48 protein-coding genes (1 of these 48 running past the window's edge) are annotated in these 56,591 nt (G+C 72.1%); 26 read left to right on the top strand and 22 right to left on the bottom strand.

The features are described from left to right. Positions 1 to 602, bottom strand: partial view of a nucleoside hydrolase gene (locus ITJ64_RS18435; protein ID WP_194682106.1) — the 5' portion only. 379 nt of this gene lie to the left of the window's left edge; 602 of the gene's 981 nt are visible here — the first part of the coding sequence; it begins with the start codon at positions 600 to 602; its stop codon lies beyond the left edge, outside the window. 46 nt (positions 603 to 648) lie between these two features. Here ITJ64_RS18435 and ITJ64_RS18430 point away from each other — a divergent pair, with 46 nt between their 5' ends. Together ITJ64_RS18430 and ITJ64_RS18425 are read left to right on the top strand one after the other, a co-directional pair. Next, positions 649 to 1,830: an adenosylhomocysteinase gene (locus ITJ64_RS18430; RefSeq protein WP_194682105.1), complete on the top strand. Its 1,182-nt coding sequence runs from the start codon at positions 649 to 651 to the stop codon at positions 1,828 to 1,830. A 2-nt stretch (positions 1,831 to 1,832) separates the two neighbouring features. After that, positions 1,833 to 2,567: a helix-turn-helix domain-containing protein gene (locus tag ITJ64_RS18425; RefSeq protein WP_194682104.1), complete on the top strand. Its 735-nt coding sequence runs from the start codon at positions 1,833 to 1,835 to the stop codon at positions 2,565 to 2,567. Between the two features lie 54 nt (positions 2,568 to 2,621). Here ITJ64_RS18425 and ITJ64_RS18420 read toward each other — a convergent pair whose 3' ends face one another. After that, complete coding sequence (locus ITJ64_RS18420; protein WP_194682103.1) at positions 2,622 to 3,905, bottom strand: hypothetical protein; 1,284 nt, start codon at positions 3,903 to 3,905, stop codon at positions 2,622 to 2,624. Between the two features lie 131 nt (positions 3,906 to 4,036). Here ITJ64_RS18420 and ITJ64_RS18415 point away from each other — a divergent pair, with 131 nt between their 5' ends. Further along, the gene (locus ITJ64_RS18415) at positions 4,037 to 5,158 is read left to right on the top strand and encodes an adenosine deaminase (protein WP_194682102.1); all 1,122 of its coding nucleotides are present in this window, start codon (positions 4,037 to 4,039) and stop codon (positions 5,156 to 5,158) included. Here the strand turns inward: ITJ64_RS18415 and ITJ64_RS18410 are convergent. Further along, positions 5,155 to 5,565 (bottom strand): VOC family protein, encoded by a 411-nt coding sequence (locus tag ITJ64_RS18410; RefSeq protein ID WP_194682101.1) that lies wholly within the window; start codon positions 5,563 to 5,565, stop codon positions 5,155 to 5,157. The two genes, ITJ64_RS18415 and ITJ64_RS18410, sit on opposite strands and share 4 nt — an antisense overlap. Before the next feature lie 119 nt (positions 5,566 to 5,684). On the opposite strand from ITJ64_RS18410, the gene ITJ64_RS18405 reads away from it, so the two are divergent. Then, positions 5,685 to 6,161, top strand: coding sequence for a PTS sugar transporter subunit IIA (locus ITJ64_RS18405; protein ID WP_228508739.1), 477 nt, complete (start codon positions 5,685 to 5,687; stop codon positions 6,159 to 6,161). A gap of 4 nt (positions 6,162 to 6,165) precedes the next feature. Next, a complete protein-coding gene (locus ITJ64_RS18400) occupies positions 6,166 to 6,438 on the top strand; it encodes a PTS sugar transporter subunit IIB (RefSeq protein ID WP_194682100.1) in 273 nt (90 codons plus the stop codon). A 70-nt stretch (positions 6,439 to 6,508) separates the two neighbouring features. On the opposite strand, the gene poxB is transcribed toward ITJ64_RS18400, so the two are convergent. From poxB to ITJ64_RS18385, 3 genes are all read right to left on the bottom strand, one after another. After that, positions 6,509 to 8,248 (bottom strand): ubiquinone-dependent pyruvate dehydrogenase, encoded by a 1,740-nt coding sequence (gene poxB / locus ITJ64_RS18395; RefSeq protein ID WP_194682099.1) that lies wholly within the window; start codon positions 8,246 to 8,248, stop codon positions 6,509 to 6,511. Between the two features lie 89 nt (positions 8,249 to 8,337). Then, positions 8,338 to 10,101 carry a phospho-sugar mutase gene (locus ITJ64_RS18390; protein WP_370545262.1) on the bottom strand — a complete coding sequence of 588 codons (1,764 nt, stop codon included), beginning with the start codon at positions 10,099 to 10,101 and terminating at the stop codon, positions 8,338 to 8,340. Continuing rightward, on the bottom strand, positions 10,098 to 10,931 hold the full coding sequence (locus ITJ64_RS18385) for a purine-nucleoside phosphorylase (protein WP_194682098.1): 834 nt from the start codon (positions 10,929 to 10,931) through the stop codon (positions 10,098 to 10,100). The genes ITJ64_RS18390 and ITJ64_RS18385 overlap by 4 nt, the downstream gene beginning before the upstream one ends. A 107-nt stretch (positions 10,932 to 11,038) precedes the next feature. Here ITJ64_RS18385 and ITJ64_RS18380 point away from each other — a divergent pair, with 107 nt between their 5' ends. Then, complete coding sequence (locus ITJ64_RS18380) at positions 11,039 to 12,472, top strand: NAD(P)H-quinone dehydrogenase (RefSeq protein WP_194682097.1); 1,434 nt, start codon at positions 11,039 to 11,041, stop codon at positions 12,470 to 12,472. 113 nt (positions 12,473 to 12,585) lie between these two features. Here the strand turns inward: ITJ64_RS18380 and ITJ64_RS18375 are convergent, their stop codons facing one another. The 3 genes from ITJ64_RS18375 to ITJ64_RS18365 form a co-directional block, all read right to left on the bottom strand. After that, positions 12,586 to 14,115, bottom strand: a complete 1,530-nt coding sequence (locus ITJ64_RS18375) for a Gfo/Idh/MocA family oxidoreductase (protein WP_194682096.1) — start codon at positions 14,113 to 14,115, stop codon at positions 12,586 to 12,588. Then, complete coding sequence (locus ITJ64_RS18370) at positions 14,112 to 15,896, bottom strand: biotin carboxylase N-terminal domain-containing protein (protein WP_194682095.1); 1,785 nt, start codon at positions 15,894 to 15,896, stop codon at positions 14,112 to 14,114. The genes ITJ64_RS18375 and ITJ64_RS18370 overlap by 4 nt, the downstream gene beginning before the upstream one ends. A 79-nt stretch (positions 15,897 to 15,975) precedes the next feature. Next, a complete protein-coding gene (locus ITJ64_RS18365; protein WP_194682094.1) occupies positions 15,976 to 16,659 on the bottom strand; it encodes a nucleoside triphosphate pyrophosphatase in 684 nt (227 codons plus the stop codon). A 96-nt stretch (positions 16,660 to 16,755) separates the two neighbouring features. Between ITJ64_RS18365 and ITJ64_RS18360 the strand changes: the two genes are divergently transcribed. From ITJ64_RS18360 to ITJ64_RS18345, 4 genes are all read left to right on the top strand, one after another. Continuing rightward, on the top strand, positions 16,756 to 18,132 hold the full coding sequence (locus ITJ64_RS18360) for a class I SAM-dependent RNA methyltransferase (protein ID WP_194682093.1): 1,377 nt from the start codon (positions 16,756 to 16,758) through the stop codon (positions 18,130 to 18,132). 145 nt (positions 18,133 to 18,277) lie between these two features. After that, positions 18,278 to 18,925 (top strand): response regulator, encoded by a 648-nt coding sequence (locus ITJ64_RS18355; RefSeq protein WP_370545278.1) that lies wholly within the window; start codon positions 18,278 to 18,280, stop codon positions 18,923 to 18,925. After that, positions 18,915 to 20,123, top strand: a complete 1,209-nt coding sequence (locus ITJ64_RS18350; RefSeq protein WP_194682091.1) for a sensor histidine kinase — start codon at positions 18,915 to 18,917, stop codon at positions 20,121 to 20,123. The genes ITJ64_RS18355 and ITJ64_RS18350 overlap by 11 nt, the downstream gene beginning before the upstream one ends. Then, entirely contained in the window at positions 20,120 to 21,172 is a 1,053-nt protein-coding gene (locus ITJ64_RS18345) for a hypothetical protein (protein WP_194682090.1), read from the top strand. The genes ITJ64_RS18350 and ITJ64_RS18345 overlap by 4 nt, the downstream gene beginning before the upstream one ends. Before the next feature lie 258 nt (positions 21,173 to 21,430). On the opposite strand, the gene ITJ64_RS18340 is transcribed toward ITJ64_RS18345, so the two are convergent. After that, positions 21,431 to 21,667 carry an acyl-CoA carboxylase epsilon subunit gene (locus ITJ64_RS18340; protein ID WP_194682089.1) on the bottom strand — a complete coding sequence of 79 codons (237 nt, stop codon included), beginning with the start codon at positions 21,665 to 21,667 and terminating at the stop codon, positions 21,431 to 21,433. 50 nt (positions 21,668 to 21,717) lie between these two features. Here ITJ64_RS18340 and ITJ64_RS18335 point away from each other — a divergent pair, with 50 nt between their 5' ends. Further along, positions 21,718 to 24,240: a phosphatidylglycerol lysyltransferase domain-containing protein gene (locus ITJ64_RS18335; protein WP_194682088.1), complete on the top strand. Its 2,523-nt coding sequence runs from the start codon at positions 21,718 to 21,720 to the stop codon at positions 24,238 to 24,240. 4 nt (positions 24,241 to 24,244) lie between these two features. Here the strand turns inward: ITJ64_RS18335 and ITJ64_RS18330 are convergent, their stop codons facing one another. Together ITJ64_RS18330 and ITJ64_RS18325 are read right to left on the bottom strand one after the other, a co-directional pair. Then, positions 24,245 to 25,870 (bottom strand): M1 family aminopeptidase, encoded by a 1,626-nt coding sequence (locus tag ITJ64_RS18330; RefSeq protein WP_194682087.1) that lies wholly within the window; start codon positions 25,868 to 25,870, stop codon positions 24,245 to 24,247. Then, complete coding sequence (locus tag ITJ64_RS18325) at positions 25,867 to 27,438, bottom strand: acyl-CoA carboxylase subunit beta (protein WP_173184404.1); 1,572 nt, start codon at positions 27,436 to 27,438, stop codon at positions 25,867 to 25,869. Before ITJ64_RS18325 ends, ITJ64_RS18330 begins: the two co-directional genes overlap by 4 nt. Before the next feature lie 121 nt (positions 27,439 to 27,559). Here ITJ64_RS18325 and ITJ64_RS18320 point away from each other — a divergent pair, with 121 nt between their 5' ends. The 6 genes from ITJ64_RS18320 to ITJ64_RS18295 all read left to right on the top strand — a co-directional run bounded on the left by ITJ64_RS18320 (position 27,560) and on the right by ITJ64_RS18295 (position 34,112). Further along, on the top strand, positions 27,560 to 28,429 hold the full coding sequence (locus ITJ64_RS18320) for a biotin--[acetyl-CoA-carboxylase] ligase (protein ID WP_194682086.1): 870 nt from the start codon (positions 27,560 to 27,562) through the stop codon (positions 28,427 to 28,429). 29 nt (positions 28,430 to 28,458) lie between these two features. Beyond that, positions 28,459 to 29,007 carry a PH domain-containing protein gene (locus tag ITJ64_RS18315; RefSeq protein ID WP_194682085.1) on the top strand — a complete coding sequence of 183 codons (549 nt, stop codon included), beginning with the start codon at positions 28,459 to 28,461 and terminating at the stop codon, positions 29,005 to 29,007. A gap of 4 nt (positions 29,008 to 29,011) precedes the next feature. Continuing rightward, the gene (locus ITJ64_RS18310; protein WP_194682084.1) at positions 29,012 to 30,127 is read left to right on the top strand and encodes a 5-(carboxyamino)imidazole ribonucleotide synthase; all 1,116 of its coding nucleotides are present in this window, start codon (positions 29,012 to 29,014) and stop codon (positions 30,125 to 30,127) included. Between the two features lie 31 nt (positions 30,128 to 30,158). Then, positions 30,159 to 32,093 carry a cell wall-binding repeat-containing protein gene (locus ITJ64_RS18305; RefSeq protein ID WP_194682083.1) on the top strand — a complete coding sequence of 645 codons (1,935 nt, stop codon included), beginning with the start codon at positions 30,159 to 30,161 and terminating at the stop codon, positions 32,091 to 32,093. A 125-nt stretch (positions 32,094 to 32,218) separates the two neighbouring features. Continuing rightward, positions 32,219 to 32,719, top strand: a complete 501-nt coding sequence (gene purE / locus ITJ64_RS18300) for a 5-(carboxyamino)imidazole ribonucleotide mutase (RefSeq protein ID WP_194682082.1) — start codon at positions 32,219 to 32,221, stop codon at positions 32,717 to 32,719. A 16-nt stretch (positions 32,720 to 32,735) separates the two neighbouring features. Further along, positions 32,736 to 34,112, top strand: a complete 1,377-nt coding sequence (locus ITJ64_RS18295; RefSeq protein ID WP_228508737.1) for an LCP family protein — start codon at positions 32,736 to 32,738, stop codon at positions 34,110 to 34,112. Between the two features lie 34 nt (positions 34,113 to 34,146). On the opposite strand, the gene ITJ64_RS18290 is transcribed toward ITJ64_RS18295, so the two are convergent. The 3 genes from ITJ64_RS18290 to rfbB are packed head-to-tail and all read right to left on the bottom strand — an operon-like array spanning position 34,147 to position 37,138. Further along, on the bottom strand, positions 34,147 to 35,286 hold the full coding sequence (locus ITJ64_RS18290; RefSeq protein ID WP_194682081.1) for a glycosyltransferase family 1 protein: 1,140 nt from the start codon (positions 35,284 to 35,286) through the stop codon (positions 34,147 to 34,149). Beyond that, positions 35,286 to 36,137 carry a dTDP-4-dehydrorhamnose reductase gene (rfbD, locus tag ITJ64_RS18285; RefSeq protein WP_194682080.1) on the bottom strand — a complete coding sequence of 284 codons (852 nt, stop codon included), beginning with the start codon at positions 36,135 to 36,137 and terminating at the stop codon, positions 35,286 to 35,288. The genes ITJ64_RS18290 and rfbD overlap by 1 nt, the downstream gene beginning before the upstream one ends. Positions 36,138 to 36,151: 14 nt before the next feature. Next, entirely contained in the window at positions 36,152 to 37,138 is a 987-nt protein-coding gene (rfbB, locus tag ITJ64_RS18280; RefSeq protein WP_194682079.1) for a dTDP-glucose 4,6-dehydratase, read from the bottom strand. Between the two features lie 120 nt (positions 37,139 to 37,258). On the opposite strand from rfbB, the gene ITJ64_RS18275 reads away from it, so the two are divergent. From ITJ64_RS18275 to ITJ64_RS19430, 8 genes are all read left to right on the top strand, one after another. Then, on the top strand, positions 37,259 to 37,768 hold the full coding sequence (locus ITJ64_RS18275; protein ID WP_370545261.1) for a GtrA family protein: 510 nt from the start codon (positions 37,259 to 37,261) through the stop codon (positions 37,766 to 37,768). Further along, a complete protein-coding gene (locus tag ITJ64_RS18270) occupies positions 37,768 to 38,607 on the top strand; it encodes a glycosyltransferase (protein WP_194682078.1) in 840 nt (279 codons plus the stop codon). Before ITJ64_RS18275 ends, ITJ64_RS18270 begins: the two co-directional genes overlap by 1 nt. A gap of 5 nt (positions 38,608 to 38,612) precedes the next feature. Then, a complete protein-coding gene (locus tag ITJ64_RS18265) occupies positions 38,613 to 40,445 on the top strand; it encodes a DUF948 domain-containing protein (protein ID WP_194682077.1) in 1,833 nt (610 codons plus the stop codon). Then, on the top strand, positions 40,442 to 41,515 hold the full coding sequence (locus tag ITJ64_RS18260; protein ID WP_194682076.1) for a glycosyltransferase: 1,074 nt from the start codon (positions 40,442 to 40,444) through the stop codon (positions 41,513 to 41,515). The genes ITJ64_RS18265 and ITJ64_RS18260 overlap by 4 nt, the downstream gene beginning before the upstream one ends. Beyond that, complete coding sequence (gene rffA / locus ITJ64_RS18255) at positions 41,505 to 42,653, top strand: dTDP-4-amino-4,6-dideoxygalactose transaminase (protein WP_194682075.1); 1,149 nt, start codon at positions 41,505 to 41,507, stop codon at positions 42,651 to 42,653. Before ITJ64_RS18260 ends, rffA begins: the two co-directional genes overlap by 11 nt. 17 nt (positions 42,654 to 42,670) lie before the next feature. After that, the gene (locus ITJ64_RS18250) at positions 42,671 to 43,282 is read left to right on the top strand and encodes a dTDP-4-dehydrorhamnose 3,5-epimerase (RefSeq protein ID WP_194682074.1); all 612 of its coding nucleotides are present in this window, start codon (positions 42,671 to 42,673) and stop codon (positions 43,280 to 43,282) included. Beyond that, on the top strand, positions 43,282 to 44,154 hold the full coding sequence (gene rfbA, locus ITJ64_RS18245; protein WP_173184023.1) for a glucose-1-phosphate thymidylyltransferase RfbA: 873 nt from the start codon (positions 43,282 to 43,284) through the stop codon (positions 44,152 to 44,154). The genes ITJ64_RS18250 and rfbA overlap by 1 nt, the downstream gene beginning before the upstream one ends. 94 nt (positions 44,155 to 44,248) lie before the next feature. Continuing rightward, positions 44,249 to 46,675 (top strand): cell wall-binding repeat-containing protein, encoded by a 2,427-nt coding sequence (locus ITJ64_RS19430; protein ID WP_194682073.1) that lies wholly within the window; start codon positions 44,249 to 44,251, stop codon positions 46,673 to 46,675. Positions 46,676 to 46,701: 26 nt separating this feature from the next. On the opposite strand, the gene ITJ64_RS18235 is transcribed toward ITJ64_RS19430, so the two are convergent. The 7 genes from ITJ64_RS18235 to ITJ64_RS18205 form a co-directional block, all read right to left on the bottom strand. Continuing rightward, positions 46,702 to 47,922 carry a glycosyltransferase family 2 protein gene (locus ITJ64_RS18235; protein WP_228508735.1) on the bottom strand — a complete coding sequence of 407 codons (1,221 nt, stop codon included), beginning with the start codon at positions 47,920 to 47,922 and terminating at the stop codon, positions 46,702 to 46,704. An 86-nt stretch (positions 47,923 to 48,008) separates the two neighbouring features. Further along, positions 48,009 to 48,899 carry a glycosyltransferase family 2 protein gene (locus ITJ64_RS18230; protein ID WP_194682072.1) on the bottom strand — a complete coding sequence of 297 codons (891 nt, stop codon included), beginning with the start codon at positions 48,897 to 48,899 and terminating at the stop codon, positions 48,009 to 48,011. Further along, positions 48,896 to 50,047 (bottom strand): glycosyltransferase family 1 protein, encoded by a 1,152-nt coding sequence (locus tag ITJ64_RS18225; protein WP_194682071.1) that lies wholly within the window; start codon positions 50,045 to 50,047, stop codon positions 48,896 to 48,898. Before ITJ64_RS18225 ends, ITJ64_RS18230 begins: the two co-directional genes overlap by 4 nt. A 71-nt stretch (positions 50,048 to 50,118) precedes the next feature. Next, positions 50,119 to 51,147 (bottom strand): glycosyltransferase family 2 protein, encoded by a 1,029-nt coding sequence (locus ITJ64_RS18220; RefSeq protein ID WP_194682070.1) that lies wholly within the window; start codon positions 51,145 to 51,147, stop codon positions 50,119 to 50,121. Between the two features lie 16 nt (positions 51,148 to 51,163). Continuing rightward, on the bottom strand, positions 51,164 to 52,372 hold the full coding sequence (locus tag ITJ64_RS18215; RefSeq protein ID WP_194682069.1) for an ABC transporter ATP-binding protein: 1,209 nt from the start codon (positions 52,370 to 52,372) through the stop codon (positions 51,164 to 51,166). Then, positions 52,372 to 53,283 (bottom strand): ABC transporter permease, encoded by a 912-nt coding sequence (locus ITJ64_RS18210; RefSeq protein ID WP_194682068.1) that lies wholly within the window; start codon positions 53,281 to 53,283, stop codon positions 52,372 to 52,374. The genes ITJ64_RS18215 and ITJ64_RS18210 overlap by 1 nt, the downstream gene beginning before the upstream one ends. 104 nt (positions 53,284 to 53,387) lie before the next feature. Next, entirely contained in the window at positions 53,388 to 55,952 is a 2,565-nt protein-coding gene (locus ITJ64_RS18205) for a glycosyltransferase (protein ID WP_370545260.1), read from the bottom strand. A 63-nt stretch (positions 55,953 to 56,015) separates the two neighbouring features. On the opposite strand from ITJ64_RS18205, the gene ITJ64_RS18200 reads away from it, so the two are divergent. Then, a complete protein-coding gene (locus tag ITJ64_RS18200) occupies positions 56,016 to 56,537 on the top strand; it encodes a hypothetical protein (RefSeq protein ID WP_194682067.1) in 522 nt (173 codons plus the stop codon). The last annotated feature ends 54 nt before the right edge of the window (positions 56,538 to 56,591 follow it).

Raw genomic sequence — 56,591 nt, 5'->3', positions numbered from 1 at the left:
AGCCCGACCATGGTGAGCGGCCACGACTCGTTGAAGACGATGTGCGCGGCCTCGGGGTCGATGATGATGTTGAACTCGCTCGTCGCGCTCCAGTTGCCCACGTGGTAGCCGCCGCCCATCAGCACGACCTCCTTCACGCGCGGCACGATGCGCGGCTCCTTGCGGGCGGCCATCGCGATGTTGGTCAGGCCGCCGGTGGGCACGAGGGTGACGGTGCCGGGCTCCTCGGCCATGATCGTGTCGATGATGAGGTCGACGGCGTGCCGCTCGTCGAGCTCGATCATCGGCGCGGGCAGCACGGGCCCGTCGAGGCCCGACTCGCCGTGGATGTCGGGCGCGACCTCGACGGTGCGGACGAGCGGGCGGGCGCAGCCGGCGGCGAAGGGAACGCCGGTGATGCCGGCGACCCGGGCCACCGAGAGGGCGTTGCGGGTGACCTTCTCCAGGGTCTGGTTGCCGACGACCGTCGTGACGGCGAGCAGCTCGATCTCGGGGCTGCCGTGCGCCAGGAGCAGCGCGATGGCGTCGTCGTGACCGGGGTCGCAGTCGAGGATGATCTTCTTCGGCACAGGGGTCTCCTCGGGATCGGGCGGGACGAGCATCCTGAGCATATATGAAATGCGCGTTCATCTGTGCAATACTCGCGCCATGACTGACACCGACCTTGCTGCGCACGGAGCTGCGCGCGTCGACTGGATCCGCTCGCGGATGCCGCTGCTCGCCCAGGCCCGCGAAGACCTCGCGAAGACCCGGCCGTTCGCGGGCCACCGCATCGGCATGTCGCTGCACATCGAGCCGAAGACGGCCGTGCTGCTCGAGACCCTCGCCGCCGGCGGCGCGGAGATCGTGGGCACGGGCAACCACGGCTCCACCCAGGACGACGTCGTGGCCTACCTGCAGACCCTCGGCATGACGCTCTTCGGGCGCCGCGACGACACCCTCGAGGAGCACCACTCCAACGTGCTGCGCGTGCTCGACGCCGAGCCCGACATGCTGCTCGACAACGGCGGCGACCTCGCGGCCGGGGTGGTCGCTCGGGGCGCCGCGGCGAGCCTGATCGGCGGCACCGAGGAGACCACCTCGGGCGGCGACCGGTTGCGGGGTGAGCTCGCCGGGGCCGTGCCGTTCCCGATGATCGTGATCAACGACAGCCTGCTGAAGGCCATCGGCGAGAACAAGCACGCGGTGGGTCAGTCGGTGATCGAGAGCTTCATGCGCATCACGAACCTGATGGTGCCGGGGCGCCGCTTCGTCGTGTTCGGCTACGGCTGGTGCGGCCGCGGGGTCGCGCACTACCTGCGGGCGCTCGGCGGCAAGGTCGCCGTGGTCGAGATCGACGAGCTGAAGGCGTTCGAGGCGGCGCTCGACGGGTTCCGGGTGTCGGATGCGCTCGCGCTCGCCCCGTGGGGTGACGTGTTCATCACCGCGACCGGGCACCCCGACGTTCTGCCGCTCGAGGCGATCGAGCTCATGCAGGACGGGGCGGTGCTCGGCAACTGCGGTCACTTCCCCTGGGAGATCGACGTCGCCGGGCTGCGGGCCGCCGCGGTCGGCAGCCGCGAGATCATCGAGGCCGTCGAGCGCATCGACCTGCCGAACGGGCGGCACGTCGTGCTGCTGGCGGGCGGGCGGATGTTCAACCTCGCCGGCCGCGAGCCGAAGGGCAACTCGCTCGAGTCGATGGACCTCGGCTTCCTGCTGCAGACCCTCTCGCTCGAGCGGGTCGCCACGGATGCGGCGGGGCTCGTCGCGGGGGCGCAGCCGGTTCCCGACGACATCGATCGCACGATCGCCCGGCGGATGCTCGCCGCCCTCAACGCCGCGGAGTGACGGTGAGCGATACCTCTGCCGGCACCGAGCCCGCGGCGAAGGGGCCCGAGTACGCGGTGCCGGCGCTGGACAAGGCGCTCGACATCCTCGAGGTGCTGGCCGGGCGGCTCGAGGGGATGAGCCAGGTCGAGATCGCGGCGGCCGTGGAGCGGTCGCCGAGTCAGATCTTCCGGGTGCTGACGACGCTCGAGCGGCGGGGGTACCTCTTCCGGGAGCGGCAGACGGGGCTGTACTCGCTGTCGCTGCGGCTGTTCGACCTGGCGCACCGGCAGGAGCCGCTGCGGGCGCTGACCGCGGCCGCGCTCGCGCCGATGCGGCGGCTGGCCGACGAGACCGGGCAGTCGTGCAACCTGAGCGTGCTCGACGTCGACCGGGTGCGGGTGGTGGCGCAGGCGGAGTCGCCGGGGGACTTCGGCTTCCGGGTGCGGGTCGGGGCGACGTTCTCGGTGGAGAAGACCGCGACCGGGGCCGTGCTGCGGGCGTTCGCGGGCCGCGCGGCGGAGGGGGGCGCCGGGGTGCTGGCGGGCATCCGGGAGCGCGGTTTTCTCGAGCGGGCGGATGCGGTGCGGGGGTCGATCACGGACGTGGTGTTCCCGGTGCTGGGGGGGTCGGGCGAGGCGGTGGCGGCGCTGACGGTGCCGTACGTGGCGACGAGCTACAGCGCGGTGCCCGCCGAGCGGGTGCGGGAAGCCGCCGCCCGGGCCGCCGCGGAGATCTCGGCCGGCCTCGGGCTCTGAGCCCCGAGGGAGCTCAGGCGCTCAGGCGGTGGGGCGCGGTGGGGCGGGGCGGGGTCAGCGGCACTCGGCAGCCGTGGCGATCTGCTCCTCGGTGGGGCGGCCGTAGGCCTCGATGCCCGAGCCGGGGAGGTCGAAGCCGAGGCTGATCGAGTAGGCCGTGGCCCAGGTCTCGGGCTCGGAGGCGAAGACGGGCCCGGTGAACAGCGGCGCGCATTCGTCGCGGATGACCTGCGTGTGCCCGACCTCGTGGGCCACCAGCGCGCGGGCGTTCTCGTCGCCGTCGGCCCAGGCCTCCTCGACCGTGTAGTTCAGGCTGATGATCGACCAGCCGCCGTCGCTGTCGTAGGTCTCGGCGGTGCCCGAGAGCCAGTTCGCGCCGAGGCCGTTGACCTCGGGCGCCCAGACGAAGTCGAGCACGACGCCGGCGCTGAGGGAGCGGGCGTACTCCTCGATCTCGCGGCGAGTGGCGAAGGCCGGGTCGCTCGCCTCCATGGTCTCGACCGCCTGCGAGTCGCGGAGGGCCTGCTGCGCGCTCTGGAACGAGGCGAGGAAGGCGGAGTCTCGGTAGTCGGCCTGGCCCGGATCGGCGGCGGTGTCGATGAGGTAGGAGAGGTCGACCTGGGTCTTGCGGCTCGCCAGCGGGCTCGCGTCGATCTCGGCCTGGGCGCGCGTGGCGAGGGAGGAGAAGTAGCCGGCCTCGGCGTCGACGACGGCCTCCTCGGCGTCGTCGGTCGCCTCGGCGGTCGCCAGGAGGCCGGTGGCGACGGTGTCGGCTCGGTGGGCATCCGCTTCGAGCTGCTCGGCCTCGGCCATCAGCTCCCAGGGGAGGGTGAACGGGGGAGCGGGGTCGGCGGCGGCCGGCTCGTCGGTCTCGACCGGGACGGGGGTCGCGGCGGCCTCGCCGGCCTCGAACAGCGCCAGGTCGAGCGCGCCGAGCGCGGTGCGGAGGGTCTCGGCCGACGGATCCGGGTCGGCCGCGAAGGGGCCGGAGCCGATGACCCCGCGCACGCGATCGGCCTCGGCCTGGGAGCTGCGGGTGCGGGCGGTGAGGGCTCCGTGGGCCTCGACGGCGCCGCTCTCGCGGTCGGCGAGGAGGGCGACGGCGTCGGCGCGGCGCTGGTCGGCGACGACGGTCCAGCCGTGGAAGCCGCCGAGGAGGAGGGCGACGACCCCGACGAGCGCGGCGACGACGCCGACGACGCGGAGCGCCTGGTGGCGGCGCGGCGCCGGTGGCTGGGCGGGGAAGGGCGGGGGAGTGAAGCCGCCGACGGGGGCTTCGTCGGGGCCGCCCCCGGAGGCGGGATCGATGCGCTCGCCGTAGCGGGGCTCAGGGATCATGGCGGCGGGACTTCCGGGTTCGCAGGGGTGCCGTGACATCTCCCGGCGAGCAGAGCCTAGCCCGTGGTCGACGCCCGTCGGGTAACGATTCGGGCCGGTCGGCCCGGGGCGCGGAACCCTAAGCTGGGGACATGAGCACCCCAGCGGAGGAATACCTCGTTCCCGGTTCGACCATCAGCTTCAACTCGCTTCCCAAGGTGTCGTTGCACGACCACCTCGACGGCGGTCTGCGACCCGCCACCATCGTCGAGCTGGCGAAGCGGATCGGCCTCGAGCTGCCCGCGACCGACCCGATCGAGCTGGGGGACTGGTTCGAGGACAGCGCCGACTCCGGCTCGCTGCCGGCCTACCTCGCCACCTTCGACATCACCATCGCCGTGATGCAGAGCCGCGAGAACCTGGTGCGCGTCGCCCGGGAGTACGTCACCGACCTGGCCGACGACGGCGTGATCTACGGCGAGGTGCGCTGGGCGCCCGAGCAGCACCTCACCGGCGGCCTCAGCCTCGACGAGGTCGTGGAGGCGGTGCAGGAGGGCATCGAGATCGGCACCGACGACGTGCGGGCGAGCGGCCGGAGCATCCGGGTCGGTCAGCTCGTGACCGCGATGCGGCACGCCGACCGCTCGCTCGAGATCGCCGAGCTGGCCGTGCGGCACCGCGAGAACGGGGTCGTCGGGTTCGACATCGCGGGGGCGGAGGCCGGGTATCCGGCGGGCAAGCACCTCGCCGCGTTCGACTTCCTCGCGAAGAACTACTTCCCGACCACGGTTCACGCAGGTGAAGGGGACGGGCTGGAGAGCATCCGCGGGGCACTGTTCGACGGGCGCGCGCTGCGGCTCGGCCACGGCGTGCGGATCGCCGAGGACATCGAGACCGAGCGTCAGGACGACGACGCCACCTACGTCTCGCTCGGGCTGCTGGCCCAGTGGGTGAAGGACCGGGAGATCACGCTCGAGCTCTCACCGTCGTCGAACCTGCAGACCGGGGCGGTCGCGGCGTGGGGCGACGAGCTCGTCGACCACCCGTTCGACCTGCTCTACCAGCTCGGCTTCCAGGTGACGGTGAACACCGACAACCGATTGATGAGCAACACGTCGATCAGCCGCGAGCTGGCCCTGTTGACGGATGCGTTCGACTACGAGCTGGCGGACCACGAGGTGTTCCAGCTGAACGCGGCGGCGGCGACGTTCCTGCCGGTGGAGGACCGCGAGGACCTCGCGGACGCGATCTCGGACGGGTTCGAGGCGCTCTAGGCGGTCGGGGCGCTTGCCGCTGCGGCGGCGGCCGCGTAGGCGGGCAGCTGCTGCAGCGCCCAGCTGTTGCCGTCGGGGTCGTCGAAGTGGACGAAGAGGCCCCAGCCCTCGTCGACCACCTCGGAGCAGGCGACGCCGTTCGCGAGGAGGTGACGGCGGGCCTCGGCGGCATCCGGCACCACGATCTGCACGCCCTTCTGCGTGCCGGGAGCCATCTCGGTGATGCCCGTGCCGAAGGCGATCGAGCAGGCCGAGCCCGGCGGGGTGAGCTGCACGAAGCGGATGCCGGGGGTCGGCGACTGGTCGTGGTCGGCGTGGAAGCCGAGCTGGTCGACGTAGAACGTCTTGGCGCGGTCGACGTCGGTGACGGGGATGAAGACGAGCTCGATCTTCCAGGTGTCGATCATGGGCGCGATTCTGCTCGGGTGGGGCGGCGGCGTCAAGGGCGGGGGCGGCGGGCGGCGGGCGGCCGGGTGCAGGGAACTCACCGGTTGGGGTGGCGCCGGGCTGAGAGAATGAGCGGACGATGACGTACCAGATGCCCTCGCTCGACCAGCTGCCGGATGCGGCGATCGCCCTGCACCGGAGCGCCCCCGACTGGCGGGCCGCCGTGCTCCGCGCCGCCGAGGCGCTCACCGCGAGCGGCGCGGCCGACGCCACCTACGGGGAGCGGATGATCGCCATGATCGAGGAGTACGGGCCGTACATCGTGATCGCGCCGGGGCTGGCGATGGCGCACGCGCGACCGGGTCCCGACGTGCACGGCCCGGGGCTCGTCATCGTCACGCTCGACGAGCCGGTGAGCTTCGGCCACGCCTACAACGACCCGGTGTCGGTGGTGATCGGTATCGCGGCGACGGAGGCCGACCAGCACGTGGCGTCGGTGGCCGCGCTCGCCAACCTGTTCAACGACGAGAGCGTCATCCCGGCGCTCGCCGCGGCCCGCGACACCGACGAGGTGCGCCGGCTGCTCGCGGCGGCGTCGCACCCTGACCTAGGCTGAGGCCGTGAAGATCGTCGCCCTCTGCGGCGCGGGAATCGGCACCTCCGAGATCCTGCGCGTGAACGCCGTCCGAGCCCTCGAGCGCCTCGACATCGAGGCCGACGTGTCCGCGTCCGACGTGGCGGGCGTGGGGGTGGCGGCCGCCGACGCGCAGGTCATCCTGACGTCGCCCGAGCTGGTGTCGGCGATCGGGCGCACGAACGCCGACGTCGTGGTGATCGAGAACTACTTCGACCTCGACGAGATCACGGCGAAGCTCGAGATCGCGGTCGGCTGAGGGCGGCCCGTGCACCTGCGGGCGGGTGACGGATGCGCGGCGGGGGTGTGCCGGCGGGCATCCGCTCTCGTCAGCTGAAGAGGCGGCGGAAGACGTTCGTGTCGGCCAGGTCGATCAGCTCGTCGCCCCGGCCCGACATGATCGTGCGGATGGCGTAGAGGCCGAAGCCCTTGGCCTGCTCGACCGAGACGGTGGGCGGGATGGAGAGCTCCTGGCGCGCGGTGACGACGTCGACGAGCGCCGGGCCGTCGTGCGCGAAGGCGTCGCGGAGGGCGCCCTCGAGGTCGTCGGGCTGCTCGACCCGGCGGCTGAAGATGCCGAGTGAGGCGGCGACGGCCGCGAAGTCGGGGTTGTCGAGCTCGGTGCCGTAGTTGACGAAGCCGGCGGCCTTCATCTCGACCTCGACGAAGTTGAGCGAGGAGTTGTTGAAGACGACGATCTTCACGGGGAGCCTGCTCTGACGCACCGTGAGGAGCTCGCCGAAGAGCATGGCGAGACCGCCGTCGCCCGACAGTGCGATCACCTGGCGGTCGGGGAAGGCCGACTGGGCGCCGATCGCGTGCGGGAGTGCGTTGGCCATGGTGCCGTGGCTGAAGGAGCCGATCAGGCGGCGGCGGCCGTTCATGCTCAGGTAGCGGGCGGCCCAGACCACCGGGGAGCCGACGTCGGGGATGAAGACGGCATCGTCGGTGGCGAGCTCGCTGACGAGCCGCGCGACGTACTGCGGGTGGATGGGGGCCCGGTTGCGGTCGTTGTCGGCCAGCTCGTCGAGACCCTTGCGGCTCTTCGCGTAGTGCGCGACGGAGGCGTCGAGGTGATGGTTCGAGTGCGCATCCGCATCGAGGAGGGGTAGGAGCGCACGGGCCGTGTCGCCCACGTCGCCCACCAGTCCGAGATTGACGGGGGTGCGTTTGCCGATCTGCTCGCCGCGGAGGTCGAGCTGGATGATCGTGGCCTTCGACGGGAAGAACTGCGGGTACGGGAAGTCGGTGCCGAGCATGAGCAGGGCGTCGCAGTCCTCCATGGCTCGGTAGCCCGAGGCGAAGCCGAGGAGGCCGGTCATGCCGACGTCGTAGGGGTTGTCGTACTCGAGGAACTCCTTGCCGCGCAGGGCGTGCACGATCGGGGCCTTGAGGCGCTCGGCCAGGGCGACGACCTCGTCGTGGGAGCCCTGCACGCCGGCGCCACCGAGGATCGTGACCTTCTTCGCGCCGTTCAGGATGGCGGCGGCCTTCTCGAGCTCGGCGTCGGCGGGGCGCGCGAGGGTGGCCGCCCGCACGATCGGCGCCGACTTCGGCCGGCCGGCGGAGGCCTGCAGGAAGATCTCGCCGGGGATGACGACGACCGCGACGCCGCGCTTCTCGACGGCCGTGCGCATGGCGATCTCGAGCACGCGGGGCAGCTGCTCGGGCACGCTGACGAGCTCGGTGTAGACGCTGCACTCGCGGAACAGCTCCTGCGGGTGGGTCTCCTGGAAGTAGCCGGTGCCGATCTCGCTCGCCGGGATGTGGGCGGCGATCGCGAGCACGGGCACACGGCTGCGGTTGGCGTCGTAGAGGCCGTTGATCAGGTGCAGGTTGCCGGGGCCGCAGCTGCCGGCGCAGACCGTGAGCTCACCGGTGAGGGCGGCCTCGGCGGCGGCGGCGAAGGCGGCGGCCTCCTCGTGGCGCACGTGGGCCCAGTCCACCGCGCCGTCGGTGCGGCGGATGGCGTCGGTGAAACCGTTCAGGGAGTCGCCGGGGAGGCCGTAGACGCGCTGGACCCCGGCGTCCTGGATGATCTCGACGATGGTGTCCGCGATGGTGGTCATGGTTCGAACCTACGGCGCGGGGGGCGAGTGCGCACGGGACGGGTCGTGAGGCGGGCGCGGAGGGTGCGCCCGCCGGTGGGGCCCGGGTGTCAGGAGATGTGGTCGCGCATCCCGCCCTCGAGGCGCTGGAGGAGCTCGACGACGGCGTCGGTGCGCTCGGGCACGCTGCCGGTGTCGCTCCAGGCGTCGAGGTAGATCTTGAGCTTGGGCTCGGTGCCGCTCGGGCGCACCATCACGCGGGCGCCATCGAGGTGGAGGCGCAGCACGTCGCTTGGCGGCACGCCGTCCCCGCCCCGGGCGAGGTCGTCGATGCTCCGCACGGGGAGGCCGCCGATCTCGCTCGGCGGATCGGCGCGGAGGCGCTGCATCACACGCTCGATCTGGGAGAGATCGGTGACCCGGAGGGAGATCTGCGCGGAGCCGTAGTGGCCGAAGCGCTCGCTGAACTCGTCGAGGCGGTCGGCGACGGTGCGGCCCGTGGCGGCCAATCCGGTGGCGAGGTCGAGGAAGGCGATCGCGGCCGAGATGCCGTCCTTGTCGCGCACGGTGCCCGGGTTCACGAGGTAGCCGAGGGCCTCCTCGTAGCCGAAGACGAGGCCGGGCGTGCGGGAGACCCACTTGAAGCCGGTGAGGGTCTCGGCGAAGCGCAGGCCGTGGGCGCGGGCGACGGCGCCGAGGGCGGGGGAGGAGACGATCGAGCAGGCGAGGGCGGGAGCGTCGGCGGGCGAGGCCGTGGCCGTGTCGGTGCCTGTGTCGGTGGCGGCCGCTTCGGCGGCACGCCAGCCGAGCAGCGTGCCGACCTCGTTGCCGGTGAGGGCGCGGTAGCCCTCCGACGAGGAGGGGTCGGGGATGGCGATGGCGAGGCGGTCGGCATCCGGGTCGTTGGCGACGACGAGGTCGGCGCTCACCTCGCGGGCGCGCTCGAAGGAGAGGTCGAGGGCGCCCGGCTCCTCGGGGTTCGGGAACGCGACCGTGGGGAACGCGGCATCCGGAGCGATCTGGGCCTCGACGAGCGCCGGCCGCGGGAAGCCCGCCGCGTCGAGCACGCGGGAGAAGGTCTCCCAGCCCACGCCGTGCATCGCCGTGTAGACCACCGAGAGCGGGGCCCGCTCGGCGTGACCGCCCGCGACGGCCGCGGTGGCCTCGACGTAGCGCTCGATCAGGGACTCGTCGGCGATCTCGTAGTCGGACGAGCGCGGCAGCTCGAGCACGCTCCGCGTGGCGGCGACGCGGTCGATCTGAGCGGCGATCTCGCCGTCGGCGGGCGGCACGATCTGCGAGCCGTGGTCGTCGTCGCCGAGGTACACCTTGTAGCCGTTGTCGCGCGGCGGGTTGTGCGAGGCCGTGACCATGACGCCGGCCGAGACGCCGAGCTCGCGCACGGCGAAGGCGACGAGCGGGGTGGGCAGCAGGCGCGGCAGCAGCACGGCGCGCACGCCGGCGCCGGCCATGATCTCGGCGGTGTCCTGCGCGAAGACCTGCGACTTGGTGCGGCCGTCGTAGCCGATCACGACCGAGGGGGTGGTTCCCGGATGCGCGCGCTCGAGAAGGAACGCGGCCAGGCCGGCGGCAGCCTGGCCCACGAGCACCCGGTTCATGCGGTTGGGCCCGGCGGCGATCTCGCCGCGGAGCCCGGCGGTGCCGAACGCGAGGCGGGAGCCGAAGCGGGAGCGGAGGTCGGCCACGGCGTCGGTGTCGTTGGCTCCGACGCGGCGCAGCAGCATGTGCAGCTCGTGGTGGGTCTCGGGGTCGGGGTCTTGATTGAGCCAGGACACGGCCTGCTCGACCAGGCGCTCGACCTCGTTCAGTTCGTCGCCGTCGGCGACGAGGTGGTGCTCGTGCTCGCCGGTCACAGCGCGGTGACCACCCGGGCGAGCAGGTCGCCGATGGCGGCCTCGGCGTTCTTGCCCGCCTCGATCACCTCGGCGTGGCTGAGCGGGGTCTTCTGGATGCCCGCGGCCAGGTTGGTGATGAGCGAGAAGCCGATGATCTCCATGCCGGCCTCGCGCGCGGCGATCGCCTCGAGGGCGGTCGACATGCCCACGATGTGGCCGCCGATGGCCTTGGCCATCTGCACCTCGGCCGGCGTCTCGTAGTGCGGGCCGCGGAACTGCACGTAGACGCCGTCGTCGAGCGTCGGGTCGACGCCGCGGGCGATCTCGCGGAGGCGGCTGGAGTAGAGGTCGGTGAGGTCGACGAAGGTCGCGCCCTCCAGCGGCGAGTCGGCGGTGAGGTTGATGTGGTCGCTGATCAGCACGGGGGTGCCGGGCGTCCAGGTCTCCTTGATGCCGCCGGCGCCGTTCGTCAGCACCATCGTCTTCGCGCCGGTCGCGGCGGCGGTGCGCACGCTGTGCACGACCCGGCGGACGCCGTGACCCTCGTAGTAGTGGGTGCGCGCGCCGATGACGAGGGCGTGCTTGCCGTTCGGCAGGCGCACGGAGCGGAGCGTTCCGACGTGACCGGGGACCGCGGGCATCCCGAACCCGACGACGTCGGTGGCCGGCACGTTGGCAACCGTCTCGCCGATCAGGTCGGCGGCCTTGCCCCAGCCGCTGCCGAGGATGAGGGCGACGTCGTGCGAGGGCACCCCGGTGATCTCGGCGATCTGCGCGGCGGCCTCGCGGGCGACCTCGAACGGGTCGGCGTCGGGCAGGTCGAGGGGGTTGGGAGTCGGAGAGGACATTCGTCCACTCTATTCGCCCGAGGCCTCGGTGGGGCGGGCGAGATGTTCGCGCGGCGGGCGTGCGCCGTTGGTTTGGCGGGGGTGCGCCGACCGGGGAGAATGGCCGCATGGGCAATGAGTTCGAGCGCAAGCAGAGGGTCGTCGTCGTGGGCGGGGGCCCCGGGGGATACGAGGCGGCCATCGCCGGAGCGCAGCTCGGCGCGGAGGTGACCCTCGTCGAGCAGGTCGGGGTGGGCGGCTCGGCCGTCATCACCGACGTCGTGCCCTCTAAGACGCTGATCGCCGTGGCCGAGGCCACCAACGGCATCGGCGAGGCGGCCGACCTCGGCGTGCAGTTCTTCTCGCGCAACGACGCCGGCCGGCCGGTGCGTCCCGAGGTCGCCGTGAACCTCGCCCAGGTCAACAAGCGGCTGCTCGGGCTCGCCCGCCAGCAGTCCGAGGACATGCGGGCGAGCCTCGTGCGCGCCGGGGTCACGATCGTCAGCGGCCACGGACGGCTCGACGGGGCGAGCTCGGTCATCGTGTCGACGGCCGTCAGCGGGGGCACCGACTTCGATCAGATCGAGGCCGACACGATCGTCGTCTCGGTCGGCGCGAGTCCGCGCATCCTGCCGACGGCCGTGCCCGACGGGGAGCGCATCTTCACCTGGACCCAGCTCTACGGCCTGCAGTCGGTGCCCGAGCACCTGATCGTCGTCGGCTCGGGTGTGACGGGGGCCGAGTTCGCCTCGGCGTACACCGCGCTGGGCTCGAAGGTGACACTGATCTCGAGCCGCGACCAGGTGCTGCCCGGCGAGGACGCCGACGCGGCCGCCGTGATCGAGAACGTCTTCAAGCGCAACGGCATGACCGTGCTGTCCAAGTCGCGCGCCGACAAGGTCGAGCGCACCGCCGACGGGGTCGTCGCGACGCTGAGCGACGGGCGCACCGTCGAGGGCTCGCACTGCCTGATGGCGGTCGGCTCGATCCCGAACACGAAGGGAATCGGCCTCGAGCAGGCCGGGGTGCAGCTGTCCGACTCGGGGCACATCCGGGTGAACCGGGTGGCCCGCACCAGCGCGCCGAACATCTACGCGGCGGGCGACTGCACGACGTTCCTGCCGCTGGCGTCGGTGGCGTCGATGCAGGGGCGCACGGCGATGTTCCACGCCATGGGCGACGCGGTGAACCCGACCGAGCTGCGGAACGTGGCCTCGAACATCTTCACCCAGCCGCAGATCGCGACCGTGGGCTGGACCCAGCGGCAGATCGAGGAGGGCATCGCGCAGGGCGACATCTACAAGCTGCCGCTGTCGTCGAACCCGCGCGCCAAGATGATGGGCATCAAGGACGGCTTCGTGAAGCTGTTCGCCCGCACCGGCTCGGGCACCGTCATCGGCGGGGTCGTGGTGGCGCCGAACGCGTCGGAGCTGATCTTCCCGATCGCGCTCGCCGTCGAGCACCGGCTCACGGTCGACCAGGTGTCGCGCGCGTTCACGGTCTACCCGTCGCTGTCGGGCTCGATCTCGGATGCGGCGCGGGCCATGCACATCGTCCTCTAGCCGGGCCGGGCGGCGGTCGCCGTCGGGTCGGGTGGGGCCGGCGCGGGTGGCCGCGATGGCCGGCGCGCGCGGCCGGGGGTGCCCGTGCGACGCGCGCGTGACGCTGGTGCGCGCTAGAGGGGGAGCGCTCGGAAGACGGTGGCGACGACGGGGGTGTCGTCGGTGAGCGTCCAGGTGGGGTCGGCCAGGTGGGCGCGGATCGGCTCGACGAGCGTGCCGAAGTAGTCGCGGTGGGCGGCGCGCCAGGCGTCGACCGTGGGGGACTCGTGCTGCGCCAGCTCGGGGGTGACCGTGGCGAGGGTGGTCTCGACGACCTCGAGGTACTCGACGACGGCCGCGGGTCGCCCGTCGGAGTCGAGGAGCGCTCGGCGCTCGCCGACGCTCGGCACGGGGGTGCCGGTCAGCGCGTAGGCGGCGGCGAGGGTGCTGCTGCCGGTCTTCCGTCCCGAGCGGATGCGCGCGACCATCTCGTCGCGGAAGGCGCCCGGCTCGCCGAAGACCAGCGGCACGAGCGCGGCCACCCCGTCGGCGGTGGGGCGGGCGGCGCGGTTCGCGGCGGAGGAGGCGAGTATGCGGTCGCAGAGGTCCATCGTGGCGACGTTGTCCCAGGCGCCGTCGGGGGAGAGGGTGCCGGAGGCGACCGCGTCGGCGAAGGCGCGCAGCTCACCGACGAAGCCGCGGAGGTGCAGGTCGCGGCCGATGCCCGACATGGCGCTCTCGGCGGGGTGCAGCACGACGTCGGCCTCGGCCAGCGTGCCCCAGGCGGGGCCGGCGGGCGCGGGTGAGGTGGCGACGGCGGTGGCGGAGGTGGACGCGGCCGGGCCGGTGGGCGGCGCGGGCGGTGCGAGGTCGGCCGGGGTGGCGGTGGTGCGGTGCAGGCGGAGGGTGTGAGCATCCGTCGTCTCGGCGAAGCCCGTGTCGCCGAGCACGCGCACGCTCTCGACCTCGTTCGCGCGGCTGGGCAGGCCGGTGAGCTCGAGGGTGCCCGCGACGCCCGACGCGAAGCCGAGCGTGACCGAGAGGGCGACGTGGGCGCCCTCGCCGCTGTTCACGGCGTGCACGGTGGCGACCGCGCCGAAGAGGAAACGCGCGAGGTCGATCAGGTGGATGGCCGCCAGCGTCACGAACTCCGCCTCGGTGCGGCAGAACGGGGTCGAGTCGCAGCCGAACTGCACCGAGAACGAGCGCACGGTGCCGAGCGACCCGTCGGCGATCAGCGTGCGCAGCTGCCGGTAGACCGGGGCGTGCCGCTTCATGAAGCCCACCTGCACCCCGGCGCCCGACTCGTCGGCGGCGCGCGCCACGGTGCGGGCCTCGGCGGCGGTGAGGCCGAGCGGCTTGTCGACGAAGGCGGGAACGCCGGCCGCGACCGCCCGGTGGGTGATCGCGAGCTGGTCGGCGGGCTGGGCGACGACGATCACGCCGTCGAGCCCCGGATGCGCGAGCAGCGCCTCGACCGAGTCGTACGCCGCACCGTCTGAACCGAAGCGCGCGAGCGCCGACCGCGAGCCGTCCTCCGAGCGCGTGGCCAGCGCCGCGAGGGGCACACCCGCGAGGCCCAGGGCCGGCAGGATGTTCGTCGTGGCGTGGAAGCCCGCGCCGACGACGCCGATCACGGGTTCGCGCCCGGCGCCGGCAGTCATGCCGAGATGTCGAGCAGCACGTGGCCCGACGAGACGGTGGCCCCGACGGTGGCGGCGATGTTCGTGATCGTGCCGTCCTTGTGCGCGGTGATCGGCTGCTCCATCTTCATGGCCTCGAGCACGAGCACCAGGTCGCCCTTGACGACGGTGTCGCCCTCGGCGACCGCGAGCTTGACGACGGTGGCCTGCATGGGGGCCTTCACCGAGTCGCCGGTGGCCGACGAGACGCCGCCGACGGCCGCGCCGCGGCGCCGCGGGGGAGCCCCGGCGGTGCGCGAGGCACCGGCTCCGGCGCGGGCCCCGGCCGAGACGAGGGTCTCGGGCAGTACGACCTGGACGCGCTTGCCGTCGACCTCGACGATCACCGTGCGGCGCTCGGCCGGCGCGGGAGCGTCTTCGAGCGAGCCGCTCCACGGCTCGGCGGGGTTGACGTAGTCGGTCTCGATCCAGCGCGTGTAGATCGAGAACGGCTCGCCTGCCGCCGGGGCGAAGGCCTCGTTGCGCACGACGTCGCGGTGGAACGGCAGCACGGTCGGCAGGCCCGCCACCTCGAACTCGTCGAGGGCGCGGCGGGAGCGCTCCAGCGCATCCTCCCGGCTGGAGCCGGTGACGATCAGCTTCGCGAGCAGCGAGTCGAACGAGCCGGAGATGACGTCGCCCGCCTGCACACCGGAGTCGACGCGCACGCCGGGGCCGCCGGCGGGCTTGAACACGTGCACGGGGCCGGGCGAGGGCAGGAACGACCGGCCCGGGTCCTCCCCGTTGATGCGGAACTCGAAGGAGTGGCCGCGGGGCTCCGGGTCGGCGTAGTCGAGCACGCCGCCCTCGGCGATGCGGAACTGCTCGCGCACGAGGTCGATGCCCGTGACCTCCTCGGAGACCGGGTGCTCGACCTGCAGGCGGGTGTTCACCTCGAGGAAGGAGATGGTGCCGTCGCGACCGACGAGGAACTCGCAGGTGCCGGCGCCGAGGTAGCCGACCTCCTTGAGGATGGCCTTGGACGCGCTGTAGAGCAGCTCGTTCTGCTCGGCGCTGAGGAACGGCGCGGGCGCCTCCTCGACGAGCTTCTGGTGCCGGCGCTGCAGCGAGCAGTCGCGGGTCGACACCACGACGACGTTGCCGTGCGCGTCGGCGAGGCACTGGGTCTCGACGTGACGCGGGCGGTCGAGGTACTTCTCGACGAAGCACTCGCCGCGGCCGAAGGCGGCGATCGCCTCGCGGGTGGCCGAGTCGAACATCTCGGGCACCTCCTCGACGGTGCGCGCGACCTTGAGGCCGCGGCCGCCGCCGCCGAAAGCCGCCTTGATGGCGACGGGCAGGCCGTGCTCGGCCACGAAGTCGAGCACCTCCTCGGCGCCGGTGACGGGGTCGATCGTGCCGGGGGCGAGCGGGGCGCCGACCTTCTCGGCGACGTGCCGGGCCGAGACCTTGTCGCCGAGCTTCTCGATGGCCTCGGGCGACGGGCCGATCCAGATCAGGCCGGCGTCGATGACGGCGCGCGCGAAGGCGGCGTTCTCGGCCAGGAAGCCGTAGCCCGGGTGCACGGCGTCGGCGCCGGAGCGCCTGGCCACCGACAGGATCTTGTCGATCACGAGGTAGGTCTCGGCGCTGGTGGTGCCGTCGAGCGCGTAGGCCTCGTCGGCGAGCTGCACGTGCAGCGCGTCGCGATCCTGGTCGGCGTAGACGGCGACGGAGCCGATCCCGCTGTCTCGAGCGGCCCGGATGACACGGACCGCGATTTCGCCTCGGTTGGCGATCAGGACCTTGGAGATACGGGGCATAGTGACCTAGCTTATTGCCGCTGTCGATCGCCGTTTTGGCATGTGCCGCCAAAGATGGCCCCCGGGGTAGGTGCCGACCCTACAAACGGGGCTCCCACAGCTCCGTCCACGACACCCCGAACCCGCCGAGCAGATCGCGCAGCACGGGCAGCGACATGCCGATCACCGCCGACGGCGCCCCCGTGATCGAGCGGATGAACGGAGCCGCCAGCCCGTCGATGGTGAACGCCCCGGCGACCAGCAGCGGCTCTCCCGAGGCGACGTAGGCGTCGATCTCGGCGTCGGTGATGTCGTCGGCGAAGGTGAGCTCGGCCTGGTCGGTGCGCCCGGCCGCGGCCCGCCGCTCGCCACCGCGGTGGTCGACGAGCCAGTGTCCGGAGTGCAGCACCCCGGTGCGGCCGCGCTGGGCCAGCCAGCGGTCGCGCGCGACGTCGGGACGGTGCGGCTTGCCGTGGGCGATGCCGTCGAGCTCGAACGCCGAGTCGCCGCCCAGCACGAAGCCGTCGACCGGCTCGCCGCCGGGCAGCTGCTCGACGGGCAGGGCCGCGAGGGCCGCGACGACCGCTTCGGCCTTGGCCTCGGCGAGCAGCTGCACCAGTTCCGCGGTGCTGAGCGGGGCGCGACCGTCGGCCAGGCGGGCGGCGTTCTCGGCGTCGACGGCCGCGTCCTCGTCGACCTTCGAGGGCAGCACCACAGGCTCGATGCCGATCTGGCGCAGCAGCGCGAGCCGGGCGGGGGAGGTGGAGGCCAGGTAGAGCCGCATCCGGCACGCCTTTCGCTGGGTGGGTTCGCACGTCGCGGGCCGACTCGTCGCCGCGGGCGGCGACGTCGTCCCAGGCAGCTGTGGGATGCTCGGATGATGCCTGACACCGACAGCGAGCTCCTCGAGCTGACCATCGACAATGTAGCCCACGGCGGGGTCTTCGTGGCCCGCCACGAGGGCCGCGTGGTCTTCGTCGCCGACGCGATCCCGGGCGAGCGCGTGCTCGCCCGCGTCGTCGACGCCAAGTCGTCGTTCTGGCGGGCCGACACCGTCGAGGTGCTCGAGGCCTCGCCCGACCGCGTGCCGCACGTCTGGCCCGCGGCGGCGCTCGAGCGCGATCCCTCCGCCCGCCCCGGCGGCGCCGAGTTCGGGCACATCGCCCTCGAGCGCCAGCGCGCCCTGAAGGGACAGGTGCTGACTGAGGCGCTGTCCCGTTTCGGCCGGATCGACCGCCCCGTCGAGGTCGAGGCGGTGCCCGGTGAGGCCGACGGCACGCGCTGGCGCAGCCGCGTGCGCCTGCACGTCGGCCGCGGCGGACGCGTCGGACCCTACGCCGCCCGCTCGCACACGATCGTGCCGGTCGACTCGCTGCCGCTCGCCACCGAGGCCATCGAGGCCGAGGCCCGCGCCGTGGCCGGGGCCCTCGAGCTCGGCGGCCAGGGCGCGGCCGCGGTCGACCTGCTCGAGACCGCCGACGGGGAGCTGCGCGTGTCGCTCGTCGCCGAGGAGCTGTCCAAGTCGGGCGGGCGCCGCGGGGGCCGCCCGGGCGGGCGGAACGCGGGAGGGCGCGGTGGCCGGGGCGGCGGCCGCGCATCCGGAGCCGGGGACGGCGCGAGCGGAGGCCGCGGCGGCACCCCCGCCGAGAAGCCCGCGACCATCGTCGAGCGGGTGGGTGACCGCGAGTTCCGCCTGGCCGAGAACGGGTTCTGGCAGGTGCACCGCTCGGCCGCCCAGGTGCTGACCACCGCGGTGCAGGAGCTGACCCGGGAGGACCTCGTCGACCCGCGCGCCGCCAACCACGACCTGTACGGCGGCGTGGGACTGCTCGCCGCCGCCTTCGCCGACCGCTTCGGCCAGGCCACCCGCATCACGAGCGTCGAGAGCGAGGCGACCGCCACCGACCACGCCTCCGAGAACCTCGCCGAGTGGCTCGGCGCTCGCGCCGTGACCGGCCGCGTCGACCGCTACCTCGCGGAGCTCGAGCGCGACGCCTCGGCCGAGGACAAGCGGCGGCTCGCGGCCGCGACCATGGTGATCGACCCGCCGCGCTCGGGTGCGGGCAAGGAGGTCGTCGGCGCGCTGACGCGGCTCGAGGTCGCCCAGGTCGTCTACGTCGCCTGCGACCCCGTGGCCTTCGCCCGCGACGTCGCCTTCTTCGGCGAAGCCGGCTACGTGCTCGACCGGGTGCGCGCCTTCGACCTGTTCCCGCACACCCACCACCTCGAGACGGTCGGCGTGCTGGTGCGCGGGTAAGACGGGCCCGGGCCGGCCCGCCCGCGTCCCCGCCCGCGTCCCCGCTCTAGGATGGGGTCAGTCTTCGCGAGGGGTGACCGTGCACGACGAGAACGAGCCGACCACGACGGATGCGGGCAGCGACGCCCCGGCAGCCGCTGCCCGGGTGCGCGTCGCGATCGTCGACGACCACGAGTCGGTGCGGCTGGGCATCCGAGCCGCCTGCCAGGAGGCCGGCTTCGAGGTCGTCGCCGCCACCCCTTCGGTGAGTGAGCTCTGGGTGGCGCTGGCCGGCCGCGAGTGCGACGTCGTGGTGCTCGACCTGAGCCTCGGCGACGGCTTCTCGGTGACCGAGAACGTGCAGCACGCGCGCTCGATGGGCGCCTCGGTGCTGGTGCACTCGATCGCCGACCGCGTGGGGCTCGTGCGGGAGGCGCTCGCCGCCGGGGCCGCCGGCGTCATCCCGAAGTCGGCCGCCACGAAGACCGTGATGGCCTCGATCGCCGCCGTCGCCCGCGGCGACGTGCTGAACAACCTCGAGTGGGCGAGCGCCATCGACGCCGACCCCGAGTTCGGCAAGGCGCAGCTCGCCCAGCGCGAGCGCGACGTGCTGCACCTCTACGCCTCCGGCCTGCCGCTGTCGCAGGTGGCGCTGAAGCTGAACATCAAGGTCTCGACCGCCAAGGAGTACCTCGACCGGGTGCGGGCGAAGTACGTCGAGGTGGGCCGCCCCGCCCGGTCGAAGGTGGAGCTGCTGCGCCGGGCGGTGGAGGACGGCATCCTGGCCCTCGACGACAACGGGCATGTCGGCTAGCACCGTGCCGCTCAGCCGGGCGCAGATCGACCTCGTGCTCTCGCGCCTGCAGGGGCTGTTCGGCTTCGCCTTCGCGCTGCTGTCGATCCCGGTGCTGGCCGGGTCGGCGTCGACCCTGAAGCCCGAGTGGGGCTGGGGCATCGCCGTCGTGCTGTTCGGGCTGATCGCCGCCTGCTTCGTGACCTCGCTCGTCGGCCGCGGCATCCGCATCAGCATGACGCTGTTCGCCGGGGCGTTCGCCCTCGCGCTGCTGCTCTGGCCGTTCGCGGTGAGGAGCCCCGAGGCCGCCCTCGGCGTGCAGCCGTGGCTCTGGTACATCGTGATCGTGGCGGTCGGCGCGGCCGCCAACGCCCTGCCGACGCCGTGGGCCGTCGTCTACGCCATCGCCGTGCCCGGGCTCTTCTTCGCCCTGCGGCTGCTGCCCGCGGGCGGGGGTGCGCCGGTGCTGATCGCACTGCTCGACACGGTCTACTCGCTGGTGCTCGGCGCCTTCCTCGTGATCGTGAACACCGGGCTCCGCTCGGCCGCCGGCGGGGTCGACGACGCCCAGCGCACCGCCGTGCGCCGCTACGCCGAGGCCGCGAAGCGGCACGCCACCGAGCAGGAGCGCACCCGGGTCGACACGGTCGTGCACGACCGGGTGCTCTCCACCCTGCTCGCGGCCGCCCGCGCCCCCGAGGGGCCGGAGGACCGGCGTCGCGTGGTCGCGATGGCCGAGCAGGCGCTGGTGGCCCTGCAGAGCGCCGACGCCGAGTCGGAGCTCGGCGGCGACCGCCCGCTCGGCAGCCTCGTCGAGCGGCTGCGGGCGCTCGCCGGCACGATCTCGGCGGAGGTGTCGTTCCACTCCGAGGGCGACATCGCGCAGCCCGTGCCGGCGCGGGTGCTCGAGGGCATCTACAGCGCCGCCGTGCAGGCCGTGTCGAACAGCGTGCAGCACGCGGGCGGGCCGGACGTGACCCGCAGTGTCCGGGTGCACTGCTGGGGCGCATCCGGTTTCAGTGTCGTGATCAGCGACGACGGGCGCGGCTTCGCGGCCGACGAGGTGCCGGCCGACCGGCTGGGCCTGCGCGTCTCGATCCGCGAGCGGGTCGACGCCGTCGGCGGCTCGGCCACGGTGCGCTCGACCCCGGGCCAGGGCACGGTCGTCGTGCTCGAGTGGGCGCCCGGTGCGGTGCCGGCCGAGGAGGCGCTCGCGTGATCGCCATCCCGCGGCTGCTGCTGGTCGGTCTCGCCGCGATCTTCTCGTCGTTCCACCTGGTGCTCGGCGTCTCGGCCCTCGACGTGCCCTCGAACCCGTGGCCGGGCGTGGTCGCCATGGTGCTCTACGCGGTCGCGACGGCCCTCAGCCTGTTCTTCATGCGGTCGATCCGGATGCCCGTGGGCATCGCCGCGGGCAACGTGGCCGTCGCGGGGGCCTCGCTCATCCTCGTGCTGCCGCAGCTCGACCCCGCCGACGAGAACGGCTACGCCACCTGGATCATCGGGGCGATCGGCACGCTGATGACCATCACGGTGGTGCGGCAGCGGGCCCTGTTCGCCTGGGCGGGGATCGTCGTGATGGTGCTCGGCATCCTGGTCTGGACCCGCGACCCGCTGCAGCTGCCCGAACTCGGCGTGATCGGGGGGCCGATCTGGGTCGGCATCGGCCAGGCCGCCACCATGGCGATCGTGCGGGCGACGCGGGACGCCCGGCTGTTCGAGCTCGCCGAGCAGCGGGCCGCCGAGTGGGAGGCGCAGGAGGAGGCCGAGTTCTACGAACGCCGGGTGCGGCTCGGCCAGATGGACCGGGTGGTCGCGCCGATGCTGCGCGCGGTGATCGCGGCCGAGGGTCGGCTCTCGCCCGCCCAGCGGCAGGAGTGCCTGCACCTCGAGGCGGCGATGCGCGACGAGATCCGCGGGCGCCGGCTGCTCGATGACCGGGTGCGGCAGGAGGTGCTCGAGGCCCGGCGCCGGGGGGTCGAGGTGACGCTGCTCGACGACGGCGGGATCGACGACCTCGACCGGCACCAGCACGCCCGGGTCACCGCGGTGATCGCGCAGCAGATCGGCGACAGCACGGCCGACCGGCTCGTGGTGCGGACGGCCCGTCCCGACGACGACGTGGCCGTGACCATCGTGGGCCTCCGTGACGCGGTGGAGCCGGCGGACACGGGCGAGGAGGAGCCCACCCTGGAGCTCTGGCTCGAGGTGCCGCGGACGCCCGGAGGCGAAAAAGAACCGGGGGCCGATGACTCGACCCCCGGTTGAGATTTCGAGTCAGGACGACAACCCGAATATCGCCCTGACTCGCCCCCGGAATGCGAGCCCGCTTACCCTAGTCGACCCGCATCCGGCGCGGTGCCGCTCCGGAGAGCACCACCTAGCAGGACCATCCTGCCGACAGGCGCGGGGCTGCACAGTCGTCATTTCGGTGGACATTTTCGGCACCGCGTTCGGCTGGCGTTCAGGATTCGTGCAGGTGAGCCGTTGCGGGCAGCAGGCGGAAGCCGACGGGCGGCGGCCGGATCAGGCCGAGAATGAGCGCCAGACGCCCGGGCCCGGGTGCAGCGGCGTGCGCAGCGAGCGCTGACTGCGCTGCCAGGCCGTCGTGGAGGTCGTCGGCTCGGAGTGCAGCTGCTCGAGCTCCTGCTGCACGGCGGCCTCGACGACCACCGTCACCGCGGCGAGCTCGCCCGCGCTGAGGCCGCGCGTCACCACCCGGAAGGGGGGTTCGGCGGCCGCGAAGTCAGTCGATTCGTCCACACCGTCGAGGCTACATTAGAAGCCGGACCACGAAAGGGTTATCGACGCTGATGCGCAAGGCACTCACCTTCCTCGGGCGGTACCTCGCCACGATCCCGTTCAGCATCGGCTTCGCCGCCCTGATCCTCGTCACCGCGCTCGTCGCGGGCACCTTCTTCGGCCCGCCGTCGGAGGTCACGGAAGACACCTGGGCGGCCGGTGTCACGACCGTGATCGACATGGGCCACTGGTGGACCATCGCGACCGCCCTGTTCATCCCGTGGGATCCGTTCCAGCTCGTCGCGGGCATCCTGGCCTCGCTCACCCTGCTCGGCGTGGCCGAACGGCTGCTCGGCCCGCGCCGGCTCGTGCCCGTCTTCCTCGTCACCGGCCTGATCGGCGTCTCGCTCAGCGTGCTGCTGCAGTGGGTCGGCTCGCTCGCCGGCGAGTGGTGGGCCGACGGCACGAGCTACGACCTGACCATCGACCCGCTGACCCCGATCATCGGCGCACTTCTCGCGTCGAGCTCGCTGATGGGGCCGCTCTGGCGGCGCCGGGTGCGGCTCGTCTCGATCGGCTTCCTGGTGATGTTCACGCTCTACGTCGGCGACACCTCGACGGTCTACCGGCTGATCGCGGGCATCGCCGGCCTCGTGATCGGCCACTACGTCTCGGGCCGCAACCGCCGGATGGTGTGGCTGAAGAGCTCGTTCGGCGAGGTGCGCGTGCTGATCGCGGCCGTCGTGCTGATCACGGCCGTCGGCCCGCTGGTGTCCTGGCTCGACCCGAACGGCAGCGGGGCGTTCGGCCTCGCCGGCAGCTTCTACGGCGACATCTTCCCGACCGCCTCGGGCATCGACGACTTCTGCTCCACCGCCAACACCGACGTCTGCGACGACGTGAAGCGGCTGGCCGCGCTCGGCGGGCTGGGGCCGATCGTGCAGACCTTCGTGCCGCTCGCGCTGCTGCTGGTCTCGGCCTGGGGGCTCCGCAAGGGCCGGCGCTTCGCGCTGTGGCTCGGCATCGTGACGAACCTGGCCATGATCGTGCTGGCCTTCGTGTTCCTCGGCCTCATCCTGACCCTCGCCGACGGCCAGAACGCCGCCGTCGACGACACGCCGCTGCAGGCGATCGACGTGGGCGAGTACATCGTCTGGGGCGGGTCGACGGTCGTCGTGCCGCTCGCGGTCGCCGTGCTGCTGTTCGTGAACCGCCGCCGCTTCGCGCTGAAGGCGCCGCGCGAGGCGCTGATCCGCTTCGCGGTCGTGGTGGCCGGCAGCGGGGTCGTGCTCGCCCTGGCCTACCTCGTGGTGGGTGGCTTCAGCCTCGGCTCGTTCACGCCCGACGACACCTCGGTGGTCGACCTCTGGTTCGACCTGCCGCGGCGCTTCCTGCCGGTGACGCTGGTGGGGGTGACGGGCGAGGTGCTCGTGCCCGCGGCCGGGGTCGCCTCGTTCCTGTTCCAGTGGATCGGTCCGGCGTTCTGGGCGGTGTTCACGATCGCATCGCTCCGGTTGATCGCCTCCACCGAGCAGCGCGTGAACGTCGGCGACCACCAGCGCCTCCGGGCCCTGCTCCGCCGCGGGGGCGGCGGCACGCTCGGCTGGATGACGACCTGGCCGGGCAACGTCTACTGGTTCAACGCCACCGGCGACGCCGCGGTCGCCTACCGCGTGATCAACGACGTCGCCATCACGATGAGCGACCCGGTCTGCCTGCCCGGCACCGAGCGCGACGTGGTGCGCGACTTCGTGGCGTTCTGCGACTCGCGCAGCTGGACCCCGGTGTTCTACAGCGTGCACGAGCAGTTCCTGCCGGCCTTCGACGAGATGGAGTGGCAGCACATGTCCGTCGGCGAGGAGACGCTGATGCACCCGCAGACGCTCGAGATGACGGGCAAGGCCTGGCAGAACGTGCGCTCCTCGCTGAACCGGGGCACCCGCGAGGGCATGACGACGCTCTGGACCACCTACGACGAGCTCAGCCGCAGCTACGTCTCGCAGATCAACGCGATCTCCGAGGCCTGGGTGTCGGAGAAGGAGCTGCCCGAGATGGGCTTCACGCTCGGCGCCCTCGAGGAGATCAAGGACCCCGACGTCGCCCTGATGCTCGCGCTCGACGCCGAGGGGCGGATCGCCGCCGTCACGAGCTGGCTGCCCGTGTATCGCGAGGGCCGCGCCGTGGGCTACACGCTCGACTTCATGCGCCGCGCCGACCAGTCGATGGGCGGCACCATGGAGTTCCTGATCGCCTCGGCCGCGCTGCACATGAAGGAGCTCGGGGTCGAGGTGCTCTCGCTCTCGGGGGCGCCGCTCGCCCAGGCTCCGGTGCCCAAGGGCTCGGAGGCGCCTGCGCCGACCGTGATGACCGAGCTGAGCGACTTCCTCGCCCGCACGCTCGAGCCCGCCTACGGCTTCTCGTCGCTGTTCAAGTTCAAATCGAAGTTCAACCCGACGTACTCGACGATCTACATGGCCTACCCCGACCCGCTCGGGCTGCCGTCGATCGGCGGGGCGATCGGGCGGGCGTACCTGCCGTCGATGAGCGCCAAGGAGACGGTGGCGCTGGTGCGCACGCTGGTGCCGCGGCGGTAGGTGTCTACGACCGGGGCTTCTCCGGGGTGTCGATCCACTGCGCGAAGAAATAGTCGAGGTCTTCGCCCGAGACCTCCTCGGCGTGGGCGATGAAGTCGGCGGTGCTGACGGTGCCTCCGGCGTTGTCGGATGCCCAGCCGCGCGCGATCGCGAAGAACGTCTCGTCGCCCACCCGCTCGCGCAGCGCCTCGAGGGTCATCGCGCCGCGCTGGTAGACGGCGTCGTCGAACAGCTCGGCCGGGCCGGGGTCGGACACGGTCACCGACCAGAAGGGGTCGTCGGGCGATCGCTCGGCGAGAGCATCCGCCTGCATCGCCGGGGTCGGACCGCCCGTGTGCTCGGCCCAGAGCCACTCGGCGTAGGTCGCGAAGCTCTCGTTCAGCCAGAGGTCGCTCCAGCGCTCGATGGTGACGCTGTCGCCGAACCACTGGTGCGCGTACTCGTGCACGAGGAGGGCGAGGTCGTCGGGGTCCTCCCAGGCCCAGGTGGGGTAGACCGGGCGGGTCTGGTTCTCGAGCGCGAACTCCAGCTCGGGCTGGTCGCCCGCGATGCCGCCGGCCTGGGCGAAGGGGTAGGGGCCGAAGCGGTCGGCGAGGAAGGCGACGATCTCGGGCTGGCGGGCGAACTGGGCGGTGGCGACGGCGCCGTAGGTGGGGGCTGCGGCGGCGTCGGTGCCTGGTGCGTCGGTGGCGCTGCCGTCGGCGGCCTCGGCGTCGGCCTCGGCCTCGGCGTCGGTGTCGATCGCGCGGTCGAAGAGGTCGCGGTCGACGGCGTTCCAGTAGTCGATGCCGTCGACGGTCGTCGTGGTCAACTCGAAGTCGCCCACGGCGAGGGTGGCGAGGTAGGGCGCCATCGGCTCGTCGAGCTGCCACGACCAGACGGTGCGACCGCCCGTGCTCTCGGCCGACGCCAGGCGCCCGTTCGAGACCGCGGTGAGCCCGTCGGGCACCGAGACGCGGATGGCGAAGGTCGCCTTGTCCGAGGGGTGGTCGTTCGCCGGGAACCAGGTCGCGGCCGAGCGCGGCTGCCCGGCCACGAGCAGCTCGCGGTCGTCGCCCGTGCCGCTCGTGAAGACGCCCGCCTCGCCGAAGCCGTCGTCGATCGTCTCGGGCACCCCCGCATAGCGCACGCTCACCTCGAAGGTGTCGCCGTCGGCGATGCCGGTCGCCGGGGTCACCGTGAGCTCGGATCGGCCCGGGGTCACCACCGGGTCGTCGCTCCCCGCCTCCAGCGGCCGTCCGGTCAGGGCGCTGATCTCGGTGCTGCGCCTCGTCCAGGCCGCGTCGACGCCGTCGACGGTGACCTCCCGCACCTCGAGGTCGTCGAGGTCGAGGTCGAACGCCGACAGGTTCTGCGTCGCGGTGGCGGCGATGGTCGCCGAGCCCGACAGCTCCCCGGTCCGGGGCTCGTAGCCGAGGTCGAGGTCGTAGCGGGCGACGTCGTAGCCGCCGTTTCCGTCGAGCGGGAAGTAGGGGTCGCCGATGCCTTCGGCGCCGGCCGAGAATCCGTCGACCGTCGCCGCGTCGGTGGCCCGGTCGTTCTCACCCTCGGGCCCCGCCACGCAGCCCGCGAGCAGCACGGAGCCGAGCGTCGCCGCGACGACGACCCCGAGCGGCCCGCGCCGGATCACAGCGGGATGTTGCCGTGCTTCTTCGGGGGCAGGCTCGCGCGCTTGGTCTTCAGTGCCCGCAGCGCCTTGATCACCGAGACGCGGGTGGCGGCCGGCTCGATCACGCCGTCGAGCTCGCCGCGCTCGGCCGCGAGGAACGGCGACGCCACGTTGTAGGTGTACTCGTTCGCGAGCTTCGTGCGCACCGCCGCGACGTCCTCGCCGGCCTCCTCGGCCCGCTTGATCTCACCGCGGTACAGGATGTTCACCGCGCCCTGACCGCCCATGACGGCGATCTCGGCCGTCGGCCAGGCCAGGTTGATGTCGGCGCCGAGCTGCTTGGAGCCCATCACGATGTACGCGCCGCCGTAGGCCTTGCGGAGGATGACGGTGACGAGCGGCACGGTCGCCTCGGCGTAGGCGTAGAGCAGCTTCGCGCCGCGGCGGATGACGCCCGTCCACTCCTGGTCGGTGCCGGGGAGGTAGCCGGGCACGTCGACCAGCGTCAGGATCGGGATCGAGAACGCGTCGCAGAAGCGCACGAAGCGGGAGGCCTTCTCGCCGGCCTCGATGTTCAGGGTGCCGGCCATCGAGTTCGGCTGGTTCGCCACGATGCCGACCGAACGGCCCTCGATGCGGGCGAAGCCCACGACGATGTTGGGGGCGTAGAGCGGCTGCGTCTCGAGGAACTCGCCGTCGTCGACGAGGTGCTCGATGACGGTGTGCACGTCGTAGGGCTGGTTCGGCGAGTCGGGGATGAGGGTGTTGAGCTTGCGGTCCGCATCCGTGATCTCGAGCTCGGGGGTGCTGTCGTACTCGGGCAGCTCGGCCAGGTTGTTCTGGGGCAGGAAGCTGAGCAGGGCGCGGGCGTAGTCGAGCGCGTCGTCCTCGTCGCTCGCGAGGTAGTGCGAGACGCCCGAGATGCTGTTGTGGGTGAGCGCGCCGCCGAGCTCCTCCATGCCCACGTCTTCGCCGGTGACCGTCTTGATCACGTCGGGGCCGGTGACGAACATCTGGCTGGTCTTGTCGACCATGATCACGAAGTCGGTGAGGGCGGGGGAGTAGACCGCGCCGCCGGCCGCCGGGCCCATGATGATCGAGATCTGCGGGATGACGCCCGAGGCCGCCGTGTTGCGGCGGAAGATCTCGCCGTACTTGCCGAGGGCCACGACACCCTCCTGGATGCGCGCGCCGCCCGAGTCGAGCATGCCGATGATCGGCACGCCGGTCTTCAGCGCGAGATCCATCACCTTGATGATCTTCTCGCCGGCCACCTCGCCGAGGGAGCCGCCGAAGATCGTGAAGTCCTGTGCGTAGACCGCGACCTGGCGGCCGTGGATCGTGCCCGTTCCGGTGACGACCGCGTCACCGTAGGGGCGGGACTTCTCCATGCCGAAGGCGTGGGTGCGGTGCCGCACGAACTCGTCGATCTCGACGAAGGAGCCGTGGTCGAGCAGCTGCTCGATGCGCTCGCGCGCCGTCTTCTTGCCGCGCTTGTGCTGCTTCTCGATCGCCGCCTCGCCGCTCGCCGTCACGGCCTCGTGATAGCGGTTCTTCAGGTCGGCCAGCTTGCCCGCCGTGGTGTACATATCGGGCTGCGTCGTCAGGTCTTCACTCACGCGGTTCACTCTACCGGCCAGCCCTATCGCTCTTCGGTTGACGAAAGCTACAGAAACCCGGGTTGTCGGTGGCAGGCCGTAGCTTGGGGGGATGGATCTGCCGCTCTCCCGTGCCCTCGTCCCGCGCCTGGAATGGATGCCGAGGGCGGGGTCGACGAACGAGGTGCTGGTGCTCGCCGGCTCCGGGCCCTCGGCCGCGGCGTGGCCGGCGTTCTCCGTGGTGGCGACCGACGACCAGGTGAGCGGGCGGGGGCGGCTCGGGCGCAGCTGGTCGGCTCCGGCCGGGAAGGCGCTCGCCGTGTCGGTGCTGCTGCGGCCCCGCGTCGACACGGCGCTCTGGGGCACGCTGCCGCTGCTCGCGGGGGCCGCGGTGCGGCGGGCGGTCGAAGCGGTTCTCGCCGGGGCGGTGGTGCCCGGATCGGTGGTGCCCGGATCGGTGGTGCCCGGGGCGGTGGTGCCCGGGGCGGTGCTGCCCGGGCATCCGGTCGCCCTGAAATGGCCGAACGACGTGCTGATCGGGTCACTGAAGGTGTCGGGCATCCTGGGTGAACTGCTGCCGGATGCTCGGGGCCTCGTGATCGGGGCGGGCATCAACCTGACGCTGGCCGCCGACGAGCTGCCGGTGCCGACGGCGACGTCGCTGTCGCTCGCGGGGGCTGCGGTCGCGTCGGTGGGGGTCGATGCGGTGCTCTCGGCGTACCTGCGCGAGCTGTCCGCGCTGTTCGGGGCCTGGTCGGACGCGGGTGGGTCGGCGCGCGACTCGGGGCTGCTCGACGAGCTCGCCGCGACCTCGGCGACACTCGGGCGGGCCGTGCGGGTGGAGCTGCCCGGCGGCCTCGTGCACACCGGGACGGCCCGCGCGATCGACGACGACGGGCGGCTCGTGGTCGACGCCGACGACGGCACGCCGCTGGTGGTCGCGGCGGGCGATGTGACGCACCTCCGGCTCCGCGACGGCTGATCGGGGCCTCGGCGGGTGACAATGGCCGAATGTCCCGGCCCGATCCCACGAACGTCGAGCCGCCTCGGGAGCTCGTGCTCGCCCGGGTGCGGCCGCACGCGCGACGGCTGACGGTGCCCGTGCTGCTGCTGTTCGCGACGACGACGGCGTACGGCTGGTTCGGCGGGCGGTTCGCCGAGGAGTGGCAGAACCAGGCGGCGCTGGCGGGCGCGGTGGCTGTCGTGGTACTCGGCACGCTGCTGCCGTTCCTCACCTGGCTCGGGCACCGGTACACGATCACGACGCGGCGGATCATCGCGCGGCGCGGGCTCGTGAACCGCCACCGGCACGACCTCTGGCTGTCGCGGGTGAGCGCGGTGCGGCTCAGGCGGAATCCGGTGCAGGCGGCGTTCGCCACCGGCAACGTGCTGGTGGAGTCGGGGTCGGAGCTGACGCTGGAGCTGCACGACGTGCCGTCGGCGAAGCTGATCGCGGCGCTGCTGGACGAGCTGACCGAGCACACGCCGCCGCCGTCGCGGCTGCCGGCGTTCCCGGGGTCGTACCCGGGCCCGTTCGCGGGTGGGCCGCCGCTAGGCTGAATCCGTGACTCTTCGTGTGGGTGTGATCGGTGGCGGACAGCTCGCGCGGATGATGATCCCGCCGGCGATCGAGCTCGGGATCGACATCCGGGTGCTGGCCGAGACCGAGGGGATGTCGGCGTCTCTGGCGGCCACGGCGGTCGGGGACTACACCGACCTCGCGACGGTGCTCTCGTTCGCGCGCACGGTCGACGTGGTGACCTTCGACCACGAGCACGTGCCCCAGGCCGTCCTGCGGGGGCTCGTCGAGGCCGGTGTGGCCGTTCATCCTGGGCCGGATGCTCTGCAGTACGCCCAGGACAAGCTGCTCATGCGCGCCAAGCTCGCATCGCTGGGTGTGCCGGTGCCGGCGTGGGCCTCGGTCGCCGACGCCTCCGAGCTCGACGCGTTCATCGCCGCCAACGGTGGGCGGGCCGTCGTGAAGACCGCTCGGGGCGGGTACGACGGCAAGGGCGTGCGCGTCGTCTCGTCGGCGGCGGAGGTCGCGGACTGGTTCGGCGACGACCCGCTTCTCGCCGAGGAGCTCGTGGACTTCAAACGCGAGCTGTCGCAGCTCGTGGCGCGCCGGCCCTCGGGCGACGTGACGCTGTGGCCCGTGGTGGAGTCGATCCAGCGGGACGGGGTGTGCGCCGAGGTGCTCGCCCCGGCGCCCGGCGGATCGCCGCGGCTCGCCGCCGTGGCCGCGCAGATCGGCACCACGATCGCCGAGTCGCTCGGTGTCACGGGGGTGCTCGCGGTGGAGCTGTTCGAGACGGTCGACGAGCGCATCCTGGTGAATGAACTGGCCATGCGGCCGCACAACACGGGCCACTGGACCATCGACGGCTCGACCACCAGCCAGTTCGAGCAGCACCTGCGGGCGGTGCTCGACCTGCCGTTCGGGGCCACAGGGCACACGGCGCCGTGGTCGGTGATGGTCAACATCCTCGGCGGGCCCGCCTCGGGCGACCTCGACACCCCGCTGCGCGTGGCCGCCGCGGCCCAGCCCACGGCGAAGCTGCACCTCTACGGCAAGTCGCCGCGGCCGGGCCGCAAGATCGGCCACGTCACGGTCTCGGGCGAGGACCTCGACTCGGTCGTGTACGAGGCCCGCGCGGCCGCCGCCGCGTTCGACTCCTGACATAACCTCACTTCTGCGCTAGCATCGGGGTATGAAGCCCCTCCTCCGTGCCCTCACGTTCACCGTCGTCGCGGCGCTGCTCTCGGCGGCCGGCGCAGCCTCTGTCTCGGCCTCGGACGCCGCCGCACGCTCGAGCGCCCGCTTCGATGTCCTCGACACGGTCGAACCCGGCTCGGACGAGATGTTCGGTCTTGCGATCGACAACGTCGCGCGGAAGGCTTTCGTGCTCGACAACCGCAACCGGATGGTGCGGGCGTACGACGTCTCGGGAGGCAAGCTCACTCCCGCCGGAACGGTCGTCGTCGGGACGACCGCCGGGTGGCTCAATGGATTGACGGTCAATGAGACCACCCACGAGGTCTACGTGGTGGACAACAGCTCCGGGGCTGACGAACTCGTGGTCGTCGACTCGGCGTCGATGAGCATCGCGTCCCGGGTCGCGACAGGGGGTCGCGGGGCCACTGCGCTCGCAGCGGACGAGAGATCCCACCGGGTCTTCGTCGCCAACGTGTCGCCGAGCAACGTGAGTGTGGTCGATCTGGACGACGGCTCGAACCGGAGTTTCGCCACCGGGGTTCGACCCCGGGACATCACTGTCGATCAGGCGACGCAGGTCGCGTACGTCGCCAACGCCGATGACTCGTCTCTCGACGTGATCAAGCCGGATGGTTCCTGGACCAGGACGCCTCTCGAGCGGGCTCCGTCGCTCGTCCGGATCATCGACGGGCAGTTGGCGGTGGCGGGCAGAGCGGCCATCGGCTTCCAGGTCGAGATGTTCGACACGGCGACGATGATCCGGACGGCCGGGTCGGAATCGTTCGCGAGCCCCGCGTCCGACCTCGTCGGGGATCCCGGCCGGAACGTCGTGTACGTCGTCAACGCCGCCGAGAACTCGGCCGGAATCGTCGCACTTCGAAGTGACAGCCTCGGCACTCTCGGTGCCGGGCCCGTCGATTACTTCGGCGACATGGTCGTGGATCGGGCGAGTCACCGGCTGGTCGGGCTTCAGAACTCCCGGTCGTCGAGGGTGCTGTTGATCGAGGCGCGGGTGAGTCCGTTGCCGGCGGTGGATCGGGTGGGGGGTGCGGATCGGTTCGCGGTTGCGGCGGGGGTGTCGCGGGACACGTTCGAGTCGGGGGCGGCGCCGGTGGCGTACGTGGCGTCGGGGGAGGGGTTCGCCGATGCGCTGAGCGGGAGCGCTGCGGCCGGTGTGGAGGGAGGCCCGGTTCTGCTGGTGCGGAAGGGCGAGGTGCCTGACGTGACCTCTGCCGAACTGCGGAGGCTGAGGCCCGACCTCATCATCGTGCTCGGCGGGACTGCGGCGGTGAGCAGCGAGGTCGAGGCGCAGCTGGGCGCCATCGCGCCGGTCGCCCGGATAGCGGGACCGGATCGATTCGCGGTATCCGCGGCTATCTCGGCGAAGGCGTTCCCCGACGGGGCGACCTACGCGTATCTGGCGTCGGGAGAGACGTTCCCGGATGCCTTGTCGGCGTCGCCGCTGGCGGGGCGCGAGGCGGGGCCCGTGCTGCTGACGCAGAAGAACGCTCTGCCGGCGGCGGTGGGTGCAGAGATCGGGCGGTTGAAGGCGCAGTACGTGTACGTGCTGGGCGGCGAGCAGGCGGTGAGCGCCGCGGTGGTTGCGGAGGTGTCGAAGCAGGCGACGGTGATCCGGATCGACGGGCCGGATCGGTTCGCGGTGTCGGCGGCGGCGTCGAAGCGGTCGTTCCGGCCGCACACGTACACGGTGTACGTCGCGTCGGGTCAGGCGTTCCCGGATGCGCTCGCGGGTGGCCCCGCGGCTATCATCGGTGGCGCCCCGGTGCTGCTGGTGACGAAGGACGGAATCCCGGCCCCGGTCGCGGCCGAGCTGGCGCGGCTGTCGCCGTACCGGATCGTGCTGTTGGGAGGGCCCAATGCTGTATCCGAGACGGTGAAGACCCAGCTCGAGAGCTTCCTGCCCGATTGACCGGACGGGATGGGGCCCGGCACGCACCGGACGCGGGTGATGCGGCTCGAGAGCCGGCGGGCGGATTGAGCCACACGAGCGCGCCGTTCCGCAGAAGCCGGAGGGGGCGACCGTACGATGGGGGCATGCCCGAAGAGAGAGCCGTCGTGGGCGTCGTCATGGGGTCGGACTCCGACTTCTCCGTCATGAGCGACGCCGTTCAGGTGCTGAAGGACTTCGGCGTGCCGCACGAGGTGCGCGTCGTCTCGGCGCACCGCACGCCCGAGGCCATGATCGAGTACGGGCGGAGCGCGCGCGAGCGCGGCCTCAAGGTCGTCATCGCCGGCGCCGGCGGAGCGGCGCATCTGCCCGGGATGATCGCGGCCGTCACGACACTGCCGGTCGTCGGGGTTCCCGTGCCGCTCTCGCGCCTCGACGGTCTCGATTCACTTCTGTCCATCGTGCAGATGCCGGCGGGCATCCCGGTCGCCACCGTCTCGATCGGCGGGGCGAAGAACGCCGCGCTCGTCGCTGTCAGCATTCTCTCGACCGGTGATGATGGGCTGGCCGACGCCCTCGACCGCTACCGCAGCGGGCTCTCCCAGCTCGTCGCGCAGAAGAACGAAGACCTCCAGACCCGCCTATGACAACGCAGACCCGCCTATGACCACGATGCCAGGCAGCACGACCGCCAGCCCGATCCGGTACCCGGACACCACCTCGCCGAAGGCCATGACCGTCCGCGGGTGGTGGCTGGTGGTGCTCAACGTGCTCATCCCGGGCTCGGCGCAGGTGCTCGCGGGCAACCGCAAGCTGGGGCGCTTCGGGCTGTACTTCACGCTCAGCCTCTGGGCGATCGCCGTGGTCGGCGTCGTGGTCTACCTCATCTGGCCGCAGGTCATCTTCTCGATCGCGACCAACCCGATCCCGCTGCTGCTCGTGCAGGTGGTGCTCGTCGCGTACGCCGTGCTGTGGATCGTGCTGACCCTCGACACGCTGCGACTCGTGCGCTTCGTGCGGGTGGGGGAGCGGGCGCGGCCGTGGCTGGCGTCGTTCTCGGTGCTGCTGCTGGTCGCGACCTCCGGGGTCGCGGCGGCCGGCGCCTGGTACGCGAACGTGGCCGCCGACGGGCTGAACTCGGTGTTCTCGGCGCAGGCCGCGGCCGAGCCTCCGGTCGACGGGCGGTACAACATCCTGCTGCTCGGTGGCGACGCCGGGCCCGACCGCGACGGCATGCGGCCCGACAGTATGACCGTGGTCTCGATCGAGGCCGACACGGGCCGGGCGACCATGATCGGGGTGCCGCGCGACCTGCAGCAGGTGCCGATCGTCGCCGACTCGCCGCTCGTAGGCAGCGAGTACGCGCCCGACGGCAGCTACGACTGCGGCAGCGACTGCCAGATCAGCTTCCTCTACCCGCGGGTGGAGGCCTTCGACCAGGACCTGTACCCGAACGCCGAGGCCGAGGGCTCGAACCCCGGCGTCGAGGCCACGAAGGACGCGATCGAGGGTGCCCTGGGCATCACGATCCAGTACTACGTGATGATCGACATGCAGGGCTTCTCCGACCTCATCGACGCGCTCGGCGGCGTCGACATCAACGTCACCGAGGAGCTGCCCATGGGCGGCGACGAGGAGGGCAACGAGGTCGAGGGCTGGATCTGGCCGGGCCAGCAGCATATGGACGGCTACACGGCCCTCTGGTACGCCCGCTCCCGGCACACCACGAGCGACTACGACCGGATGCAGCGGCAGGGCGAGCTGCAGACGGCGATCCTGCAGCAGTTCCAGCCGGTGAACGTGCTGACGAAGTTCCAGGGCATCGTGGAGGCGGGCACCCAGGTGGTGCAGACGGACATTCCGCAGTCGACCCTGTCGTACTTCATCGACCTCGCGATGAAGACGAAGGAGCTGCCGATCGACCGCGTCGACCTGACTCCGCCCCTGATCGACCCCGAGGACCCGGACTGGGACGTCGTCCACCAGACGGTCGCGGACGCCCTCGTCCTCTCGACGGCCTCTGACACCGCCGCCCAGTAGCCCGACAGGGGCGGCGGCGCGGCGGGGCGGTCAGTTACAGGTCGGCGTGGAGCTGCCAGACCTTGTCGGCCGAGTCGCGCCAGGAGAAGGCGCGGGCGCGGTCGAGGCCCGAGATCGAGAGGCGGGTGCGCAGCGCCGCGTCGGAGACGACGTCGGCGATGGCGGACGCGAGCTGCGCCGGGTACTCCGCAGGGGTCGTGCGGGTGACGACGAACGTCGAGCCGTCGGCCACCTCGAGCAGCGCCGGCACGTCGGCGTGGATGACGGGCGTGCCGAAGTCGAACGCCTCGATCAGCGGCAGGCCGAATCCCTCGGCGAGGCTCGGATAGACGAAGACGGTGGCGCGCTCGAGCACGAGCGCGAGGTCGGTGTCGCTGAGGAAGCCGAGCACGCGCACGCGGGCGGGATCGACCCCGGCCGCCGCGGCGACGGAGGCCACGTCGACGTCGCCCCAGCCCGACGGCCCGGCGATCAGCAGCGGCAGCGAGCCGGTGGCCGGCAGCGCGAGCGCCTCGATCAGCGCCGCGAGCCCCTTGCGCGGCTCGAGCGTGCCGACGGCGAGCAGGTACTCATCCGGCAGATCGAGCTCGACAGCACGTGAAGCGGGGTTCGCGGGCAGCCGCAGCTCGTCGCTGACGGCCCCGCCGATCACCCGGATGCGGTCGCCGAAGCGGAAGTGCTTCGAGAGCTCCTCGGCCACCGCATGCGTCGGAACGACGACCGCGTCGGCGTATCGCGCCGCCCGCTTGGCCATGGCCCGGTGCCAGCTCACGCCGCGGGGCGTCAGGGTCTCGGGATGCGTCCACGGCACGACGTCGTGGATCGTGACGGCCGTCTGCGTGCCGACGTCGGCACGGCGGTCGTGCTTGCGCAGCGGCGCCATCAGGCTCGTGGCATGCACCATGCCCGAGCCCGAGGAGCCGATGACGCCGTGCTGCCAGGCCGCCGCGAGCTCACGCCGTGGCAGGGTGGCGCGGTGCAGACCGGCCAAGCCGGGCAAGCGGTCGGCAAGAGCATCGGCCGTCGCCTGCGGAACAGCCGAGACGATGCCCTCGACGTCGCAGTCGCGGGGAGCGGTGGCGATCAGCTGCCGGGTGAGCTCCAGCGTGTACCGGCCGATGCCGCCCGGCACCGGAGCCACGAGCTGGTCGACGACTACCCGCAGCGTGGCCATTACTCTCCAAAAATCCCCGAGGTCACCGCCTCGTGCAACGCGGTGCGCCAGTCTCGCATGGGCTCCAATCCCGCTCGGGACCACGCGTCGTGCCCGAGCACGGAGTACGCGGGACGCGGGGCGGGACGAACAAACTGCGAGCTGTCCGTGGGCTTGACCTTATCAGGGTCGAGTCCGGCTTCCTGAAAGGTCGCCTGGGCGAAGTCGAACCACGAACCCTGCCCGGAGTTGGTGCCGTGGTAGACGCCGGCGGGAGCATCCGAGTCGGCCAGGAGCACCAGCTGGCGCGCCAGGTCGGCGGTCCAGGTGGGCTGCCCGACCTGGTCGTGCACGACCGAGACGCTGTCGCGTTCGCGGCCGAGCCGGAGCATCGTCGCCGGGAAGTTCGCCCCGTGCCGGCCGTACAGCCAGGCGGTGCGCACCACGTAGCCGCCGGTGGGGTTGCCCGTGAGCACCGCCTCCTCGCCGCCGGCCTTGGTGCGGCCGTAGGCGTTCAGCGGGTCGCGCGGCTCGTCTTCGGCGTAGGGCGACGTGGCGTCGCCCTGGAAGACGTAGTCGGTCGAGATCTGCACGAGCTTCGCGCCCGTGGCCCGGGTGGCCGAGGCGAGCGTGGCGGGCCCGACGGCGTTCACCAGCCGAGCGGCCTCCTCGTCGGTCTCGGCCGCGTCGACCGCGGTGTAGGCGGCGCAGTTGAACACGACGTCGACGCCCGCGACCGCGGCGGCCACGGCCGAGGGGTCGGTGATGTCGAGCTCGGCACGGGTGAGCGCCACGACGTCGCGGCCCGCGAGGGCCTCCTGCAGGTCGCGGCCGAGCATCCCGGCCGCCCCGGTGATGAGATAGCGAGTCATCGGATGCGCGACGCTCAGCTCAGGGCCGCGCGGGCCTTGAGGGGCTCCCACCACTGCCGGTTGTCGCGGTACCACTGCACCACGTCGGCCAGGCCCTGCTCGAACGGCACCTGCGGCTCGTAGCCCAGCTCGTCGCGGATCTTGGAGATGTCGACCGAGTAGCGCAGGTCGTGGCCGAGGCGGTCGGCGACGCGGTCGACGTACGACCAGTCCTTGCCGGTCGCGTCGAGCAGCAGCTGCGTGAGCTCCTTGTTGGTCAGCTCGGTGCCGCCGCCGATGTTGTAGATCTCGCCGGCGCGGCCGTTCACGAGCACCATCGCGATGCCGCGGGTGTGGTCGTCGACGTGCAGCCAGTCCCGGATGTTGTTGCCCTCGCCATACAGCGGCACGTGCTTGTCGTCGATCAGGTTGGTGACGAACAGCGGGATGACCTTCTCGGGGAAGTGGTACGGCCCGTAGTTGTTCGAGCAGCGCGTGATCGAGATGTTCATGCCGTGCGTGCGGTGGTACGAGCGGGCGAGCAGGTCGCTGCCGGCCTTCGAGGCCGAGTAGGGCGAGTTCGGCTCGAGCGGGCGGTCTTCGGCCCACGAGCCCTCGGCGATCGAGCCGTAGACCTCGTCGGTGGAGACGTGCACGAAGCGGGGGAGGTTGTTGCGGAGCGCGGCGTCGAGCAGCTGCTGGGTGCCGAGCACGTTGGTCTCGACGAAGATCGAGGCGTCGCGCACCGAGCGGTCGACGTGCGACTCGGCGGCGAAGTGCACGACCGCGTCGAGCCCGGGGAACAGGTCGTCGAGCAGCTGGCCGTTGCGGATGTCGCCGTTCACGAAGGTGAGCCGCGGGCTGTCCTTCACCGGCAGCAGGTTGTCGAGGTTGCCCGAGTAGGTCAGGGCGTCGAGCACGACGACCTCGGCGCCTTCGAGGCCCGGGTAGGCGTCTTCGAGCGTGCGTCGGACGAAGTTGGAGCCGATGAATCCGGCTCCGCCGGTGACAAGAATCTTCATGGTGGGGAGGTCTCCTCAGATGTGGTCGTTCCCGATTGTACGGGAGGGCCGGGAGCCGCCCCCGGAGTGGGGCGGGTGTCGCTCGGCTTCCTGACGGCTCGGGCCTCTAGAGTGGCCTGCGTGAATGATCCTCAGCAGGCCGGTGCGCCCGGGCCCCTGCTGCGGCTGATCCGCGATCAGCGCATCGCCTTCCTCCTCGTCGGCGCCACCAACACCGGCGTCGGCTTCCTGTTCTTCATCGCCTTCGACCTCACGGTCGGCGCCTGGCTCGACGAGGCCGTCAACGAGACCGTCGGCTCGCTCGGCACCCTCGCCTGCGCGCACGTGCTCGGGGTGCTGTTCGCGTTCGTGATGTACCGCCGCTTCGTGTTCAAGGTGCGCGGTCACGTCTGGCGCGACCTCGCCCGCTTCGAGAGCGTCTACCTCGTGGCCATCGCGATCAACGCGGTCATCCTGCCGGTGCTCGTCGGCTTCGGCTGGAACCGCATCCTCGCGCAGCTGTCGATCCTCGTGGTCACCACCGCCATCAGCTGGTTCGGGCACAAGGGCTTCTCGTTCCGCCGCGGGGCCGCCGAGGCCGAGGCCGCCACCGAGCTGCATATCGGCACCGACACGACCGAGCCCCGCTGATGCCCAAGCTCTCCGTCGTCATCCCGGCCTTCGACAACGCCGCCTACATCGCCGAGGCGGTCGGCTCCGTGCTGGCTCAGCGCCACGACGACTTCGAGCTCATCGTCGCCGACCACTCCTCGACCGACGGCACCCTCGAGGCGGTGCGGGCCTTCGAAGCGGATGCTCGGCTCACGATCCTCTCGACCCCCGCCGGGGGAGGCGCGGAGGCCAACTGGCGCCGGGTCTCCGAGGCGGCGAGCGGTGAGTACCTGAAGCTCCTGCCGGGCGACGACCTTCTGTACCCCGGCGCCCTCGAGGCGCACTCTGAGGCCCTGGACGCGCATCCGTCGGTCGTGCTCGTGTCGAGCCCGCGCGACATCGTCGACGCGCGAGGGAAAGTGACGATCCGCAACCGCGGCCTGCAGGGCGTGCGGCGCGCGGTGCAGCCGGGCGTCGAGGCCATCCGCCAGACGGTGCGGAAGGGCACGAACGTGTTCGGCGAGCCGGGTTGCGTGACGATGCGCCGCGCCGAGCTCGAGGCGGCCGGCGGCTGGGACGCCCGCTTCCCCTACCTGATCGACCAGACGAGCTACTCGAAGGTGCTGCTGCGCGGCGACTACCTGCCCGTCGACCGGCCGCTCGCCGTGTTCCGGGTCAACGACACCCAGTGGAGCGTCGCCCTCGTCGACGAGCAGTCGACCCAGGCCAAGGCCTACCACGCGTGGTGCCGCGAGCAGGCGCCCGACGTGATCAGCGCCGCCGACGTGCGCCTCGGCGACCGCCGTGCCGAGCTGATGGCGCTGGCCCGCCGCGGCTACTACGCGCTGAACGCCCGCCGCATGCGAGCGGCCCGGTGAGCGGCGTGACGAGTGCCCTGAGCCGAGCCGGCCGCCGTCTGCTGCCGTACGGCGTCGCCGCCGTCGTGTCGCTCGTGGCCGTCTGGTTCGGCCTGAACCTCTGGGGCGTCGACTGGCGCGTGCCCTTCTACTACTCCGGCGACGCGCTCGCCGTGGCCTCGCACTTCAAGACGATCATCGAGACCGGCTGGTTCACCCACCAGCCCGACCTCGGCGCCCCGTACGGGCAGTTCTACAGCGACTACCCGCAGGCCGACAACCTGCACTTCATCGCCGCCGACGTGCTGAGGCTGTTCACCTCCGACTTCGGGGTGGCGATGAACGTCTACTTCGTCATCGGCTTCCCGCTGGCGGCGATCACGGCGCTCTGGTTCCTCCGGCTGGTGGGCGTCGGCACACCGCTGGCCGTCGCGCTCGGCGTGGTCTACTCGCTGGCGCCGTACCACTTCATCAAGGGCGAGGGGCACCTCTTCCTCGCCGCCTACTTCGTGGTGCCGCTGGCCGTCGGGCTGATCTATCTCGTCGCGACCGGGCGGCCGCTCTGGGCCCTCCGCCCGACGGAGCGGGCCGACGGCACCCCCGAGCGGCGCTGGCTCCGGCCGGTCACCGGCCGCAACGCCGCCACCGCCGGCACGGTGGCCCTCCTCGGCACCGCCTCGAGCTACTACTCCGTGTTCGTCGCCCTCGTGCTCGCGGTCGCCGGCCTCAGCGCCCTCTGGCGCAGCCGCGCCTGGCGGCGCTTCTTCGGGGCCGCTGCGGCCGGACTGCTGATCGCCGGCGTCATGCTCGTGAACCTGACGCCGAGCATCCTGTACCGGCTCGCCAACGGCGTGAACGAGGCCGTGCTCGTGCGCAGCCCGCCCGAGGCCGAGCTCTACTCGTTCAAGCTCTCGTCGCTGCTGCTGCCCGTGCCCGGCCACCGCTTCGGCCCGTTCGCCACGCTGCGTCAGCTCTACGACACCTACTACCCGCTGCCCTCCGAGGAGCCGGCCCTCGGCCTGATCGCCGCCGCGGGCTTCGTGGCGCTCGTCGTCGTGGCGGTGCATTTCCTGCTCTCGGCGGGCCGCACGGGCTGGCGCGGCCCGGGGGAGTCGACCCGCACCCTCGCCGTGCTCGCCGGGCTCGCGCTCGTCGCCTTCCTGTTCGGCACGGTCGGCGGGCTCTCGACGCTGCTCTCCTTCGTCGACTTCCCGATCCGCTCCTGGAACCGCATCGCCATCCTGATCGCGCTGCTGGCGCTCGCCGCGGTGGGGCTGCTGCTCGACGGTCTCGTCCGCCGGGTGGCGGGGCGGATGCGCGGCACGACCCGCACGGGCAGCCCTCGCCTCACGGCCTTCGCCGTCCCCCTCGCGGTGCTGCTCGTGCTGCTCGCGGTCTGGGACCAGATCCCGCCGATCGACGCGGAGGCCCGCGCCGCCACCGTGGCCGCCTACGACTCCGACGAGACCTTCACCGAGCAGGTCGAGGCCGACGTGGCGCCCGAGTGCCTGATCTACCAGCTGCCCTACATCGCCTTCCCCGAGTCGCCGCCCGTGAACGGTGCGACCGACTCCGACGAGCTGCGCCCGTTCCTGCACTCCGAGACGCTGCGCTGGTCGGCGGGCGGCATCAAGGGCCGCGCGCCCATCGACGAGGTCGGCGCGCTCGCCTCGCTGCCGGCCCCCGAGCTGGTCGACGCGGTCGAGGGTCTCGGCGCGTGCGGCTTCGTGCTCGACCGGGCGGCTTACACTGACTCTGGTTCTACGGTCGTCGACCAGATCACGGCGGTCGTCGGGCCCACCACCACCTTCGACTCACCCGACGGTCGATTCACGTTCCTGGAGCTCCCGCAGCGATGACCCCCGTCGACCCCGTCCCGTCCCGCCCCGGCGATCAGTCCCGCGCCGATCCGTCCCGCGCCGGCGAGCCCGTCTACACGATGTCGGTCGTCGTGCCGGTCTACCAGGGCGAGCGCACCCTCGCGGCGATGGTCGGCGAGCTCGTGCCCTACACGCACGGCGCGATCACCCCCGACGGCCACGCCTACCGCATCGCCGAGGTCATCCTGGTGCACGACAACGGGCCCGACCAGTCGGACGCCGTGATGCGCACCCTCGCCGAGCAGCTCCCCTTCGTCAGCATCATCTGGCTCAGCCGCAACTTCGGCCAGCACGCGGCGACGATCGCCGGCATGGCGAAGTCGACCGGCCGCTGGATCGTCACCCTCGACGAGGACGGCCAGCACGACCCCGCCGACCTCGGCGCCTTCCTCGACACGGCCATCCGCGAGCGGGCCGGCGTCGTCTACGCGCGCTTCACGAACGAGCGCCCGCACGGCTTCTTCCGTGCCGCGGCCTCGAAGTCGTCGAAGCGGATGCTCGGCACCGCCTTTCACCTCCCCGACGCCAGCCAGTTCCAGAGCTTCCGCCTCGTGCGCGGCGACATGGGCAGAAAACTCGCCTCGTTCGCGGCGACCGGCGTCTACCTCGACGTCGCCCTGTCCTGGGTGACGAACCGCGTCGCGACCTGCCCCACCCGGCTGCGCACGGCCGACGGACGCGTCTCGGGCTACTCGCTGCCCGCCCTCTTCGCCTACTTCTGGCGCATGGTGCTCACCAGCGGCACCGCCGGCCTCCGGGCCGTCAGCGTGCTGGGCGGCATCATCGCGCTGCTCGGCATCGCCGTCGCCCTTTACGTGATCATCGCCCCGCAGGTGGGCTCGAACCCCGAGACGGCGGGCTGGGCCTCGTTGATGGTGGCCGTGCTGCTGTGCTCGGGCGCCATCCTGTTCGCGCTCGGGGTGATCGCCGAGTACATCGGCGTGGGCCTGAACGTGTCGATGGGACGCCCGCTCTACCTCACGGTCGACGATCCCGAGACGATCATGCCCGACGACGCACTCGAGGAGGGGGTACAGGATGCCCGATGAGATCGTCTTCAGCCGCCCGTACCGGGCGCCCGGTGAGCTGACGAACCTCGCCGCCGTGCTCGACTCCGACCACTCGCACGGCGACGGCGCCTTCACGGCCTCGGCCACCGGGCGCCTCCGGGAGGTCACCGGGGCCACCGACGCGCTGCTCACCACCTCGTGCACCCACGCGCTGGAGATGTCGATGCTGCTGCTCGACGTGCGCCCCGGCGACGAGGTCGTGCTGCCGAGCTTCACCTTCACCTCGGCGGCCATCGCGGTGGTGGCGCGCGGCGCGACCCCGGTGTTCGTCGACATCGAGGGCCCGAGCGGCAATCTCGACGTCGGCCAGGTGGCCGAGGCGCTGACCCCGCGCACGAAGGCCGTGATCGCGATGCACTACGGCGGAGCATCCGTCGATCTCGACGCCCTGCTCGCCGCGACCGCCGAGGCCGGGGTCGCCCTGGTCGAGGACAACGCCCACGGGCTGGGCGGGCGCTCCGGGGCGCACCGGCTCGGCACGGTCGGCGTGCTCGGCACCCAGAGCTTCCACGACACCAAGAACGTGCACTGCGGCGAGGGCGGCGCGCTGCTCGTGAACGACCCGGCGCTCTGGGAGCGGGCCGAGGTGATCCGCGAGAAGGGCACCAACCGGGCGCGCTTCCTGCGCGGCCAGGTCGACAAGTACACCTGGCAGGACGAGGGGTCGAGCTACCTGCCGAGCGAACTGAACGCCGCCGTGCTCGACGCCCAGCTGGCGGCCTTCGACGAGATCCAGCAGCGGCGCCTCGGCGTCTGGACCGCCTACGCGGAGGGGCTCTCCGAGTGGGCCGCACACGTCGGCGCCACCCTCGTCTCCGACACCGTCGGCCTCGAGCACAGCGCCCACCTCTTCTACGCGGTGATGCCCGACCACGAGGGGCAGCAGGGGCTGATCGCCCACCTCCGCGAGGCGGGCGTGCGGGCGGCCTTCCACTACGTGCCGCTCGACTCCTCGCCGGCCGGACAGCGCTACGGGCGCACGGCCCACGTGCTCGACCGCACGGCCGCCTTCTCGGCGCAGCTCGTGCGGCTGCCGCTCTGGGCCGGCCTCGCCGACGCCCAGATCGAGCGCGTGATCGAGGGGGTCACCTCGTACCGCCCGGTGCGCGTGGCGTGATTCGTTAGACTCTCACCGTGCAGATCCGCGAATTGACGATCCCCGACAGCTATGAGATCACGCCGAAGCAGTTCGGCGACGACCGTGGCGTGTTCCTGGAGTGGTACCGCTTCGACAAGCTCGAAGAGGTCATCGGGCATCCGCTCGACCTGGCCCAGGCGAACACGTCCGTGTCGAAGAAGGGCGTCGTGCGCGGCATCCACTTCGCCGACATCCCGCCGTCGCAGGCGAAGTACGTCACCTGCACCCATGGTGCGGTGCTCGACTTCGTGATCGACATCCGGGTCGGCTCGCCGACCTTCGGCCAGTGGGACTCGGTGCTGCTCGACGACGTCGACCGCCGCGCGATCTACCTCAGCGAGGGCCTCGGCCACGCGTTCGTGGCGCTGACCGACGACGCCACCGTCAGCTACCTCGTCACCTCGACCTTCAACGCCGAGCGCGAGCACGGCATCGACCCGCGCGACCCGGCGATCGGCCTGGTCTTCCCGCCCGAGGCGGGCGAGCCGCTGCTCTCCCCGAAGGACACGGATGCACCGACCCTCGCCGAGGCGGCCGCGGCCGGCATCCTCCCCACCTGGGACCAGGCGCGGGCGTTCTACGCCTCGCTGAGCGAGAAGGGCGTCTGATGCGCGGAATCATCCTGGCCGGCGGTTCCGGCACCCGGCTGTGGCCGATCACCAAGGGCATCTCGAAGCAGCTGATGCCGATCTACGACAAGCCGATGGTGTACTACCCCTTGTCGACGCTGATGATGGCGGGCATCAACGAGATCCTGATCATCACCACCCCCGAGTACAACGAGCAGTTCAAGGCGCTGCTGGGCGACGGCTCCGAGCTGGGCATCCGGCTCGAGTACGCGGTGCAGCCCTCGCCCGACGGTCTCGCGCAGGCGTTCATTATCGGTGAGGAGTTCATCGGCGACGAGAGCGTCGCCCTGGTGCTGGGCGACAACATCTTCCACGGTGCGGGCCTCGGCTCGTCGCTTCGCAGCAACGAGAGCCTCGAGGGGGCGCGCATCTTCGCGTACCACGTGGCCGAGCCGCGCGCCTATGGCGTGGTCGAGTTCGATGACGACTTCACGGCGCTGTCGATCGAGGAGAAGCCCGAGCATCCGAAGTCGAACTACGCGGTGCCGGGCCTGTACTTCTACGACAACGACGTGGTCGCGATCGCGAAGTCGATCGAGCCCAGCGCGCGCGGCGAGCTGGAGATCTCGACGGTCAACGAGCGCTACCTCGAGCGCGGCGACCTGCACGTGCAGGTGCTCGAGCGCGGCACGGCCTGGCTCGACACCGGCACCTTCGAGTCGATGATGCAGGCCTCGGAGTACGTGCGCGTGATTGAGGACCGCCAGGGCTTCAAGATCGGCTGCATCGAGGAGATCGCCTGGCGTGCCGGCTGGATCGACTCGGAGCAGCTCGCGAAGCTCGCCGCCCCGCTGGTGAAGAGCGGCTACGGCGCGTACCTGCAGACCCTGATCGCCGCCGAAGAGGGCTGACCAGGCCCGACCGGGCCTGACACCGCCTGATTCCGCCCGGCGGCGACGCGAGTCGCAGCCGGGCGGGGCGGGGTGCGCCCCGTAGCGTGAAGGGGTGCCCCGCCCCGTCCGCTCCCCGCTCGCGCTCCTCGCCGCCGCCCTCGTGGCCGGCACGCTCCTCGTCGCCCCGGCGGCCACGGCCTCGGCCGACACGCCGACGCAGCCGACGACCCTGACGCAGCCCACGACGCTGACGCCGCCGTCCACGTCGACCCCGGCTCCGGATGCCCGCCCCGACGCCGAGGCCGGCGACACCGTCGAGCTCCCGGCCGACGCGCCGACCATGTCGGCCTACGACGCCACCTCCTACGCCGCCGAGGCAGCCGAGCTCCCCGCCGAGCTCACGGAGGCGGTGCAGCGCGACCTCGGCGAGACCCCCGAGGAGTACCTCGCCCGCGCGAACGCGGCCGCCGACGCCTCCGACGTCGTCGACGCCCTCACCGCGAGCGGCCTCGAGGTGCTCGGCTCCCGCCTCGACGGCACCTCGCTCGTCGTCAACGTGCCCGACGAGGAGGCCGCCGCGACCGTCGAGTCGGTCGGCGCCACCGCCGAGCTGGGGGTGCCCGCCGAGCCCGACCTCTCGGAGCTCAAGCTCGACGCCCTCGCCGACATCGTCGGCGGCCAGGGCTTCCAGTTCCTCGCGCAGGGCTACACCTACGTCTGCTCCGTCGGCTTCACGGGCCGCTTCAAGGCCTACCCGCAGCCGCAGTTCGTCACCTCGGGCCACTGCATCGAGCCCGACCACGCGGCCGGCACCTACTACTACGAGTCGAAGCAGTCCTCCGCGGGCGGCACCCCGAGCCGCGGCTCGATCATCGGCGCCCCGATCGCCGACCAGTACAAGTTCGGCGGCGGCGCCGACGTGGGCGCCGTCGGCGTCTCGCCCGCCTGGGGCACCCGGCCCGTCGTCTCCACCTGGGGCGGCGGCGCGGGGGCCCTCGGCGACGGCACCCCGGTCACGGTGAAGGACGCCACGACCGGCATCGTCGGCTCCCCGGTCTGCAAATCGGGCCGCACCACGGGCTGGACCTGCGGCTCGATCCTCGTCGTGAACGAGTCCTACCCGGTCTACAACCACTCGGGCACGCCCCAGTACGTCAACCTCACCCTCACCGACGTCTGCATGCTGCCGGGCGACAGCGGCGCCTCGGCCCTGATCGGCAGCTCGGCGTTCGGCCTCGGCACTGCCGGCGACTGGGTCGGCACCTGCGACCGCAGCGCGCAGCCGAGGGCGATCAGCGCCTTCTTCCCGCTGATCACGTCCAACGGCAGCCCGAGCGTGGCGAGCGCCCTGCCCACCTGGGAGCTCGGCGTGCAGGTGGCGACCCCGACGTACGTCCGACCCTCCTTCGTCGGCGACAGCATCCGCGGCACCCTGGCCGACGGCGGCCCGCGGCACCGGGTGCTCGTCACGATCGACGGCAACTCGTTCAGCGTCACGCCCGACTCGAAGGGCGCCTGGTCGCTGGCGATCCCGTCGAACCTGCAGTCGGGCCGGCACTCCTTCAGCGTCGGCGCGAAGTGGGGCGACGTGACCTACTCCCCGGTGGTGAGCGACAGTTACCAGCTGCTGCCCAAGCCGACGGTCGACCGCATCGGCGGCGCCACCCGCTACGACGTGGCCGCGACGATCTCGCAGCGCACCTACCCCGGCACGGCGAAGGTCGTGTTCGTGGCCGCCGGCAGCAACTACCCGGATGCCCTGAGCGCCGCCCCGGCGGCCGTGAAGCTCGGCGGCCCGCTGCTGCTCACCCCCACCGACCAGCTGCTGCCCGTGGTCGCCGCCGAGATCTCCCGCCTGAAGCCGCAGAAGATCGTCGTGGTCGGCGGACGCTTCGCCGTGAACGACGCCGTGCTCGGACAGCTGAGGGCGCTCGTCGCCGACACCACCCGGATCGACGGCGACGACCGCTTCGCCGTCTCGCGCGCGGTCGCCGACTACGCCTTCCCGACGGCGCCGCTCGCCTACGCCGCGACGGGGGCGAACTTCCCCGACGCGCTCTCGGCCGGGCCGGCGGCGGGATCGAAGGGCGCGCCCATCGTGCTCGTCGACGGCCGCGCCGCCACGGCCGACCAGCCCACCCTGCAGCTGTTCGCCGCGAAGGGCACGACGAAGGCCGCGATCGCGGGCGGAGGCTTCTCGGTCTCGACCGGCATCGAGGCCTCGTTGAAGGGGGCCGGCCTCACCGTGCAGCGGCTGCAGGGCGACGACCGCTTCGGCACCTCCCAGGCGGTCAACCGCTCGGCGTTCACGACGAGCGGCACGGTCTACCTGGCGACGGGCTACAACTTCCCCGACGCCCTGGCCGGCGGGGTGCTGGCGGGCGCGACCAAGGCGCCGCTGTACATCGTGCCGCGGGACTGCATCCCGCGGGCGGTGATCGCCGACATCGGAGCGCTGAAGGCCACGAAGGTGGTGCTGCTCGGCGGCACCGACACGCTCACCGCCCAGGTCGGGAGCCTGGCGGCCTGCGCGAGCTGACGGTCGGCACCAGCTGACGGCCTGGGTCAGCCCCTGCTGCCCGGCAGGGCCCGGCGCAGCCGGTTGGCCACCCGCACCTCGGGCCGGTGGCGCAGCCGCGCGATCTCGGCCTCGAGCGACGCCGCGTGCGCCCGGGTGAGCGCGAGCTCCTCCTGGGCCAGCCGGCGCTCGTGGTCGACGGCGCCCAGCCGGTCGCTCGCGGCGTTGATCTCCCCGCGCAGCTCGGCCTCGAGGGTCTTCAGGGCGCGGGCGCTCTCCTCCTCGCTCAGCCGGAGTCGCTCCTCGGCCGAGGTGAGCATGCTGAACCCGCGCGCCTCGGAGTCGCGGAGGGCCGGTGCGAACTCGCGGAAGCGCTCGAGCACGCCCGGGTCGAAGGGCACGTCGGCGACGGGGGACGCGAGCGTGCCGGCGAGCATCCGCTCTTCGACGAAGTGGCCGGCGGCGACCCCGTCGGCCAGCTCCTGCTCGTCGGGGTGGCGCAGCAGGTAGAACGGCAGCAGCGCACCCGACTGCAGGCGCCGGTAGTCGCGCATGCCGTGGTGGTTCGGGCTCGGGGTGAGCTCGGGGTTCTCGTCGTAGGCTCGGCCCGAGACCTCGACCTTGTGCCGGTACTGGGCCCAGGAGCGCCAGGGCAGGTGCAGCACCTCGATGGCGAGCTCCTCGGGCGGCAGCCCGGCCGAGGCGATGCTGACGAAGTGGTTGCCCTGGATGACGTCGACCTCGGGGTCGCCCACGTGCACCGCGTCGGCCGTGGGGTGGTCGCGGAGGCCGGTGGCGCGCAGCTGCTCGACGGGGCGGTGGTCGCGGTAGACCAGCCGGTCGAAGCCCGTGCCCGCCGCCGCGGCCGTGCCGGTGAGGTTCGTGACCGGCACGAGGAAGGAGCGGATGGCGGGGTCGAGCCGCTCGAACACCTGGTGCAGCGTGAGCGAGCGGTCGACGGGGGCGAAGAACTCGTCGGCGTCGGCGTTGATCACCCAGTCGGCGCCGTGCAGGGCGGCGGCGTCGCGGGCCATCCGGGTGACCACGGGGCTCTGCTGCTTGCGGTGCACGGGATCGTGCCGCAGCTCGATGCGCCCGTCGTCGGCGTAGCGCTCGAGGATCTCGGCGGTTCCGTCGCCCGAGCCGTTGTCGGTGACGATGAGCACGTCGACGCCCTGCGCGAGGTGGTGGTCGATCATGGGCCCGATGATGTCCGCTTCGTCGCGCACCATCAGGGTCATTGCGAGCTTCACCGGGCGGATCTCCATCTCTGGTCGGGTTCGTCCAGCCTCCACCCTAGCGAACGCACCCCGGGCCGGGCCGAGCCGGGGCTGAGCCGGGCGGGGGCCGGCGCTCAGTGCGCCGAGCGGCGCCGCACGAAGGCCGAGCGCACGCCGAGCCCGAGCGACAGCACCGCGCGCAGCGGCCACCAGAGCGGCCCCGCGTACTTCTTGGCGAGGAACCGCTTCGCGCTGTCGTGGTGTGCCTGGAGCATCCGCGCCGACTCGGTGGTGGTGGAGTGGGCGCCGGTGTGCAGCACCTCGGCGGCCGGCTCGTAGACGTTGCGCCAGCCCGCCCGGCCGATGCGGTAGCCGAGGTCGACGTCCTCGAAGTACATGAAGTAGCCGGTGTCGAAGCCGCCGAGGGCGTCGAACACCTCCCGTCGCACGAGGAAACAGGAGCCCGACAGCCAGCCCGCGTCCCGGCGCACCGGGTTCTCACCGATCTCGAGGCGGTACGAGCGTGTCCACGGGTTGGTCGGCCAGACGTTGGCGAACAGCGCGTGCCCGATGCCGTTGCGGATCGAGGGCACCGAGCGCGCCGAGGGGTACGCGCTGCCGTCGCTCTCCAGGATCTTCGGCCCGATCGCCCCGGCGTCTCCCAGCTCGAGCATGGTGTCGACGAGCACGTCGACCGACCCGGGCGCGAGCACGACGTCGGGGTTGGAGACCAGCACGAACTCGTGGCCGCCGCCGAGCGAGGCCACCGCCTCGTTGATCGCGTGCCCGTAGCCGACGTTGCCGGTCATCGGCAGGTACCGGCCGCCGGCGTCGGCGACCAGGCGCTCGAGCTCGGCACGCGCGGGCGAGCCCGGCTTGTTGTCGGCCACGACCACGTCGACGTCGGTGCGGGCCGCGGCGGCCGGCACCGAGTCGAGGAACGGCCCGAGCACGGCGGCCGAGTCGTAGCTCACGGTCACCACCGCGATGCGGGGGCGGGCTCCGGATGCGCGCTGCGCCGTCACGCGGCCACCTCCGTCGTGACGCCCGCCTCGGCGTAGGCGTCGAGGTGCACCCGCGCGCAGGCGGCCCAGGTGAACTCCTGCGAACGCCGGAGGGCGGCACCGGACAGCTCCGCGCGCCGCCCCGGCTCGTCGAGCAGCCGGCCGAGGGCCTCGGCGATCGACCGCGCATCCGGCTCGGTGTAGGCCACGGCGTCGCCGCCGACTTCGGGGATGGAGAGCCGATCGGTGGTGAGCACCGTGCCGCCGCTCGCCATCGCCTCGAGCACGGGCAGCCCGAAGCCCTCGCCGAGCGAGGGATAGGCGACGACGGTGGCGCCGCCGAGGAACGCGCCGAGCTCCTCGAGCGGGAGGTAGCCGGCCTCGGTGACACCGTCGCGCGGCGCGTCGAGCAGGCGCGCGGCCTCCTCGTCCCAGCCGCGGGAGCCCGAGAGCACGAGGTCGGGGGTGCCGAGGCCGCGAGCGCTGCGCTCGGCGCGGAGGCTCGCGTAGCCGGCGAGCAGGGCGGGCACGTTCTTGCGCGGCTCGATGGTGCCGAGGAAGGCGATCCAGCCATGGTCGCCCAGGCCGTGCGCCGCGGCGAAGGCCTCGACGGCGGCGGGTGCCGGCGGCCGGAAGACCGCAGGGTCGACGCCGAGGTAGGCCACGCGGATCTCGGGGCGCACGGCCACGGCGTCGCGCACCGCCTGCGCGGTGGCCCGGCTCGGCGCCACGAGGGCGTCGGCGCGACGGGCGGCAGAGCGCGTCCAGCTCGTGAAGAAGGTGCGCTTCAGCCGCGAGTGCACGCCGGGGTCGGTGAAGAAGGTGGCGTCGTGCAGGGTGACGACCCGGGCCCGCCGGGCCGCGAGCGGGAAGGTGTAGTGCGGCGAGTGGATGGCCGCGACCCCGAGCCGGGCGGCCAGCCGAGGCAGGCCGAGCTGCTCCCAGGCGAGCCGCACCGGGCGCTTCGCGAGCGAGGCCGGCCCCGCGTGATAGCGGTGGCCGGGCGCCGCGGAGCGCAGGCGGTCGAGGTCGCCCGGCTTCACCACGACGTCGAGCGACACCCCGAGCTCGGCGAGGCCCGTGAGCAGCCCCTCGATGTAGCGGGCGACTCCGCCCCACGAGGGCGGCAGGCTCGTCGCGTCGAGGAGGACTGGGATCTGAGTGCTCACCACGCTGTCCTAGGTCTCGTTCCGGGAGGGGCGCCCGGAGGCAGCCTCCAGCATACCCGCCGCCTCGCGGCTCACTCGGCGACCAGGAAGGCCGCGACGGCCCGCCGCGGCACCCGGGCGGCGCGGTCGATCCGCACCCGTCGGGCGAGGTTCGCGGGGGTCAGACGCAGGGCGGAGCCGAACGAGCGCAGACGCCGGCGGGCGTCGGCGCGGTGCTCCGGCGTGGGGGTGCGCGCCACGACGAGCAGGGCACGCAGGGTGCCGGCTGCGGTGCGGGCCACGGCGGTGAGGGCGACGGGGGCCGGCGCGTGGCGGAGGGCCACGAGCATCCGGTTGCGCTCGTTGCTGAAGCGGAAGACGTCGCTGCCCGTGCCCGAGGAGGCGGCGTGCGCGTGGTGCACGACGGCGTCGGGGGAGTAGCGGATGCTCCAGCCCGCGCGCCGCAGCCGCCAGGAGAGGTCGGTGTCCTCGTAGTACATGAACAGGCTCTCGTCGAACAGCCCCACATCGTCGAGGGCGCGGGCGTCGAGGGCCGCGGCGCCGCCCGAGAAGCCCATCACCTCGCCGGCCGGGCGGTGCTCGTCGGCGGCGGGCACGAGCCAGTCGCGGTCGCGGCCGTTGCCCGAGCGGGTCGTCTCGTTGCCGGTGCTGTTGACGAGCACGGGGTCGGTGCCGGCGAGCAGGATCCGCGCGGTGACGGCCCCGCGCCGCTCGGTGGTGCGGCCCCCGCTCGCGTCGCCCTCGGCCCCGCGCAGCTCGTCGACCAGGGCCGCCACGAAGCCCGGCTCGGCCTCGGCGTCGTTGTTGAGCAGCACGTAGACGTCGGCCGGGCGGGCGCGGATGCCCGTGTTCACGCCCGCGCCGAAGCCGTCGTTGCGGCCGCCGTCGACCACGAGGTGCTGCGGATGCCGCTGCCGGAGCAGCGCGAGCGAGTCGTCGCCCGATCCGTTGTCGACGACCACGACGGCGAGGTCGAGCCCGCGCTCGGCGAGACCGGTCTGCCGTTCCAGCGAGGCGACGGCCCGGGAGGTGAGATCGGGCTGGCGCCAGTTCACCAGGATCGCCGAGACGGCGACCCGGGCATCCGCTTCACCGGTCATGCTGAAGCCCCGGCGCTCAGGCGCCGACGACGCGGATCTCCGGCTGGGCGTGCACGATGCCGACCGCGAGGTCGTAGTAGGGCACGTCGAACGAGACGGCCTGCGGCACGTCGTGCACGTGGGCGCGCTCGCGGTTCATCAGCGTGGAGTTGATGAAGTACTTGCCGGTGCCGAACTGCACGTCGCGCAGCACGAACTCCACCGTGGTGGGGGCGCGCAGCGTGCCGAGGTCGAGCTTCATGCGCGGCGAGGCGGTGCCGTAGACCGGCACGCCCTGCACGTTGTCGATCTGGATCGCGGCGATCCAGTCGGGCAGGCCCGTGGGGTGCTCGTAGGTGACGCGCACGATCAGGTCGTCGCCCGGATGCACGGGGTCGCCCTCGGCGCGGCCGGCGGCGTGCACCGTGGTGGAGACGATGCGCCCGTCGTTCACGGGCACCTTCTCTTCATGGGTGGCGTTGTGCGCCTCGGCCTCGCCCTGGCGGCGCTCCTCGAGCACGTCGCGGAAGTCGCGCACGGCCTCGTGGGGCACGCCGTCGAAGAGCACCTCGCCCTTGTTCAGCAGCACGGCGCGGTCGCAGAACTCGGTGATCTGACCGAGCGAGTGGGTGACCAGCACGATCGTGCGGCCCTCCCGCTGGAACGAGCGGATCTTGTCGAGGCACTTGCGCTGGAAGGCCTCGTCGCCGACGGCGAGCACCTCGTCGACGAGCAGCAGGTCGGGGTCGACGTGCACGGCCACCGCGAAGGCGAGCCGCACGTACATGCCCGAGGAGTAGAACTTCACCTGGGTGTCGATGAAGTCCTTGATGCCCGAGAACTCGACGATGTCATCGAAGTAGAGGTCGGTCTGCTTGCGCGAGAGACCCAGGATCGAGGCGTTCAGGTAGACGTTCTCGCGCCCGGTCAGGTCTTGGTGGAAGCCGGCGCCGAGCTCGAGCAGCGCCGCCAGCCGGCCGCGCCGGCGGATGGTGCCGGTGGTGGGCTGGATGATGCCGCCGATGGTCTTCAAGAGGGTCGACTTGCCCGAGCCGTTCGGCCCGATCAGGCCGATGGTCTGGCCGGAGCCGATCTCGAGCGAGACGTTCTTCAGGGCCCAGAAGTCCTCTTTGAACTGCTTCGAACGGCCGGCGTTGACCAGGCGCTCCTTGAGGCTCTTCTCCTTGCGGATGATGAACCGCTTCGAGACGTCGTTGACCTCGACGACGGGGACGTGCTCTGCCATCACAGCTCCTGTGCGAAGTCGCCCTGAAGGCGGCTGAAGACTCGTTGGGCGGCGAACAGGGCGACGAGGCCCACGGCGCCGGCGATCAGCATCCGGATGGCCAGGTGCGGCAGGGGGACGCCGTTGGACGCCTCCGACCAGAAGGCCTCCTGGAAGCCCAGCACGGCGAGCGTGATGGGGGAGTTGACGTAGATCTCGAGCAGCCACTGCGGCAGGATCGCCGCGGCCTGCTGCCACGAGTAGAGGATGGGGGAGGCCCACATGAGCAGCAGCAGCACGACCTCGACGAGGTACTGGATGTCGCGGAGGTAGACGTTCAGCGCCGCGAGCAGCACGCCGACGGCGGTGCCCCAGATCAGGATGAGCACGAGCGCGCCGAGGCCGAACAGCAGCTGCGGCCCGAAGCTCAGGGTGCCCACGACGATCGACGCGATGATCAGGATGACGAACTGCACGGCGAAGTTGAACAGCGCCGAGCCGACGGCGGCGAGCGGGAAGATCTCGCGCGGCAGGTAGACCTTCTTCACCAGGCCCGCGTTCGCGATGATGGAGCCGGTGCCCGCGCCCACGATCTCGCTGAACAGCGTGTAGATCGTCAGGCCGGCGAAGATGTAGATGGCGAAGTTCTCGATGCCGCGGGCGGCGCCGAGGAACTGGCCGATCACCAGGTAGTAGATGAACAGCTGGGTCAGCGGCTTGGCGAGGCTCCAGAGGAACCCGCCCGCGCTGTCCTTGTAGCGCGACTTGAGCTCGCGCCCCGTGAGCAGACGGAGCAGCCGACGCTGCTCCCAGATCTCGCGCACGGAGGCGATCGTTCCCGTCACGCCCGAGCTGCGGCCGCCGGCCTGCTGCCAGGGCTCGGTGCTCAATCGATTCGCCCGCTGCAGCGGGGACTCTTGCAAGCCAGTCATGCTTCCGGCCTCCAAAGCCATCATCCGGGTAGGTCAGCGGTCACCGCCGACTGCCGGGATCGAGGATACAACACGGCCCCTGGGCGAAGGCCCGGGGCGCGGCGTCAGCGGCGGCCGGCGCGGGCGTGCTCAGAACGGGAGCGCACCTTGGCGATCAACGACGAGACGCCGCCGTTCGTGAGGTAGTGCCTGGCCAGCGCGATGTCGCGACCGAGACCGTGCCGCCTGGTCGAGATGGCCTGGAACTTCTCCTCGGCCGTGACGGGGCGGCTGCGGCGGCCGGCCCCGCCGAGCGCGATCGGCGCCGAGAGCGAGCCGAGCACGCGGTCGGCGGCCGGGTGGGGGTCGCGGCAGAACTCCACCAGCGGGCGGAGGGTCTGCTCCCAGGTGAACTGCTCGCGCACCCGGCCGACCGCCTCGACGGCCGCGGCGCGCTCGGCGTCGTCGTAGAGCATCCGCTCGAGGGCGTCGGCGAGGGCGTCGACGTCGCGCTCGGGCACGCTCACGCCGAGACCCTCCTTCTCGACCAGGTCGCCGAAGCTGTCGCCGCGGGTGGTGACGATCGGCAGCGAGGCCCAGAGGTAGTCCAGGATGCGCGTGCGGAACGAGAAGGTCGTCTCGATGTGGTCGAAGTGGGTGCTGACGCCGACGTCGGCCTCGAGCAGGTAGTTCTGCCGGTCGTCGAGGTCGACCCAGGAGTCGTTGAAGAAGACGTGCCGGCCGGTGAGGCCGAGCTCCTCGGCGAGCCGGCGGGTCTGCTGCACGATCGCCATCTCGGGCACGTCGGGGTTCGGATGCGCGACGCCCATGAAGAACAGCCGCACGTCGGGGCGCCGCTCGGCGAGTGCCCCGATCGCCCGCACGAGGGTGAGGGTGTCGAACCAGTTGTAGATGCCGCCGCCCCAGATGACGAGCTTGTCGTCCTTCCCGATGCCGGGCACGACGCCGCGCACCGCGTCGCGGGTGTGCCGCGGCGGAGTCGAGTCGAGGCCGAAGGGCGCGATCGAGATGAGCTCGTCGAGCGAGTCGTCGGCGGCGTAGTTCGCGGGGTTGATGCGGCCGAGGGCGGCGAGCTGGCCGAGCCAGAACAGGCGCTGCCGCTCGGAGGCGCAGAGGAAGAAGTCGGCGCGGGAGAGCTGCGCGTTCAGCACCTCGGTGGCCGAGCGCACGATGTTCGTCCAGCGCTCGGTGCCGAACTCGCGGCCCTGCTCGAGCTGCTCGAGGTGCATCGGGTCGTAGATGTCGGCGACGACGATCTTCTCGCTCTTCTGCAGGGTGGTGAAGTGGTGCAGCGCGTAGCCCTGGAAGAAGACGATGTCGGCCCACTCCTCGTGCACCGCCATCTGGCGCTCGTTCTGCAGCTGCACGTGCGCGACCTCGAAGCGGTCGGAGTGGCGCTTCGCGGCGTTCCAGGTGACCAGGCGCACGTCGTGCTCGGCGCTCAGCGCCTCGCTGATCTTCCAGGCGCGGAGGCCGGGGCCGGCCATCTTCTCGCCCAGCGCGTCGCCCGTGATCACGAGCACGTGCCGCCGGTCGGTGGCCGCCTCGATCTCGAAGGCGTCGACCACGGCGCGGAAGCCCGAGAGGTAGGAGGAGTCGCCGATCAGCGGGTGGATCATGTTGCCGAACAGCCGGAACAGCTCGGCGTCGGTGCGCCGGCGGGCGGACTGCAGCTCGTCGCGGGTCGCGGAGAGCGACTCGAGCTCTTCGACGAACTGGTCGAGCGCGAACAGGCTCGCGAGCGACTCCTTCGACACCGGCGTCGTCGCGTCGAACTCGTCGGCGGCGCCGTCGAAGCGGCGGATGTCGAACAGCTGCGAGTCGAGGTCGCTCTTCGCGACCGCACGCCGGGCGAGCAGCGCCATCGCCCCGGGCAGGAAGCGGCCGAGGTTCTCGGCCGAGAGGTTCTTGTAGAGCGTGGCGAGGGCGTTCCGCTCCAGCAGGTAGCTCTCGCGGTAGGGGCCGAAGCTGCGCATCGAGGCGTGGTGGCGGTGGTAGACGATCGAGGCCGGGGCGAAGCGCACGCGGTGGCCCAGCAGGTTCAGGCGCCAGCCGAGGTCGACGTCCTCGTAGAACATGAAGAAGCGTTCGTCGAAGCCGCCCGCCTCGGCGAAGGCGGAGGCGCGCACGAACAGGGCGGAGCCCGTGCCGTAGAGGATGTCGCGGGGCTCGCGGAAGCGCTCGTCGTCGGGCTGGTTCTCGTGATCCTTGTAGCCCATGCCGAACCAGGTCAGGCTGCCGCCGACGAAGTCGACCACCTTGCCCTCCCAGTCGAGCACCTTGCTGCCGACCGCGGCGACGGCGGGGCTGGTGTCGAACTGCGCCACCGCCTCCCGCACCCAGGCGGGGTGCGGCTTGGCGTCGCTGTTCAGGAAGGCCACGAATTCGCCGCGCGCGTTCGCCGCGCCGAGGTTGGAGCCGCCGGCGAAGCCGAGGTTCTCGGCCGACTCGATCACGCGCACGCGCTCGTCGCCGGCGAAGGCGGCGGTGAGCCGGGCGAGGCTGTCGTCGCCCGATCCGTTCTCGACCACGACGACGTCGAGCCGCTCGCGCGGCCAGTCGACGGCGCCCAGCTGCGAGACGCACTCGATGGTGTCGTCGGCGCCGCGGAAGTTCACCACGACCACCGACACGACTCCGGGCTGGGCTTTCGGCATGGCGATCTTCACCCGATCAGCCTATCGCCGGAGCGTCAGCGGGCATCCGGGAACGCGGTGCCTAGGATCGGGGACATGGCACGTTCGACTCTCCTCCGCGCATCCGTCAGCACGCTCATCGTCGCCGCGGCGGCCCTGTCGACGGCCGGCTGCATCGGCGGGGCGGCCGCCCCGAGCCCCACGGCGAGCTCGCCGGCGCCGACCCGCTCGGCCACGCCGACGCCGACGCCGACCCCCACCCCGACGCCGACGACCGCTCCCGAGCCGACGCCGACGCCCACCCCCACGACGCCCGAGTCCTCCGTGGTCTCGCTGGAGATCCTCAACAGCTCCTGGGACCCCTCCACCTCGACCGTCTCGGTCGCGGGCATGGTCACCGACCTCGTCTCCTCGACCGGCACCTGCACCGTCACCGTCAGCCAGGGCGATCAGAGCGCCACCATCGAGGGGGCGGGCATGGCGGATGCGATGGTCACCTACTGCTCGAACCTCGCGGTCGTGCTGCCTGCCGGCGCGACCGGCACCTGGAACGTCGAGCTGACCTTCACCGACCCGACCCACTCCGGTTCGACCAGCGGCACCGTCGACCTCGTCTGACGGGCGGAGCTCCCAGGCGACGACGTCCGAAGCCGATTACAGTAGGGGGGTTTC

Origin of the sequence: Herbiconiux sp. VKM Ac-1786 (assembly GCF_015350805.1) — a bacterium.
GTDB lineage: Bacteria > Actinomycetota > Actinomycetes > Actinomycetales > Microbacteriaceae > Herbiconiux.
The sequence above is the reverse complement of the archived record's forward strand: the minus strand, read 5'-3'. Positions and strand labels throughout refer to the sequence as shown.

What these genes read in the sequence shown, in the direction of transcription:
- ITJ64_RS18430 (WP_194682105.1), top strand. Translation starts at nt 649, where the DNA reads ATGACTGACACCGACCTTGCTGCGCACGGAGCTGCGCGCGTCGACTGG.
- ITJ64_RS18420 (WP_194682103.1), bottom strand. Translation starts at nt 3,905, where the DNA reads ATGATCCCTGAGCCCCGCTACGGCGAGCGCATCGATCCCGCCTCCGGG.
- ITJ64_RS18415 (WP_194682102.1), top strand. Translation starts at nt 4,037, where the DNA reads ATGAGCACCCCAGCGGAGGAATACCTCGTTCCCGGTTCGACCATCAGC.
- ITJ64_RS18410 (WP_194682101.1), bottom strand. Translation starts at nt 5,565, where the DNA reads ATGATCGACACCTGGAAGATCGAGCTCGTCTTCATCCCCGTCACCGAC.
- ITJ64_RS18405 (WP_228508739.1), top strand. Translation starts at nt 5,685, where the DNA reads ATGACGTACCAGATGCCCTCGCTCGACCAGCTGCCGGATGCGGCGATC.
- poxB (WP_194682099.1), bottom strand. Translation starts at nt 8,248, where the DNA reads ATGACCACCATCGCGGACACCATCGTCGAGATCATCCAGGACGCCGGG.
- ITJ64_RS18385 (WP_194682098.1), bottom strand. Translation starts at nt 10,931, where the DNA reads ATGTCCTCTCCGACTCCCAACCCCCTCGACCTGCCCGACGCCGACCCG.
- ITJ64_RS18380 (WP_194682097.1), top strand. Translation starts at nt 11,039, where the DNA reads ATGGGCAATGAGTTCGAGCGCAAGCAGAGGGTCGTCGTCGTGGGCGGG.
- ITJ64_RS18375 (WP_194682096.1), bottom strand. Translation starts at nt 14,115, where the DNA reads ATGACTGCCGGCGCCGGGCGCGAACCCGTGATCGGCGTCGTCGGCGCG.
- ITJ64_RS18370 (WP_194682095.1), bottom strand. Translation starts at nt 15,896, where the DNA reads ATGCCCCGTATCTCCAAGGTCCTGATCGCCAACCGAGGCGAAATCGCG.
- ITJ64_RS18365 (WP_194682094.1), bottom strand. Translation starts at nt 16,659, where the DNA reads ATGCGGCTCTACCTGGCCTCCACCTCCCCCGCCCGGCTCGCGCTGCTG.
- ITJ64_RS18360 (WP_194682093.1), top strand. Translation starts at nt 16,756, where the DNA reads ATGCCTGACACCGACAGCGAGCTCCTCGAGCTGACCATCGACAATGTA.
- ITJ64_RS18350 (WP_194682091.1), top strand. Translation starts at nt 18,915, where the DNA reads ATGTCGGCTAGCACCGTGCCGCTCAGCCGGGCGCAGATCGACCTCGTG.
- ITJ64_RS18335 (WP_194682088.1), top strand. Translation starts at nt 21,718, where the DNA reads ATGCGCAAGGCACTCACCTTCCTCGGGCGGTACCTCGCCACGATCCCG.
- ITJ64_RS18325 (WP_173184404.1), bottom strand. Translation starts at nt 27,438, where the DNA reads ATGTACACCACGGCGGGCAAGCTGGCCGACCTGAAGAACCGCTATCAC.
- ITJ64_RS18320 (WP_194682086.1), top strand. Translation starts at nt 27,560, where the DNA reads ATGGATCTGCCGCTCTCCCGTGCCCTCGTCCCGCGCCTGGAATGGATG.
- ITJ64_RS18315 (WP_194682085.1), top strand. Translation starts at nt 28,459, where the DNA reads ATGTCCCGGCCCGATCCCACGAACGTCGAGCCGCCTCGGGAGCTCGTG.
- ITJ64_RS18305 (WP_194682083.1), top strand. Translation starts at nt 30,159, where the DNA reads ATGAAGCCCCTCCTCCGTGCCCTCACGTTCACCGTCGTCGCGGCGCTG.
- purE (WP_194682082.1), top strand. Translation starts at nt 32,219, where the DNA reads ATGCCCGAAGAGAGAGCCGTCGTGGGCGTCGTCATGGGGTCGGACTCC.
- ITJ64_RS18295 (WP_228508737.1), top strand. Translation starts at nt 32,736, where the DNA reads ATGACCACGATGCCAGGCAGCACGACCGCCAGCCCGATCCGGTACCCG.
- ITJ64_RS18290 (WP_194682081.1), bottom strand. Translation starts at nt 35,286, where the DNA reads ATGGCCACGCTGCGGGTAGTCGTCGACCAGCTCGTGGCTCCGGTGCCG.
- rfbD (WP_194682080.1), bottom strand. Translation starts at nt 36,137, where the DNA reads ATGACTCGCTATCTCATCACCGGGGCGGCCGGGATGCTCGGCCGCGAC.
- rfbB (WP_194682079.1), bottom strand. Translation starts at nt 37,138, where the DNA reads ATGAAGATTCTTGTCACCGGCGGAGCCGGATTCATCGGCTCCAACTTC.
- ITJ64_RS18270 (WP_194682078.1), top strand. Translation starts at nt 37,768, where the DNA reads ATGCCCAAGCTCTCCGTCGTCATCCCGGCCTTCGACAACGCCGCCTAC.
- ITJ64_RS18260 (WP_194682076.1), top strand. Translation starts at nt 40,442, where the DNA reads ATGACCCCCGTCGACCCCGTCCCGTCCCGCCCCGGCGATCAGTCCCGC.
- rffA (WP_194682075.1), top strand. Translation starts at nt 41,505, where the DNA reads ATGCCCGATGAGATCGTCTTCAGCCGCCCGTACCGGGCGCCCGGTGAG.
- rfbA (WP_173184023.1), top strand. Translation starts at nt 43,282, where the DNA reads ATGCGCGGAATCATCCTGGCCGGCGGTTCCGGCACCCGGCTGTGGCCG.
- ITJ64_RS18235 (WP_228508735.1), bottom strand. Translation starts at nt 47,922, where the DNA reads ATGGAGATCCGCCCGGTGAAGCTCGCAATGACCCTGATGGTGCGCGAC.
- ITJ64_RS18220 (WP_194682070.1), bottom strand. Translation starts at nt 51,147, where the DNA reads ATGACCGGTGAAGCGGATGCCCGGGTCGCCGTCTCGGCGATCCTGGTG.
- ITJ64_RS18215 (WP_194682069.1), bottom strand. Translation starts at nt 52,372, where the DNA reads ATGGCAGAGCACGTCCCCGTCGTCGAGGTCAACGACGTCTCGAAGCGG.
- ITJ64_RS18210 (WP_194682068.1), bottom strand. Translation starts at nt 53,283, where the DNA reads ATGACTGGCTTGCAAGAGTCCCCGCTGCAGCGGGCGAATCGATTGAGC.
- ITJ64_RS18200 (WP_194682067.1), top strand. Translation starts at nt 56,016, where the DNA reads ATGGCACGTTCGACTCTCCTCCGCGCATCCGTCAGCACGCTCATCGTC.